The organism is Salegentibacter maritimus, assembly GCF_016236915.1.
Taxonomy (GTDB): Bacteria; Bacteroidota; Bacteroidia; order Flavobacteriales; family Flavobacteriaceae; genus Salegentibacter; species Salegentibacter maritimus.
Map to the genome: position 1 here is coordinate 97,245 of NZ_JAEHOK010000010.1, position 57,671 is coordinate 154,915.

Annotated in this window: 50 protein-coding genes and 1 tRNA gene (1 of these 51 only partly in view); 28 read left to right on the forward strand and 23 right to left on the reverse strand. The window is 37.1% G+C overall.

The genetic code is table 11. The features are described from left to right. From I6U49_RS09200 to I6U49_RS09210, 3 genes are all read right to left on the reverse strand, one after another. A partial coding sequence (locus I6U49_RS09200) for an ISAon1 family transposase (RefSeq protein ID WP_232804684.1) occupies positions 1-662 on the reverse strand: 662 nt, incomplete at its 3' end. After that, positions 601-987 carry an ISAon1 family transposase N-terminal region protein gene (locus I6U49_RS09205; RefSeq protein WP_198628445.1) on the reverse strand — a complete coding sequence of 129 codons (387 nt, stop codon included), beginning with the start codon at positions 985-987 and terminating at the stop codon, positions 601-603. The genes I6U49_RS09205 and I6U49_RS09200, both read right to left, overlap by 62 nt. A gap of 243 nt (positions 988-1,230) precedes the next feature. Beyond that, a tRNA-Phe gene (locus I6U49_RS09210) sits at positions 1,231-1,303 on the reverse strand. A gap of 105 nt (positions 1,304-1,408) precedes the next feature. Between I6U49_RS09210 and I6U49_RS09215 the strand changes: the two genes are divergently transcribed. From I6U49_RS09215 to I6U49_RS09245, 7 genes are all read left to right on the forward strand, one after another. Further along, entirely contained in the window at positions 1,409-2,140 is a 732-nt protein-coding gene (locus I6U49_RS09215; protein ID WP_198628446.1) for a type III pantothenate kinase, read from the forward strand. After that, complete coding sequence (locus tag I6U49_RS09220) at positions 2,137-3,390, forward strand: hypothetical protein (protein WP_198628447.1); 1,254 nt, start codon at positions 2,137-2,139, stop codon at positions 3,388-3,390. The genes I6U49_RS09215 and I6U49_RS09220 overlap by 4 nt, the downstream gene beginning before the upstream one ends. 21 nt (positions 3,391-3,411) lie before the next feature. After that, positions 3,412-4,785 (forward strand): tetratricopeptide repeat protein, encoded by a 1,374-nt coding sequence (locus I6U49_RS09225; protein ID WP_198628448.1) that lies wholly within the window; start codon positions 3,412-3,414, stop codon positions 4,783-4,785. 1 nt (position 4,786) lies between these two features. Continuing rightward, the gene (lptC, locus tag I6U49_RS09230) at positions 4,787-5,359 is read left to right on the forward strand and encodes an LPS export ABC transporter periplasmic protein LptC (RefSeq protein ID WP_193711298.1); all 573 of its coding nucleotides are present in this window, start codon (positions 4,787-4,789) and stop codon (positions 5,357-5,359) included. Next, the gene (locus tag I6U49_RS09235; RefSeq protein WP_193711297.1) at positions 5,352-5,549 is read left to right on the forward strand and encodes a hypothetical protein; all 198 of its coding nucleotides are present in this window, start codon (positions 5,352-5,354) and stop codon (positions 5,547-5,549) included. The genes lptC and I6U49_RS09235 overlap by 8 nt, the downstream gene beginning before the upstream one ends. Continuing rightward, positions 5,549-6,838 (forward strand): hemolysin family protein, encoded by a 1,290-nt coding sequence (locus I6U49_RS09240; protein WP_198628449.1) that lies wholly within the window; start codon positions 5,549-5,551, stop codon positions 6,836-6,838. The genes I6U49_RS09235 and I6U49_RS09240 overlap by 1 nt, the downstream gene beginning before the upstream one ends. A gap of 95 nt (positions 6,839-6,933) precedes the next feature. Beyond that, positions 6,934-9,054 carry a peptidylprolyl isomerase gene (locus I6U49_RS09245; protein ID WP_198628450.1) on the forward strand — a complete coding sequence of 707 codons (2,121 nt, stop codon included), beginning with the start codon at positions 6,934-6,936 and terminating at the stop codon, positions 9,052-9,054. A gap of 212 nt (positions 9,055-9,266) precedes the next feature. Here the strand turns inward: I6U49_RS09245 and I6U49_RS09250 are convergent, their stop codons facing one another. Next, a complete protein-coding gene (locus I6U49_RS09250) occupies positions 9,267-10,184 on the reverse strand; it encodes a GYDIA family GHMP kinase (protein WP_198628451.1) in 918 nt (305 codons plus the stop codon). Beyond that, entirely contained in the window at positions 10,184-11,533 is a 1,350-nt protein-coding gene (locus I6U49_RS09255; RefSeq protein ID WP_317191858.1) for a hydroxymethylglutaryl-CoA reductase, degradative, read from the reverse strand. The genes I6U49_RS09250 and I6U49_RS09255 overlap by 1 nt, the downstream gene beginning before the upstream one ends. Before the next feature lie 150 nt (positions 11,534-11,683). Between I6U49_RS09255 and I6U49_RS09260 the strand changes: the two genes are divergently transcribed. Next, a complete protein-coding gene (locus I6U49_RS09260; RefSeq protein WP_198628453.1) occupies positions 11,684-13,855 on the forward strand; it encodes a S9 family peptidase in 2,172 nt (723 codons plus the stop codon). Positions 13,856-13,870: 15 nt separating this feature from the next. Further along, positions 13,871-15,484 carry a peptide MFS transporter gene (locus tag I6U49_RS09265; protein WP_198628454.1) on the forward strand — a complete coding sequence of 538 codons (1,614 nt, stop codon included), beginning with the start codon at positions 13,871-13,873 and terminating at the stop codon, positions 15,482-15,484. 128 nt (positions 15,485-15,612) lie between these two features. Here the strand turns inward: I6U49_RS09265 and I6U49_RS09270 are convergent, their stop codons facing one another. Together I6U49_RS09270 and I6U49_RS09275 are read right to left on the reverse strand one after the other, a co-directional pair. Beyond that, positions 15,613-15,804 (reverse strand): hypothetical protein, encoded by a 192-nt coding sequence (locus I6U49_RS09270; RefSeq protein WP_198628455.1) that lies wholly within the window; start codon positions 15,802-15,804, stop codon positions 15,613-15,615. Between the two features lie 27 nt (positions 15,805-15,831). Then, on the reverse strand, positions 15,832-16,008 hold the full coding sequence (locus I6U49_RS09275; RefSeq protein ID WP_198628456.1) for a hypothetical protein: 177 nt from the start codon (positions 16,006-16,008) through the stop codon (positions 15,832-15,834). A 241-nt stretch (positions 16,009-16,249) separates the two neighbouring features. Here I6U49_RS09275 and I6U49_RS09280 point away from each other — a divergent pair, with 241 nt between their 5' ends. Next, complete coding sequence (locus tag I6U49_RS09280) at positions 16,250-16,792, forward strand: thioredoxin family protein (protein WP_193711290.1); 543 nt, start codon at positions 16,250-16,252, stop codon at positions 16,790-16,792. Between the two features lie 36 nt (positions 16,793-16,828). Here the strand turns inward: I6U49_RS09280 and I6U49_RS09285 are convergent, their stop codons facing one another. From I6U49_RS09285 to surE, 5 genes are all read right to left on the reverse strand, one after another. Continuing rightward, positions 16,829-18,874, reverse strand: a complete 2,046-nt coding sequence (locus I6U49_RS09285; protein WP_198628457.1) for a ComEC/Rec2 family competence protein — start codon at positions 18,872-18,874, stop codon at positions 16,829-16,831. A 49-nt stretch (positions 18,875-18,923) separates the two neighbouring features. Continuing rightward, entirely contained in the window at positions 18,924-19,493 is a 570-nt protein-coding gene (locus I6U49_RS09290) for a C40 family peptidase (RefSeq protein ID WP_198628458.1), read from the reverse strand. A 3-nt stretch (positions 19,494-19,496) separates the two neighbouring features. Further along, entirely contained in the window at positions 19,497-20,612 is a 1,116-nt protein-coding gene (gene lpxB, locus I6U49_RS09295) for a lipid-A-disaccharide synthase (RefSeq protein ID WP_198628459.1), read from the reverse strand. Between the two features lie 118 nt (positions 20,613-20,730). After that, positions 20,731-21,012 carry a hypothetical protein gene (locus I6U49_RS09300; RefSeq protein ID WP_193711286.1) on the reverse strand — a complete coding sequence of 94 codons (282 nt, stop codon included), beginning with the start codon at positions 21,010-21,012 and terminating at the stop codon, positions 20,731-20,733. Continuing rightward, positions 21,005-21,787, reverse strand: a complete 783-nt coding sequence (gene surE, locus I6U49_RS09305) for a 5'/3'-nucleotidase SurE (protein ID WP_198628460.1) — start codon at positions 21,785-21,787, stop codon at positions 21,005-21,007. Before surE ends, I6U49_RS09300 begins: the two co-directional genes overlap by 8 nt. Before the next feature lie 145 nt (positions 21,788-21,932). Between surE and I6U49_RS09310 the strand changes: the two genes are divergently transcribed. After that, on the forward strand, positions 21,933-24,068 hold the full coding sequence (locus I6U49_RS09310) for a carboxy terminal-processing peptidase (protein ID WP_198628461.1): 2,136 nt from the start codon (positions 21,933-21,935) through the stop codon (positions 24,066-24,068). A 270-nt stretch (positions 24,069-24,338) separates the two neighbouring features. Here the strand turns inward: I6U49_RS09310 and rodA are convergent, their stop codons facing one another. The 6 genes from rodA to purH are packed head-to-tail and all read right to left on the reverse strand — an operon-like array spanning position 24,339 to position 31,391. Next, positions 24,339-25,589 carry a rod shape-determining protein RodA gene (gene rodA / locus I6U49_RS09315; RefSeq protein ID WP_198628462.1) on the reverse strand — a complete coding sequence of 417 codons (1,251 nt, stop codon included), beginning with the start codon at positions 25,587-25,589 and terminating at the stop codon, positions 24,339-24,341. Further along, complete coding sequence (gene mrdA, locus I6U49_RS09320; protein WP_198628463.1) at positions 25,590-27,458, reverse strand: penicillin-binding protein 2; 1,869 nt, start codon at positions 27,456-27,458, stop codon at positions 25,590-25,592. After that, the gene (locus tag I6U49_RS09325; RefSeq protein WP_193711281.1) at positions 27,455-27,961 is read right to left on the reverse strand and encodes a rod shape-determining protein MreD; all 507 of its coding nucleotides are present in this window, start codon (positions 27,959-27,961) and stop codon (positions 27,455-27,457) included. The genes mrdA and I6U49_RS09325 overlap by 4 nt, the downstream gene beginning before the upstream one ends. Beyond that, positions 27,951-28,778: a rod shape-determining protein MreC gene (mreC, locus tag I6U49_RS09330; RefSeq protein WP_198628464.1), complete on the reverse strand. Its 828-nt coding sequence runs from the start codon at positions 28,776-28,778 to the stop codon at positions 27,951-27,953. The genes I6U49_RS09325 and mreC overlap by 11 nt, the downstream gene beginning before the upstream one ends. A 13-nt stretch (positions 28,779-28,791) precedes the next feature. After that, the gene (locus I6U49_RS09335) at positions 28,792-29,820 is read right to left on the reverse strand and encodes a rod shape-determining protein (RefSeq protein WP_193711279.1); all 1,029 of its coding nucleotides are present in this window, start codon (positions 29,818-29,820) and stop codon (positions 28,792-28,794) included. A gap of 38 nt (positions 29,821-29,858) precedes the next feature. After that, the gene (gene purH / locus I6U49_RS09340; protein WP_198628465.1) at positions 29,859-31,391 is read right to left on the reverse strand and encodes a bifunctional phosphoribosylaminoimidazolecarboxamide formyltransferase/IMP cyclohydrolase; all 1,533 of its coding nucleotides are present in this window, start codon (positions 31,389-31,391) and stop codon (positions 29,859-29,861) included. 240 nt (positions 31,392-31,631) lie between these two features. Here purH and I6U49_RS09345 point away from each other — a divergent pair, with 240 nt between their 5' ends. Next, entirely contained in the window at positions 31,632-32,885 is a 1,254-nt protein-coding gene (locus tag I6U49_RS09345) for an ABC transporter permease (protein WP_198628466.1), read from the forward strand. A gap of 100 nt (positions 32,886-32,985) precedes the next feature. Here I6U49_RS09345 and I6U49_RS09350 read toward each other — a convergent pair whose 3' ends face one another. Further along, complete coding sequence (locus I6U49_RS09350) at positions 32,986-33,447, reverse strand: GAF domain-containing protein (protein WP_198628467.1); 462 nt, start codon at positions 33,445-33,447, stop codon at positions 32,986-32,988. Positions 33,448-33,534: 87 nt separating this feature from the next. On the opposite strand from I6U49_RS09350, the gene xrtF reads away from it, so the two are divergent. From xrtF to I6U49_RS09420, 14 genes are all read left to right on the forward strand, one after another. After that, positions 33,535-34,080, forward strand: a complete 546-nt coding sequence (gene xrtF, locus I6U49_RS09355; RefSeq protein WP_193711275.1) for an exosortase family protein XrtF — start codon at positions 33,535-33,537, stop codon at positions 34,078-34,080. Beyond that, a complete protein-coding gene (locus tag I6U49_RS09360) occupies positions 34,077-34,520 on the forward strand; it encodes an exosortase F system-associated membrane protein (protein ID WP_198628468.1) in 444 nt (147 codons plus the stop codon). The genes xrtF and I6U49_RS09360 overlap by 4 nt, the downstream gene beginning before the upstream one ends. Positions 34,521-34,586: 66 nt before the next feature. Further along, positions 34,587-34,979 (forward strand): HYC_CC_PP family protein, encoded by a 393-nt coding sequence (locus I6U49_RS09365; protein ID WP_198628469.1) that lies wholly within the window; start codon positions 34,587-34,589, stop codon positions 34,977-34,979. Between the two features lie 194 nt (positions 34,980-35,173). Continuing rightward, positions 35,174-39,019, forward strand: a complete 3,846-nt coding sequence (locus I6U49_RS09370) for an efflux RND transporter permease subunit (RefSeq protein ID WP_198628470.1) — start codon at positions 35,174-35,176, stop codon at positions 39,017-39,019. 25 nt (positions 39,020-39,044) lie between these two features. Then, complete coding sequence (locus I6U49_RS09375; protein WP_198628471.1) at positions 39,045-40,313, forward strand: TolC family protein; 1,269 nt, start codon at positions 39,045-39,047, stop codon at positions 40,311-40,313. Beyond that, positions 40,300-42,009, forward strand: a complete 1,710-nt coding sequence (locus I6U49_RS09380; RefSeq protein WP_198628472.1) for an efflux RND transporter periplasmic adaptor subunit — start codon at positions 40,300-40,302, stop codon at positions 42,007-42,009. The genes I6U49_RS09375 and I6U49_RS09380 overlap by 14 nt, the downstream gene beginning before the upstream one ends. 37 nt (positions 42,010-42,046) lie before the next feature. Continuing rightward, positions 42,047-42,616: a helix-turn-helix domain-containing protein gene (locus I6U49_RS09385; protein WP_198628473.1), complete on the forward strand. Its 570-nt coding sequence runs from the start codon at positions 42,047-42,049 to the stop codon at positions 42,614-42,616. Positions 42,617-42,690: 74 nt separating this feature from the next. Then, positions 42,691-43,239, forward strand: coding sequence for a DUF3347 domain-containing protein (locus I6U49_RS09390; RefSeq protein ID WP_198628474.1), 549 nt, complete (start codon positions 42,691-42,693; stop codon positions 43,237-43,239). Between the two features lie 117 nt (positions 43,240-43,356). Beyond that, positions 43,357-43,851 (forward strand): DUF305 domain-containing protein, encoded by a 495-nt coding sequence (locus I6U49_RS09395; protein WP_193711267.1) that lies wholly within the window; start codon positions 43,357-43,359, stop codon positions 43,849-43,851. Between the two features lie 71 nt (positions 43,852-43,922). Continuing rightward, positions 43,923-44,468: an ion channel gene (locus tag I6U49_RS09400; protein WP_198628475.1), complete on the forward strand. Its 546-nt coding sequence runs from the start codon at positions 43,923-43,925 to the stop codon at positions 44,466-44,468. A 37-nt stretch (positions 44,469-44,505) separates the two neighbouring features. Continuing rightward, positions 44,506-45,072: a DUF3347 domain-containing protein gene (locus I6U49_RS09405; RefSeq protein ID WP_198628476.1), complete on the forward strand. Its 567-nt coding sequence runs from the start codon at positions 44,506-44,508 to the stop codon at positions 45,070-45,072. A gap of 110 nt (positions 45,073-45,182) precedes the next feature. Beyond that, positions 45,183-45,755, forward strand: a complete 573-nt coding sequence (locus I6U49_RS09410; RefSeq protein WP_394370305.1) for a helix-turn-helix domain-containing protein — start codon at positions 45,183-45,185, stop codon at positions 45,753-45,755. A 126-nt stretch (positions 45,756-45,881) separates the two neighbouring features. Then, positions 45,882-46,202, forward strand: coding sequence for a four-helix bundle copper-binding protein (locus tag I6U49_RS09415; RefSeq protein ID WP_193711264.1), 321 nt, complete (start codon positions 45,882-45,884; stop codon positions 46,200-46,202). Positions 46,203-46,358: 156 nt separating this feature from the next. After that, a complete protein-coding gene (locus tag I6U49_RS09420; RefSeq protein WP_198628478.1) occupies positions 46,359-49,055 on the forward strand; it encodes a heavy metal translocating P-type ATPase in 2,697 nt (898 codons plus the stop codon). Positions 49,056-49,428: 373 nt separating this feature from the next. Here the strand turns inward: I6U49_RS09420 and I6U49_RS09425 are convergent, their stop codons facing one another. Together I6U49_RS09425 and lysS are read right to left on the reverse strand one after the other, a co-directional pair. Further along, positions 49,429-51,915, reverse strand: a complete 2,487-nt coding sequence (locus I6U49_RS09425) for a zinc-dependent metalloprotease (protein WP_193711262.1) — start codon at positions 51,913-51,915, stop codon at positions 49,429-49,431. 182 nt (positions 51,916-52,097) lie between these two features. After that, complete coding sequence (gene lysS / locus I6U49_RS09430; RefSeq protein WP_198628479.1) at positions 52,098-53,789, reverse strand: lysine--tRNA ligase; 1,692 nt, start codon at positions 53,787-53,789, stop codon at positions 52,098-52,100. Between the two features lie 522 nt (positions 53,790-54,311). On the opposite strand from lysS, the gene I6U49_RS09435 reads away from it, so the two are divergent. Continuing rightward, positions 54,312-54,476 carry a YqaE/Pmp3 family membrane protein gene (locus tag I6U49_RS09435; RefSeq protein WP_193711260.1) on the forward strand — a complete coding sequence of 55 codons (165 nt, stop codon included), beginning with the start codon at positions 54,312-54,314 and terminating at the stop codon, positions 54,474-54,476. Further along, the gene (gene lipB / locus I6U49_RS09440; protein ID WP_198628480.1) at positions 54,473-55,171 is read left to right on the forward strand and encodes a lipoyl(octanoyl) transferase LipB; all 699 of its coding nucleotides are present in this window, start codon (positions 54,473-54,475) and stop codon (positions 55,169-55,171) included. The genes I6U49_RS09435 and lipB overlap by 4 nt, the downstream gene beginning before the upstream one ends. Here the strand turns inward: lipB and I6U49_RS09445 are convergent. Then, entirely contained in the window at positions 55,168-57,621 is a 2,454-nt protein-coding gene (locus tag I6U49_RS09445) for a hypothetical protein (RefSeq protein ID WP_198628481.1), read from the reverse strand. The genes lipB and I6U49_RS09445 overlap by 4 nt on opposite strands. 31 nt (positions 57,622-57,652) lie before the next feature. Beyond that, positions 57,653-57,671 carry the 3' end of a ribonuclease HII gene (locus I6U49_RS09450; protein ID WP_198628482.1) on the reverse strand. 578 nt of this gene lie beyond the right edge of the window, so the window shows 19 of its 597 coding nt (coding positions 579-597); its start codon lies beyond the right edge, outside the window; the stop codon is at positions 57,653-57,655.

A 57,671-nucleotide genomic window follows, 5' to 3' on the forward strand; every position in this document is an offset into this window, starting at 1 on the left:
TAGAGTAAATACCTGCTTCTTGCCAGAAGTTGCTTTTGGCTATCTCCGTTGGGAAGTAGTTTTGGCAGGAAGGCTTTACCGGGGGTGGTCTTTGCCTGCTTTATCTGCTCATTCTCCTGGTCAATGGCTTCCCATCGGTATTTTATGCGAAGTTCTTGCAATGCTTCTATGGCAAGTTTTTGAACGTGGAACCTATCAGTTACCTGTATAGCTTTAGGGAAACAAACTTTTGCAATATGCTTCATCGAGTGCGCCATATCAAGGGTTATCTCCTTAACTTTGTTGCGGATGGATGATGGGAGTTTAAGAAGCCTATCAATGATTGGCTCTGCCCGTGTTCCTTTGAAGATGCTTACCAAAGCTCCTTTCTTACCCTTAGCCTCTTTATTGGTGATTATGGTATAGAGTTCTCCCTGAGATAAGGCAGTCTCATCAATAGAGAGAAAAGCTCCAATGTTTTGAGGATATAAGAGCCATTTCCCGGCGTGAGATTTTTGTTCCCAGTGTTGAAATTGACTTAGGTGGTTTTTATACTGGCGTTGAAGTTTCTTACCTGAAATTCCGAAGAACCCTCCTATCTGATGACTGCTAAGAGCTGTATTATCGGTTGTCTTCTTTAAAAAAATCAGCGAACTCTTTTGAAAAACGAGTACCCTGTGCAATAAAATCTCCCCAACTCCGGTTTACTTTGATCCACTTCTGATCTACTAAAACATCCCAACGTCTTCGCTTCAGGCTTAAGCTTACCAGATTATCTCTGATTGGATAATCATCAATTATGCGAGGTTCCATAAAGCCACTAGCTTTGTATTGGTGGTTTTTATAGGCTTCCGGGATTTCCTTTCTCTCTTCCAAATAAATGGTCAGTCGATTAACGTACAGTGGATCTTTAATGGCCTTTTTATCAAATCCAACAATATCAAAATACGTTAATAAACCTTCAGGAAGGATTAAGCTTAGCAGGGATAGGTCAGTCTCTTTATTCACTGGATAATATTTATCTACAAAGAAAACTATTTTTCACTCTAGACCCAACTTTTGAGATTGATCCTTAAAAACTCAAAAACCCAGAAAATGTTCTTGATCCTTATTTCGACTTGAAAAATTATTTGCTTAAAAAAGCAAAAACCCAGAAAATGGTCTTGATCCTTGATCTCTCCATGGGGACCTTTTTTTAACAGTCTAAAATTAAAAAAGCCCGAAAACACAAAGTGTATCGGGCTTTTAAGGTGGTGCCTCCAGGAATCGAACCAGGGACACAAGGATTTTCAGTCCTTTGCTCTACCAACTGAGCTAAGGCACCAGTTGCTTGTTGTAAGCGGGTGCAAATATATATCCATTTTTATAATCTCACAAAGGAAATTTTAAAAAAATGCTTTTGTAATTTAGCCAATTCAATCAAATGCCTATGAATTTAATTATTGATGTAGGGAATTCCTATATAAAAGTTGCTGTTTTTCAGGAGTCTAAACTTCTTAGGTCTTATGTGTGCGTCGCTGAAAATTTTTTTAAAAAAATTCAAGAAATAAAAAAAGATTATCCTCAAATAAGCTTTTCTATGCTATCTTCGGTTGTAAAGGACACTTCAGCTTTTGAGAAAATTCTTAAGGAAGAATCCAATCTGTATGTTTTAAGTGAAAACACAAAACTCCCATTTAAAAATAATTATGGGTCGCCTCAAACTTTAGGGAAAGATAGATTGGCATTGGTGGCCGCCGCTTCATTAAACTTTCAATACAAGAATGTTTTGATAATAGATGCGGGTACCTGTATAACTTTCGATTTTAAAAATGCTGCAAATGAATATCTTGGAGGTGCTATTTCTCCCGGTTTGCAAATGCGTTTAAAGGCATTGCAACATTTTACTTCTAAACTTCCGCTGGTAAGCTTAGATGAAAAGGCTCCTTTAATTGGCAATTCTACGCAAAACAGTATTTTATCGGGGGTGTTGAACGGTGTGAGCGCAGAATTGGATGGAATTATTGATCGCTATAAAGCTGATTATAAATATTTAACAGTTATTTTAACAGGTGGGGATACGCAAATTTTGTCAAAGCGGGTAAAAAATAGCATATTTGCCAACCCGAATTTTCTTTTTGAGGGTTTAAACTACATTTTAGAATTTAACAAAACTCAATGATTAAACGATTTATAGTAATCGTAGCTGTTTTTTTTACAGTGGTTGCTTCAGCGCAGGAGAATGTATCATCGCCCTATTCTTATTACGGGATTGGCCTTACAACTTTTAAAGGAACCGTAGAGAACAGATCTATGGGTGGCTTAAGTGTGTTTTCAGATAGTATTCATCTAAACCTTAGAAATCCCGCTGGTTATGGGAGGTTAAGAAGAACAACCTATGCGGTAGGGGGTTCTCATGAAAGGGTAAACTTAAGCTCGGCTACGGCCGAAGATAATGCAAAGGTTACTTCTTTAGATTACCTGGCCATTGGGGTGCCCGTGGGAGGAAATCTCGGTTTTGGTATTGGTGTGTTGCCATATACCTCGGTTGGATATCAAATTTTAGATATTAGGGAGTCTGTAGCCAGTAGGCTGGAAGGTCGTGGCGGAATGAATAAAGTTTTTCTTTCAGCTGGTTATCAAATTATTCCTTCCTTGAGTATTGGGGTTGATGCGCAATACAACTTTGGAAACCTCCAAAATCAAAGAACCCTGGTACGTAACGAAGTGCAATTAGGTTCCCGTGATGTAAGTAGGACAGACTTATTAGGCTTTAACTATAATTTTGGTGCCGATTTTCAGCAAAAATTTAAAAACGGACTTAAGTTACATGCAGCGGCTTCTTATTCTCCCAGAACTACTATAGATGCAGAAAACTCAAGACGATTGGCAACTATAGCTTTCTCAGGAAACGGAGGTGAAACAGTGGTGGAAGAGCGCAATATAGATGTTGCAGATTCTGAACTTAGCTTACCAGCAAAATATACCATAGGTCTTGGTCTTGGAAGGCCTAATAAATGGTTTTTTGGTGGGGAATATGTGAGTACAGACGATAATTCCTTTTTAAGTGTGAATGGAGCAGGGGGCACTAACGCAAATTTTGCAAATGCTGCCCAATATAAATTTGGTGGGTATTTTATTCCACAGTATGATTCTTTTACCAATTATTTTAAGCGCATTGTTTATCGCGCTGGGTTTAGGTATGAAGAGACAGGTTTAAATCTCAATAATCAGGATATTAATGAGTTTGGCATTACTTTTGGAGTTGGACTACCTGTAGGGCCGGGAAATTCTAATATAAACCTTGGATTGGAGTATGGACAGCGCGGTACCACAGATTCAGGTTTAATTCAGGAAGATTACTTTAGGCTTTCAGTAGGGCTTTCCCTAACTGCAGCTAGAAAATGGTTCGAAAGAAGAAAATTTAATTAACCACGATAATAAAACAAGAACATGAAAGCGAGATTTATAGCATTAATTACAGGGGCTGTTTTAGGCTCAAGTGTTTTAAGCGCACAGTCTAATGATTGTGCAACAATGGCTGCTTTGGCGTATGATGATGCTAAGGCTAAAAATTATGATGCTGCTTACGAACCCTTAATGAAAGTTAGGGAAGAGTGTCCAAAATATAGTTTAGCTACTTTCCAATATGGAGAGCGTGCTCTTAATTATAAAATTGAAAATGCCGAAGGTGCAGAAAAGGAGCAATATATAAAAGAACTTATTGGTTTATGGGAAGAGCGTTTAGAATTGTTTCCGAGTAAAACTTCTAAAGGAAAAATCTATGCTGATATTGCTCAGTTGAAGTTTGATCATAAAATAGGAAATACAGAAGAATTGTATAATGCTTTTGATAAGGCATATACCGAAGATAGAGATAACTTTACCAGCCCAAAAGGTCTTTATGCTTATTTCCAGTTAATGGTAGATATGCAAGATGCCGGGGAAAGAGAACTTCAGGATGTTTTTGATAATTACGATAAAGTAATGGCGAAAATTGAAGAAGAAGAAAATAAGGCAGCTAAAAACCTGGCACCGCTTATTGAAAAGCAGGATGCAGGCGATGAGCTTACTTCTAAGGAGAAAAAACAGATTAAATATGCTGAAATTAACCTGAAAAACTATAACATGGTTAAAGGTGCTTTGAATGCTAAGCTTGGTGCCAGAGCAGATTGCGATAACCTAATCCCGCTTTATAAGAAAGATTTTGAAGAGAAAAAGTCTGATGTAGATTGGTTGCAGAATGCAAACGCAAGGTTGTCTGCTAAGGATTGTACAGAAGATCCATTGTTCTTCCAGGTTTCTGAAGCATTGCACCAATTAAAGCCTTCTGCAAATTCTGCATACTCTTTAGGGCAGTTAGCTGAAGCCGATGGTGATAGAGCTAAAGCTTTGGAGTATTATAATGAAGCAGCAGAATTAGAAGAAGATCCAAGCGATCAGGCTAGAATTTACTATAGAATTGCATCTAACTATAAAGAAAGAGGTAGCTTCTCTCAAGCTAGAAACTTTTTTAGAAAGGCAATTAGCGCTAAACCATCTTTAGGAAGAGCATACTTGCAAATTGCTAATATGATTGCGCAAAGTGCCAATAATTGTGGTGAAACAGCATTTGATAAAAGAGCTGTATACTGGTTAGCGGCCGATTACGCTGCAAGGGCTGCAAGAGTAGATCCATCTATCGCTTCTAATGCAAATCAAACAGCAACTGCTTATAGAGGTAGGGCTCCGCAAAAAGCCGATGTTTTTCAGCAGGGTAGAAGTGCCGGTGAAGCTATAAAAATTGGATGTTGGATAGGGGAAACTGTACGTATCCCGCAAATGTAATATGAGTATAACATACAAGGAAATAATAACAGGCATTGTCACGCTAATAGGCGTGACAATGCTTTTTTCATGTCAGGGTAATTTAAATGAAATTAGAGCCCTGGATATAGAGGGTGATGCTCCGCAAGCCATTGCCGAGGGAATTAATCTAAAATATACCGATTCCGGTAGGATGGTGGCTAATTTAAAAAGCCCTAAAATGATGGATTTTAATAATAAAGAGTTTCCGTACCGTGAGTTTCCCGACGGATTGGAATTGGAAATTTACGATGAAAATAATGAGAAAAGCACGGTTACCTCAGATTACGGGATAATTTACGATGGTACCAATCTCATAGATTTACAGGGAAATGTGGTGGTTTTTACCGCCGATAGCATGCGGCTTGAAGCTTCACAATTATATTGGGATCAAAATATAAACTGGATTTTTACCGATAAACCTAATACCATAAAATTTCCTAATGGAGCGCTTAACGAAGGTGAAGGTTTTGATGCTAATCAAAATTTCGGTAATTTTCGATCGCGAACCAATGTAGGGGTTCAAATAATAAAAGACGATAAACCCGATGAGTAAATATTTTAAATATTTTGAATACGCTTACTTATTTATAGCTGCTTTTTTTCTTTTTGAAAGTTTTAGAATTTGGGATACAGAGCGCAGTAGGGCCTATTTATTTATCTTTTTTGTGGTAATATCTATCTTTATGTTTTTCTTTAAAAGACGATTTAGGCGCAAGATTGAAGAGCGTAATAAGCAGGAATAATGGAAGCTGAAATTCTTATAATTATTCTTTCCCTAATTTTGTCTGCTTTCTTTTCCGGGATGGAGATTGCTTATATTTCTTCCAATAAAATTTATATTGAAATTGAAAAGCGCCAAAATGATTTTTTGGCAACTATTCTTAAAAGGTTAACAAGAAAGCCTTCAAAATTTATAGCTACCATGTTGGTGGGGAATAATATTGCCCTGGTGGTTTATGGCTTTTTTATGGGAGACTTATTAATGAATTGGCTTCAGGGGCTTCAGCCTTTAAACAGTGCCTTTTTAGAATATTTGGTGGTCGATTTAAGTTTATTTACACAAACCGTGATCTCTACACTGGTTATTTTACTTACTGCTGAATTTCTTCCGAAGGTGTTTTTTCAAATTTACGCAAATTCTATGCTTAAATTTTTTGCCATTCCTGCGTATATCTTTTACATACTTTTTAGTTTCGTTTCTTCTTTTGTAATATGGGTTTCCGACGTTATTTTAAAAAGATTTTTTAAAACCGAAGGAGATGAGGTGCAATTAGCTTTTAGTAAGGTTGAATTAGGTAACTTTATCAATGAGCAGATGGAGACGGTAGAAGATGATGAAGAAGTGGATTCTGAAATTCAAATTTTTCAAAATGCCCTGCAATTTTCCGATATTAAAGCCAGGGAGGTGATGGTGCCCAGAACCGAAATTGTAGCTGTAGATCAACACCTGGCGCCTAAAGACCTTGTGGAAACTTTTACCGAAACAGGGCTTTCTAAACTTTTAATTTACAACGAGACCATAGACGATGTAATTGGCTATGTGCATTCTTTTGAGCTTTTTAAAAAACCCGAATCTATAAAGTCTATACTTTTGCCGGTAGTTTTTGTACCGGAAACAATGTGGGTAAAAGATGTTTTAAACAATCTTACCAAAAAGCGAAAAAGTATTGCGGTTGTAATAGATGAATATGGGGGTACCAGCGGAATGATTACGGTAGAGGATATTGTGGAAGAGCTTTTTGGAGAAATTGAAGACGAACATGATGCCGCCGTACTTACCGAAGAGGAATTGGGAGAAGGGCATTATAAATTTTCGGCAAGATTAGAGGTAGATTACCTTAATGAGAACTATAAGCTGAATATTCCTGAAGGGGAGAATTACGAAACCCTTGGGGGATATATTGTAAACCATACCGAAGAAATTCCCCGACAAGATGAAGAATTACAGATAGATAATTTTTCATTTAAAATATTGGAAGTTTCCAATACCAAAATAGAATTAATAGAATTAAAAATAAAGTCGGCAGATTAAATAAGGATTAGTTAGTATTTTGCTAATTATAAGTTTTATAATTAGGTTAAAAACATTATTTTCGCCCACTATATTTTGATAAATAACAACTACAAATGGCAGTATTAAATAAAATCAGACAGCGTTCTGTTTTCTTGATCATCATTATTGCATTGGCACTTTTCTCTTTTGTGCTTGCCGATGTAATACGTAACGGAGGCTTTTCTTCGCAAAAAGACCAAAACACCATAGCAACCATAAATGGTGAAGAGGTGAGTAGGGAAGATTTTGCCCGGCAGGTAGAAGGTTTTCAACGCCAAATGGGGGCAAATGTAAGTACCAGCCAGGCTGTAAACCAGGTTTGGGAACAAACCCTTCGTGAAACTATTCTTAAAGAAGAGCTTGAAAAGCTTGGCATTAGAGCTGGTAAAGCTCAAATTAGAGAGGTGATGCGTACACAGATGGGAAGTAATCCTGCCTTTAGAAATGAAGCTGGTATGTTTGATGAAAACCGGGTGCGTGAATATATTGCAAGCTTAAGGTCTACACAGCCGGAGGCATACCAACAATGGCTACAAATGGAAGAAAATATGGGCGATATTGCTCGTCAAAATATGTATTTCTCAATGGTAACTGCCGGGATTGGTGCAACTATTGTTGAAGCTGAACAAGCTTACCGTTTTCAAAATAATACGGTAGATCTTCGTTTTGTTCAATTACCGTATTCTTCTATTTCAGATGATGAAGTAGAGGTGAGTAAAGATGAAATTAGAGCTTATATTAAAGATCATGCTGCACAGTTTGAAACCGAAGCTTCCAGAAATATCAGATATGTTTATTTTGAAGAAACAGCTTCAGATGAAGATGTAAAAGAAACAGAAGAAGCTTTAAATGCATTGTTGGAAAACCGTGTAGAATATAATGCAGTAACCAGCAGCAATGATACTTTAGCTGGATTTAATTCAACAACCGATTATGAAGATTTTGTAGAGGCAAATTCAGACCTTCCTTACGATAATAGGTTTAAATTCAAAAACGAACTGCCTTCAGAATTTGCTGATGAGCTTTTCAATTTAAATGAAGGTGAAACTTTTGGGCCATACCAACACGAAGGTTATTTTAAGCTTTCTAAATTGGTAGAAACCAAGCAGGTTCCAGATTCTATAAAAGCAAGTCATATTCTTGTGGCTTACCAGGGGCAACAATTTGCACCAGATGTAACCAGAAGCAAAGAAGAAGCTGAAGCATTGGCCGATAGCCTTGCTAATGTAATTAAAGGAAATAAAGATAAATTTGCTGAATTAGCAGTCGAATTTTCTTCAGACCGTTCTAACAATCAGGATGGCGGTGACCTTGGGTATTTTGGCCCTGGAGATATGGTGTCTGAGTTTGACACTTATGTTTTAAACAATAATAAAGGAGATGTAGGTGTTGTAGAAACCGATTTTGGTTACCACGTGATCCATATCGCAGAGCAGAGCCAAAGAGAAAAAGCAGTAAAAATTGCTACTATTGCCAGAGAATTAGAGGCATCAGAACGTTCCAGAAACAACCTTTTTAATGAAACCACTAAGTTTGAGATCGCGGCAGGAGAAGGTGATTTTGCTGAAGTTGCCAAAGAAGGGGACTACGATGTTAGAACTGTTAATAACGTAAAAGCTTTAGATGAAAATATCCCTGGAGTTGGACAACAAAGAAGAATTGTTCAGTGGGCTTTTGAAGACGAAGCTAACGTTGGCGATATAAAGCGTTTTGATATTCCTTCAGGTTATGTTGTGGCGCAATTAACAGCTAAGAATAAGAAAGGTTTGATGACTGCAGAAAACGCATCATCTAAAGTGCTCCCAATTCTTACAAAAGAAAAGAAAGCCGAAATTCTTAAAAGTAAAATCAATAGCGAAAACCTGGAAGAAATCGCTTCCAATAACAATACTATGGTGCAAACTGCAAATGCGGTTAGCCTTGGCAGCCCAACATTACCCGGTGCCGGAAGAGAGCCAGAAGTAGTAGGGTCGGTATTCGCTTTGGAGGCTGGCAGTTTAAGTAAGCCAATTGCAGGTAATAATGGCGTGTATGTAGTAGAGCTTGAAAGTAAAAATGAAGCTCCGGCAATGAATTCTTATAGCGGAATTGCCCAACAGGAAACTGCACAAAGAAGACAGAATGCTTCACAAAGGCTTTTCGAAGCGCTTCGTGAAAAAGCAGAAATTGAAGATAATCGTGCAAGATTCTACTAGTAGAATAAGCTTTTAAATATACAGCCCCGGTAAAATTTTACCGGGGCTTTTTTATGCAGTTTTTTTAAGCAAATTTAAAATCTGAAATAAGCCTGCCTGAACGGCTTGGCAGGTTTAGCTTGTTAGTTTAAGATTTTTTTAATTCCTACATCATCCTTACTTTATTTTAGAGCCTGTCTCAAAAAAATCCTGGTACTCTTTAAGAGCCATTTTTAAAGAACCATGTCTTCAAAAGCAAAAATTGTTTTAAATCCTTTATTATTAAAATATTCGAAAACCGCTTCTTCCTGGCCGGTAACCATCACAAAGTCTCCACCCCAGCCACCAAGGCTTTTTATAGCTCCGGGGAAGTCGGGAAAACGTTCTTGCTTTATTTTTTGGGTTTGTAGTGCTTGCGACAATAAAGTCTCGTGAATATTGATTAGAAGCTCAAATTCGGTGAGGTTGTTGCACTTGGTGAATTGCTCGGTTAAGGAAGAGATTTTTTCGGTTAGTCCGCTTTTATTTTCTTTAGGTAATGCTTTGTAGTGCGCAATAGCATCACGGCTGTTTTTCTTCTCGTTCAAATAAACGAAAAAGATGTTTTTTGAAAAATTCGGATAAAAATTGGCTTTTAAAACCGAGGGCTTATCGTTTGTAAGTTGATAAGTAATAGATTGCTTATTTTGTGCTGCTGCAATGTCGTAACCACTGCCTCCAAAAGTATTTTTAAGCAATTTAAAGGCATCAATTTCAAACCAATTCGCAATATTGTTAATTAGTGTTGAAGAAGTTCCCAGGCCCCAATTTCTGTTGAAATTTAAACGGGTATTAACTTTAATTCCGCTTTTTTCGGTAGAAAATAATTTTGGGTTTAGTTTGTGCGCTTCGTTCAGGATTTCTACAAGTCTCGCCGAAACTTCCTGTTCTCCTTTAATACAATGAAATTTATTCTTGATAAACTCAAACTCTCCTTGAAACCATAATTTCCCCTGTTCATCAAAACTATTCCATGCTAAATTTCTGCCTTCAGCAGGTTCAATTTCCAGCGATTGCCCAAATTTTGTGGGTATTGCGAGGGCTTTAGCTCCATCTAAAACAGCATATTCTCCGGTAATTAAAAGTTTGCCCTGGCTATAAAATTCTTTCATTACGAATTTCTTAGTTTTTTTAACTCTTCCACGGCACTGCTGTGCGTAACCGTATGTTTGGTGAAATGTTTCGTAAGGATTTTCTTTTCATCTTCAGTGGCACCGTGCTGATTTAAAATATTCATTAAATGCATTTTCATATGTCCCTGCTGAATCCCGGTTGTTGTTAGAGAATTAATAGCGGCGAAATTTTGAGCCAGTCCGGCAACTGCCACTACCTTCATCAATTCTTTGGCGCTGGGTTTTTGCAAAATATCCAGGGCTAATTTAACCAGTGGGTGCAGACTCGTTAAGCCGCCTACGGTACCCAGGGCCAGGGGAACTTCAATCCAGAATTTGAAAATTCCGTTTTCAAGGCTGGCGTGGGTTAAGCTGGAGTATTTTCCATTTCTGGAGGCATAAGCATGAACCCCCGATTCTACTGCCCTAAAATCATTTCCGGTAGCCAGTACAACCGCATCAATACCGTTCATAATCCCTTTATTATGGGTTACGGCGCGATAGGGTTCTACTTCAGCGATATTTATTGCTTGTATAAATTTCTTCGCAAAATCTTCAGCATTAATATCTTTATTTTCGTCCAGTTTCTCTATCGGGCAGGATACTTCAGCTCTTACTAAGCACTCTGGTACATAATTAGAAAGAATACTCATAATGATTTCTATATCTTTTTCTTCGGAAGAAAAATCGGTATAATTCTTAGCTTGATCCCGAAAGACTTCTGCGAATTTTTCGAGGCAGGAATTTATAAAATTTGCGCCCATGGAGTCTTTGGTTTCAAACTCGCAGTGTAGCTGATAGTAATTTGGTATTTCCGCAGTTTTGTCTTTTAAATTTATAGCTAAAACCCCGCCACCACGTTTTTCCATATTGCGGGTAATAGGCTTAGCAGCTTCTAGCAGTTTGGGTTTTACACTTTCAAAAAAGGATTCCAGTTTTTTTTTGTTTCCGAAGAAATTAAAATGTACCTGACCAATCTTTTTTGTATCGATTACTTCGGCTTTAAATCCGCCGCGACTACCCCAAAACTTAGCAGCTTTACTTGCTGCTGCTATTACCGAGCTTTCTTCAATCGCCATAGGAATTGCCAATAAATCTCCATTAATTAGGAAGTTTGGGGCCAGTCCAAAAGGCAGGTAAAAATTTGATAAGGTATTTTCGGTAAACTCGTCGTGCAATTGTTGTAAACTGGAATCTTCGTTCCAGTATTGCCTAAGTACAGCCACGTCTTCCGGGCTATTTTTAAGATAGGTTTCGGCAAGCCAGTCTATTTTTTCTTTTTTGCTAAGCCTGGAAAATCCACTGATAGGTTTTATCATTTTTGAAGCTAATTTAGAGGAAACAAAGATACAATTGTTATTTAAGTGAATATGCCTTTCCTATTTTAGAAAAATGAAACTATTTACAGTTAACAGATTCTTAGTATTTAACAGTGAAATACTACGCTTTTTGCTGAAATTTTAGTAAACTTGGCATTTAAAATTCATTCTATAAATTTTATGAAGTTCTCAAAAATTTTAGTAGGGTTGTTAATAGCAGCAACCTCAACTATTTACGCTCAGAATAAAGAGGTTAGCCTCGAAGAAATCTATAACGGAACCTTTAGACAGGAGCGTTTACAATCCCTTCAATCTTTAAATAACGGCAAAGAATATGTGGTTTTGAACCGCGACCGAAATGCCAACAGTAGTAGCATAGATGTATATTCTTATAAAAGTGGAGAAAAGCTTAGAAGCCTTTTAAATAGTGCCAATCTTAATGAGATCTCAGGTTTTCAGGGTTTTGTTCTTAGTGAAGAGGAAGATAAGATTTTACTTTCTACCAATGTAGAGCAAATCTACAGGCGTTCTTCCCGTGGAATTTATTATATCTATGATGTAGAAGATAAAACGCTTACCAAATTAAGCGATAATAAAGTTCAGGAGCCTACTTTTTCTCCAGATGCCTCTAAAGTGGCCTATGTTTTTGAAAACAATATATATATCTACGATATAGCTTCAGGGAAAGAAACACAGGTAACTACCGATGGCGAAATAAATAAAATAATTAATGGGGTGACCGATTGGGTTTATGAAGAGGAATTTGCCTTTGTAAGGGCTTTCGACTGGAATAAAACAGGTACTCATTTGGCTTATTTGAAATTTGATGAATCTAAAGTTCCGGAGTTTTCCATGGATATGTATGGGCAGGATCTGTATCCTTCTCAGCACGTTTTTAAATATCCTAAAGCCGGAGAAACAAATTCTGAAGTTTCGCTTTATACTTATGAGTTGGCTGCTAACGAAAGTGAAAAAGTTGAACTTGGAGATTATGAAGATTTTTATATCCCAAGAATTAAATGGACACAGGATCCTGAGATTTTAAGTGTGCAGGTGTTAAACAGGCATCAAAACGATTTGGACCTTGTTTTTGTTGATGCTGAAGATAATGAAGCTGAAGTTGTGATGAACGAAACCGATGAGGCATATATAGATATCACCAATAATCTTACTTTTCTTGAAGACAATAGTTTTATTTGGACCAGCGAAAAAGATGGTTGGAACCATATTTACCTTTATGATGAAGATGGGGAGTTAGAGAACCAGGTCACCAAAGGAAATTGGGAAGTAACCAATTATTACGGTTATGATAAAGATTCAAAAAAGATTTTCTATCAAAGTACAGAAAACGGAAGCGTAAATCGAGACGTGTATTCTATAAAAATTAACGGGAGAAGCAAAACCCGTTTAACCGGGAAAGAAGGTGTGAACAGCGCCGATTTTAGTGCAGACTATACTTATTTTATAAATTCTTATACCAGTACCGAAACACCTTATGAATTCACCTTGCATTATGCTAAAAACGGTAAGTTGGTAAGAAAGATTAAGGATAATTCGGCTTTACTGGAAACAGAAAAAGCTTATAATTTTTCTCCAAAAGAATTGAGCACTATTGAAGTGAATGGGAATGAGCTTAACATGTGGATGATTAAGCCAACTAATTTTGATGAAAATAAAGAATATCCATTATTAATGTTTCAATATTCTGGTCCTGGGTCGCAGTCGGTTTCTAACTCTTATTTTGGAACAAACGATTATTGGTATCAGCTTCTTGCTAACGAAGGTTATATTATAGCCGCTGTAGATGGACGTGGTACAGGTTATAAAGGAGCTGCTTTTAAAAAGGTAACTCAAAACGAACTTGGGAAATACGAGGTAGAAGACCAGATTGCTGCAGCAAAAAAGTTTGCTGAACTAGATTATATAGATGAAGACAGAATAGGGATATGGGGATGGAGCTATGGAGGATTTATGTCTTCTAATGCTATTCTTAAAGGAAATGACACTTTTTCTATGGCTATAGCAGTAGCGCCGGTAATTAGCTGGAGATTTTACGATACCATCTATACCGAAAGATATATGACCACGCCTCAGGAAAACCCCTCAGGTTATGATGAAAATTCACCAATTAATCATGTTGAAAAATTAAAAGGAGACTATCTTTTAATTCATGGGGGTGGAGATGATAACGTACATGTGCAAAATACCATGAGAATGGTTGAAGCTTTAGTACAGGCCAATAAGCAATTTGACTGGGCTATTTATCCAGACAGAAATCACGGTATTTATGGAGGTAATACAAGATTACACCTCTATACATTAATGACCAATTTTATAAAAGAAAAACTATAATTGAAACTAAATAATATGGAGTTTAAATTCGGAGGATCTGAATATAATCAAAGAACAGTGCTAGGACATCCTTCTGGTTTATTTGTTCTTTTCTTTACAGAAATGTGGGAACGTTTTTCTTACTACGGAATGCGTGCCTTACTGGTTTTATTTCTAACAGCATCCATAATGGAAAATGGATGGGCCTGGGAAAGACAAGATGCACTTATCTTGTATGGATGGTATATTGGATTGGTCTATATTACTCCTATATTTGGGGGTTTGATAGCAGATAAATTCCTAGGTTATAGGCGTGCAGTTGTTTTGGGTGCATTAATTATGACTCTTGGCCATGCATCTATGGCGCTAGAAGGTTTTACTAATATTTTCTTCTATCTTGGGTTACTTCTTTTGATATTGGGGAATGGTTTGTTTAAACCGAATATTTCTTCAATTGTAGGTCAGCTTTATAAAACCGATGATAAAGAAAAAGATGCTGGTTATACCATTTTTTATATGGGAATTAATGCCGGTGCTTTTCTCGGAATTTTACTTTGTGGTTATATAGGGGAAAAAGTAGGATGGCATTGGGGCTTTGGTCTCGCGGGAATTTTCATGTTTATTGGAATGTTACAGTTCTATTATGCCCAAAAGATTTTTGGGGAAATTGGTTTAAAGCCCAAGAAAAAGGATGATTATGTTGATGATCACACTGTAAAAGGAGAAGTGGAAGATAGTAAGGGTAAGCCAATTTTAGATGATAATTTTGAAAAAACAAATAAGCCAGAGCCTTCTCCTAAGGTTAAAAAAGATAGAGTAATTGTAATTTCAGTTTTTGCATTTTTTACAATATTTTTTTGGTGGGCTTTTGAACAGGCAGGGGGATCTATGACTATTTTTGCAGCGGATTATACTGATAGAGATCTGTTAGGTAGTCAGGCAGTAACTTTTAAAATAATTAATGCTGTTATTACAGTAATTCCCTTGCTGGTTATAACCTGGGTGCTTCTAATGCTTTTTAAGCAAACTTTTGGAAGGTATGCTAAATCCAATTTTTTTCTTGGAAGCAGTTTTGTAATAATATGGGGTATAGTTATTTGGATGTTATATAATGAATTTCAGGTGGACACCGCTGAAGTGCCGGCTTCGTGGTTCTCAGTATTAAACTCCTTATTTATAATATTATTTGCTCCTGTGTTTTCCAAAATTTGGGAAAGTAGGTTTAACCCTTCTGGTCCTGTTAAATTCGGGATTGGGCTGATATTACTTGGAGTAGGTTTTGCATCTCTTGCTTATGGAGCTTTTGGAATTCCTCAGGGAGCTGAAACTGCTGCCGTAAGTATGATATGGTTGATTTTAGCATACTTCTTTCATACAATAGGTGAGCTTTGTGTTTCTCCCGTAGGACTTAGTTATGTGAGTAAATTATCTCCTCCAAAACTGGTAGGCCTCATGTTTGGAATTTGGTTTCTTGCCAATTTTATAGCTGGTATTCTTGGAGGTTATACGGGAGGGTATATTGATAGTATCTCGGAACAATACGGGTTATCGGTGTTTTTCTTAATCTTTACTCTTATTCCAATTTTTATGGGATTATTAATGGTGGCAATAAATAAATTCCTGATAAAAAAGATGCACGGAATAAGATAGAGATAGAAATCTTCTTCTAATGATTTCTGAAAAATATTTTTTCAATTTTATATTTTTGAAAAAATAATGGACTAAAAAAGGTGGAGCTTAAACTCCACCTTTTTGCTTCTTGATTATTTCTAAATTTATTACTTCGCTCCACCCGGACTTCCAGATGCTAATAATCTCCTTCCGTGTGCTTCATCGTCCATGAATCCTTTTGCCATATAACCAATACCATACATTAGGTAATACCACCCGGAACGACCACCTCCACCTGTAATTTCAGATGATTCATCTAAGGATATTTCTATAACTGAGTAATTATTAAGATTTTTCATGTTTTCTTTTTAAAGTTATTGATTAGTTTATCTATTATCGTAAGCTGCTGCACCATCGCTTAGACCATCTTTGATATCATCAAAGTTTTCCCAAGCAGACCATAAAACCGCAACAGGCCACCATGGCCCAGTTTTGCCACCATTTATATTTCGTGAATCTTCTTTTTTGAGAATTGACACCCCATAATTTTCAGTATTTTTCATAAAAAATGCTTTAATTAATATTTGATTATTAAATTAGATCTATGCGCATGAAATAATCTGATTCAACGAATATAATCTCATTCACTGCATAATCATTGCAGTTTATCATTAACTTAGATTTTATCTACTTTATCTTTTTCTTATGTTACTGTAAGTTTTATTTTTACATTTTAGGAACGTTTTTTGTTTTCCTGTTAGGTTCATCATGTGAACCGACCAAGTGTTTAAAATAATTAGAACAATGCAGAAACTTACTTTTTTTATTTTCTTGATTTTTACCGGTCTTGGTGTGCAAGCCCAGGAGATTAACTGGATGAGTATGAACGAAGCTCTGGAAGCGCAGAAAAAGGAACCTAAAAAAATCTTTATGGATGCTTATACCGTTTGGTGTGGGCCATGTAAAATGTTAGACAAAAATACATTTAGCAACAGCGATGTAATTGAGTATGTAAATGAGAACTACTATCCTGTAAAATTTAATGCCGAGGGTAACGAGGAAATCAATTTTAAGGGTCAGGTGTTTAAAAACCCACAATACGATCCCGAAAAGAAAAAAAGAAGAAATTCACCCCACCAATTAGCAAGGGCCATTCAAATTACCGGATATCCAAGTTTGGTTTTCTTCGATGAAGAAGCTAATTTAATTGCTCCTGTTGCCGGTTATAGAACGCCAAAACAGTTAGAACTATACCTAAAGCTCTTTGTGGGAGATGAATATAAAAAAATGACTTCTAAAGAAGCTTTTGCAGAATATCAGAAGAATTTTGAAGGTTCTTTCGAATAAATTATTTACAATTTAAGTGTTAGTTGATAGTGAGCCTTAAGGTTCAGTAGAAATGCGGAAAGCCCCGTTTTTACCTGTATGGTGAAAGCGGGCTTTTTGTTTTCTGGCGGTTTTGGCCCAGCGAGATACATAACTGTGATAATTACTTCCGTCAGCAATAATTAGCATCGGGTTTAAATGCGTAATAAGTCTTTCTAAATTGATTTTGGGAGAGTCCCGGAGTAATACTATTTGTGGCTTAAAATCATTCAGCTTGTAAACCGCACTGCTGTCAACAATGAAAACTGAAGTTTTCCCGGCCAGTAAAATGTTGGGAATTGCTTGCTCTTCCAGACGCCGAATGTTCCTACCGGTCTTGTAATCTTTCAATCTAATTTCATTTTTGACTGGGGCCTCTAGATTATGATAAAGCTCAAGTTTATCATGCTTTTTTATGCCTATCATAGTTTTTCTTGGTTTATGAAAAACAATACTTTCTGAAGATGAATTCTGTATTCTGCTGAAAATCATACTGGATTGAAGCAGTATAATTCCACAGAGAAATAAAATAAAGCTCCTAAAACTTTTTCGATAAATTAAAAAAATAAAAAATAAGATAAGCAAATAGGCGCTTAAACTTTGCCATATACTAAAATGAATGTTTGTAAAAACAAACTCCTCCTTGCCTGCCACCCAGGTAATAAACTGATTCATAAGGCCTATTAAATTTCCGTAGGCATCTGCTAAAGCGTTTGGAAGTATATTGAAATGGGTTAGTATGATAACGAGAATTCCAAGACCTAAAATTAAGCCAAGCACAGGTAATACCACCAAATTGGAAAGAAAGAACAAAGAAGGGAATTGGTGGAAATAAAATAAACTTAAGGGTAAAACTCCAATTTGTGCGGCTATGCTCACACATAATAGCCCCCAAAAGTACCTGGTAATTTTAAATTTGGGTTGCCAGAGTTTAAATAATTTGGGATGAAGGCTAACAATGGCGAACACCGCAAGATAACTAAGCTGAAAACCTACCTGGAAAATAAAATATGGATTTACAAGCAGTAAAATAAACAGAGAAATGAACAAACTGTTCAAAGCACTGGTTTTTCTTCGCAATTGCATCCCAATAGCGATAAAAGAGAACATGGTTACGGCCCGCACTACCGATGGGGAAAGTCCTGCTAGCATAGCAAAACCCCACATGAGTGAAATTAGAAGTACTGTTTTTAGGAACAGCCCGTATTTTACGAGGTTTAAAGGTTTAAAAAGCCAGTTTAGAATTAATAGAATAATACCTACGTGAAGACCCGATATGGCAAGTATATGTATGGCTCCAGCGGCAGCATAATCTTCATAAACTTCCTTTGAAATATCCTGTTTTTGCCCCAGTAGTAGTGCCTGTATAATAACCAGTTCATCTTTATTAAAATTTGCTTTTGAAAGCTTCTGTATTAAGCTTGCCCTAAAATTAGTAATATGGGTTAATGGCCTGTTTGTAGTATAGGTTAACATTTTGAGCTCTGCCTGGTCTAAGCTTAATTGTTTCTCTACCTTTTGTTTTTGCATAAACCTCCGATAATTAAATCGGTAGGGATTTAGAGGCTCAGTAATATCTGATGGTTTATTGGGAACAAGCAATTTCGTTCCCGGTTTTATATTTAAGGGAATAGAATCTTTAGAAATGTTAAGCAGGATTTTTCCGGTGGTTGTGACTGAGTTTTTACCCGAAAAGATTCTTTCTACTTCCGCTATATAGGCTTGGTTGTAAGCATTGGGCTTAAGTGTTTCCAAAATGCGAATTTGCATTATGCCAGCTTCGGTACTTTTAGTGTTAATATAGTGCTGTGGTATATTTTTAGGCTGATGCAAATAGGCGGTGGCTATGCCTATACAAAAGATTAAACTCCAGGTGCATATTCCGAAGAAAGCATCATCAAATAACTTTTTACGAGCTCGTAAAAAGCTAAAAAAGAAGCTTAGAAATAGAAAGCCTAAACATATAAAAAAAGCTTGTAAGGGGAGATGAATCGTGAACCCGGTAATAATTCCCAGAATTAGGAATATAGAAAGTTTTATGATGGTAAAATTCAAAAATTGCATCCCTGTTGTTTTGTGTAGGGTAGCAATAAGGAGTATAAGATACTAAAAATTACAAAATTCTTCGGGCCATTACAAAGGTTTCATTCCAAAATGGTTCAGATAAGGAAGAGATAATTACCCCGCGTGAAGTAGAAGAATGAATAAAATAGATATTGTCGCTTTCTATTTCTACCACCAGGCCAACGTGATTAATAACTTTTCTGTTCTTATTTGTTTCAAAAAAAAGTAAATCGCCGGGGCCTACTTGTTTTAAATAAAGGCGTTCCCCCTCAAGCGACATTGCTCGGGAAGTTCTTGGAATAGCGATATCTTCCTCCAAAAATGCCGTGTATAGTAATCCGGAGCAGTCCATGCCTCGTTTAGTGGTGCCTCCATATTTATATCGGGTGCCCTCAAAACTTTTTGCCGTAGAAATAATATTATAGACCTTTTTGTTTACCGGCTTCACTTCAGCTATTTCTTTATCGGTATAACTTCTGGACGGCTTTTCTTTACTTGAATAATCTCGTGAACGGTTTTCTTCACTTTTGGTAGTAATAATTTTAGCGCGTGAGCTTCCGCAGGAAACAAGGCCTGTAAGAAAAAAGCTTAGAAAAAGAAGTTTAAAAATTTTAGGCATAGATTAATTTTTGATTGCTTTTATAATTAGTTGCGCTGTTTTTTCGCTGGCACCTTTTCCTCCTAATTTTTGTTCTAACTCAAAGTAATCTTTAAAAATTTTGCTACGGTGTTTTTCTTCCAGTATTTTTTTAAACTCTTTTTTAAGTGTTTTAGTATTAAAATCGTTCTGGATTAATTCTTTTACCACCTCCCGGTTCATAATAAGGTTTACCAGTGAGATATAATTCAATTTTATAATTCTACGTGCAATTTGGTAGGAGATATAGCTGCCTTTATAGCAAACTACTTCGGGGATTTTAAAAAGGGCGGTTTCCAGGGTAGCCGTACCCGATGTTACCATGGCAGCATGGGCAAGGCTTAATACATCATAGGTTTTATTCATGATGAGTTTGATGTTTTTTTGCTTGATGAAGGGAGCGTAGAATGCAGCATCCTGGCTGGGTGCACCTGCAATTACAAATTGGTATTCAGGAAAATCTGGGGTGATACTTAACATAACCTCCAGCATTTTTGAAATTTCCTGTTTACGGCTCCCGGGTAAAATAGCAATAATAGGTCTTTCATCCAGCCCGTATTCTTTTTTTATAGCAGCTATATCGGGGAGTTTCTTTTGGCCAATAGCATCAATAAGGGGATGGCCTACAAAATGAACCGGGAAATTATGTTTTTCTTCATAAAACTCCTTTTCAAAAGGGAGTATTACATACATATGGTCTATATCCCGTTTTATTTCTTTTATCCTGTTTTCTTTCCAGGCCCAAATTTGCGGGGAAATATAATAATGTGTTGGGTAGCCTTCTTTTTTAGCCCATTTGGCTATCCTTAAATTAAAGCCGGGATAATCTACAAAAATAATGGCATCAGGCTTAAATTTTTTGATGTCTTCTTTGCAGAAGGAAATATTTTTAAGAATGGTCTTTAAGTTAAAAAGAACCTCTACGAAGCCCATAAAGGCCAGTTCGCGGTAATGTTTTACCAATTGCCCGCCCTGTTCCTGCATAAGATCGCCACCCCAAAACCTAAATTCTGCTTCCAAATCGTTTTGTTTTAATGCACGCATCAGGTTAGAGGCGTGAAGGTCTCCAGAAGCTTCCCCGGCTATAATATAATATTTCATTTTATATACTTAGGTTCAAGTTTATAGTTTAATGCACAAGATTTGAATTCAAGGCTTCAGGTGCCAGGTTCAAGGTTACATCACCTAACAATAAACCACAAACCATAAACATTTATATTTAAACAATTTTAGAGATAAAAATGCTAATCGCGGCCAGGATACTGGCCAATAAAACACCCCTGGCATGATAATTTTGTTTTTTCCTTATAAAAACAAAAAATGGCAAAAAATTTAAAATGGCTCCCAGGGCTATTAATTTCCCAATATATCCTTGAGCAATGGCCTTATCTAAGGTTTCATCTATTCCCATTTCAGAAAAAAGCAGGATGTAAAGAAATACACCACCAATATTGGCAGAGATTCCGGTTAGGAAACCTATAAAAATATTTTGCTTAATCATTAAGCTCCCAGGTGTTTAAGTCGTCTAAAAAGTGATGGGCCGTTAAATCGAATTGTACCGGTACAATCGATACATAACCGTTTTGTAGTGCCCACTCATCGGTATCTTCGCCTTTATCTTTATTTACAAATTTACCGCTAAGCCAATAATATTCACGGCCCTGCGGATTTGTTCTTTTGTCAAATTCTTCCTCCCATTGCGCATTTGCCTGCCTACACACTTTCATTCCTTTAATTTCGGAGGCAGATAGTTTTGGGATATTTACATTTAGCACCACACCTTTTGGCAGGCCATTTTTAATCACATTTTTGGTAATGGCTTTTACATATTTTCTGGTAGGCTCAAAATCGGCATTTAAAGAATAGTCCAGTAGAGAAAAGCCAATAGCTGGAATTCCTTCTACCCCTGCTTCTACAGCAGCACTCATTGTTCCTGAATATATTACGTTTATAGACGAATTAGAGCCGTGGTTAATCCCGCTAACGCAAAGATCGGGTTTACGGTGTAAAATTTCCTGTGTGGCAATTTTTACACAATCGGCAGGGGTTCCCGAACAACTGTATTCTTTATGTTTGTAATTTTCTTTTATGGTAACTTGTTCGCAAAACAAGGTGTCACTAATAGTAATAGCGTGTCCCATGCCACTTTGGGGGCTGTCGGGTGCCACAACTACAACATCACCCAGCTCTTTCATAACTTCTATTAATGTCCTTATACCGGGTGCTGTGATTCCGTCGTCGTTGGTTACTAAAATCAATGGTTTCTTTCTGGTCATAGCTTAATTTTATAAAAGCTAAAATAATAATTTCGGGAAGAAACCTTATCTTAGTGGTTTAACAAATTATTATTACCCATTAACTTTATTGGCACAATTTTTAATGTATTTTGGAGAGCTGTTAATGATGAAATTTATGCTATTTATGAAAAAGAATTTAAAGATCTTGGTGGTCGTGCTTTTAATGGCTGCCACTTCCTGTAGTTTTACTACTAAAAAATTTGACGACCCTAATAAAGATAAACTTCTTATAGACCTTATTACATATGTTCTTAACGAAGGTCATTACGATGCCCGGGAAATTAATGACGAATTTTCTGAAGGTGTTTATGATAAATATCTTGAAGGTTTAGATGGGTCTAAACGTTTTTTCTATGCAAGCGACATTAAAGAATTTGACGCTTACCGGGATAAGATTGATGACCAAATTGAAGAACAGAAAATTGATTTTTTCGATTTAACCTATAATCGACTTATAGAAAGATCGGAAGAAGCAAGGAGTATTTATAAGGAAATCCTCGAAAAGCCTTTTGATTTTTCTGAAGATGAAGTTATAAACACAGATTTTTCTGAAGCAGACTATGTGACTTCAAAAAAGGAATTAAAAGAGCGTTGGAGAAAACAGCTAAAATTTTCTACCCTTATTACTTTTTATGATAAGGTAGAAGAAGAGGAACAAAAAAAGGAAGAAGATCCTGCTTATGAGATGAAGTCTAAAGAAGAGCTTGAAAAAGAGGCTCGTAAGGTAACCTTAAACTCTTTGGATGAATATTACGATTTTACAGATGATCTTGAACGCAAGGATTATTTTACAGTGTATTTAAATGCCGTAGTTGAGGCTTTTGATCCTCATACTTTCTATTTTGCACCTCAGGATAAAGACAGGTTTGATATTGCCATGTCCGGGAAACTTGAGGGTATTGGTGCCAGATTACAAAAGAAAAGTGACAATATTACCATTACCGAAGTTATCTCGGGAGGTCCTGCCTGGAGAAGTGAACAGCTTGATGCAGGAGATGAGATTTTAAAAGTGCAGCAAGAAGATGAAGATAATCCTGTAAGCATAGTGGGAATGCGCCTTGAAGATGCTGTAGACTTAATTAAGGGGCCAAAAGATTCTAAAGTTACCTTAACAGTTCGTAAAAAATTAATGGGTAATATAGAAGAAATCACACTTACTCGTGACATTGTTGAAATTGAAGAAACCTATGCCAAGACTGCTATGGTTAACAATAACGGTAAGAATTTCGGAATAATTAACCTGCCTAAGTTCTATTTTAATATGGAAGATTATGAAGAGCGAAATGCGGCTTCAGATATCAAGAAAGATATTATTCGATTAAAGGAACAGGATATGGACGGGCTTGTACTTGACCTTAGAAATAATGGAGGTGGTTCTCTAAAAACAGTGGTAGACATTGCCGGGCTTTTTATTGAGGAAGGACCTATCGTTCAGGTGAAATCCAGCGGAAAAAGAAAAGAAGTTCTTTCAGACGAAGATCCTTCTGTGTTGTGGGATGGTCCCCTTGTAATTTTGGTAAATGAGCTTTCTGCTTCGGCTTCAGAGATTCTGGCCGCTGCCATGCAAGACTATAAAAGGGCTATTATTATAGGTAGCAAACAAACCTATGGAAAAGGAACCGTTCAAAATGTAATAGATTTAAATCGTTGGTTAAGAAGCAATGAATTTGGAGATGTAGGCGCGCTTAAATTAACTACCCAGAAGTTTTATAGGGTAAACGGAGGCTCTACGCAATTAGAGGGTGTAAAAAGTGATGTAGTGGTTCCAGATCGTTATAGCTTTATAGATATTGGAGAGAAAGATCAGGATAATCCGCTGCCATGGGATAAAATAGATCCCGCCAGTTATGAGGTTTGGGAAGGTTTTGTAAACTTTGAAAAAACCATTGAAGAGAGTAAGGATAGAATGGGAACTAATGAGCAGTTAAAACTTATTGAGGAGCACGCCAAATGGATTAAAGATCAGAGTGAAGATAACTCACATTCTTTAATGTTTGAGGAATATGCCGCAACGGCAGAAATGAACAAAGAAATGGCCAAAAGGTTTGATTCTATTAAAAACTATACCACCAACCTTACATTCAAATCTTTAGCTTACGAAGTAAAGTTGTTTGAAAACGATACCATTTTAAAAGAGAAAAGAGATCGTTGGCATAAAAACTTGAGTAAAGATGTTTATGTGGAAGAGGCTATTCATGTACTGGCAGATATGAAAAAGAATAATATAAAACAGGATAAATTAGCTAAAGTTCGCGACTAATTTTTCTAAAGATAGGCTAAGAGCTTGTTTGAAAATTTTGTTCTCCTCAAAGCTAAACTCGTTTTAGCTTTTAATATGGAGTTTAAGGCTTTTTCAAACAAGCTTTTTTATACCCGATAATTTTCGACTACCATCCAGGAACATAGTCTTTAATTTAGGCTCGAATCTCTTCTGAAAAACTTAGTTTTGTAGTATGCTAAAACGAAAATATATCTACCCTTTAATCATTTTAACGGTAGCTGCAGTTTTACTTATGGTAGAACGCTGCGGTTAAAAGGAAATTCTTTGGGAATCCAGCTTTATAAAGATAAAGAGTAAGGTTGTAAATGCCCAAAGGCCCGAGCCCCCGTAGCTTAAAAAGGGCAAGGGAATACCTACCGTAGGAAAAATACCAATAACCATCCCTATATTTACCAGAAAGTGCATAAAAAGAATTCCAATTACCCCATAGCCATAAACCCGGCTAAATGTAGACTTTTGCCTTTCTGCCAGGTAGAGTAGTCGCAGCATAAGCAGGACAAAAAGCCCAAGAATAAAGGTACTTCCCATAAATCCCCATTCTTCGCCAACGGTGCTAAAGATATAATCTGTATGTTGCTCTGGAACAAAATGGCCTTTGGTTTGTGTTCCTTCTGTCCAGCCTTTGCCAAATAAACCTCCACTACCAATGGCAATCTCACTCTGATTGGTATTATAGCCAATTCCGCGAGAGTCTACTTCCTTTCCTAAAACAATATTGAAACGATCTCTATGATGTTGTTTAAAAATGTTTTCAAATACATAATTTACCGAAAGGGAAAATCCAACGGCCACCGATGCAAAAAACAGGTATTTAATAAGATTGGGCTTCCTTTTTAAATTCTTAAGGTAAACCAATGCTGCAATTAGTAAAATACTGCAAATTACCCATAAAGGCCCAAAAGCCAGGGTAGCTACAAAAATACTGGCAGCAAAGAAGCCCAATAATAAATAAACAAAATGAAGTCCTTCTCTATAAAGGGCAAAAGCAAAAGAGAAATAGACCATAGCACTACCAGCATCAGGTTGTAAAAGCACCAAAAGCATAGGCAATGCAATGATTAGGAAAACTTTTAATTGGTGCTTAAAATCTCTTATATTGGTTTGTATGCCACTTAAGTATTTAGCAACAGCAAGAGCTGTTGCTGCCTTAGCAAATTCAGATGGTTGAATACTAATAGGTCCTATTTGGTACCAGGCCGTTTGTCCGGCAATAGTGCTACCAAATATAAAAAGCCCAACTAACGAAAGTAAACTCAGGCTATAGATTATACTGGAAAAACGTTGGTAGAACTTAGCTTCTATAGAGAGCAGCAAAATTATTAAAACCACGCTTAAGGATATAAATAGTGCCTGTCTTCCATACGGCACATTCATATTAAAAAAATCAGTGGGGTCGTTTGTTCCTAATGAAGCTGAATAAATATTTATCCAACCAAAACCTACCAGTAAAATATAAATTAAAATTGTGATCCAGTCGAATCCGGTACTGCTTTTAGTCATTTACTGATTAATTATAAAAGGTTCTCCACTTAATGGTTTGGCATACTCATCTTCAAGACTGTGGTTTAAGATCCAGTCTTCCAAATCTGTTCTGGTTATTTCTTTTTTAATATATTTTTCAACCATTAAACTGGCTATTTTTCCTGCATAGCGGCTTCCCCAATAGCCGTTCTCTACGAATACAGCAAGCGCTATTTTTGGATTATCTACGGGAGCAAAAGCCACAAAGATAGAATGATCTGTAAGTTGGGTTCGTTTACCATTTATTTTTGTGAAATTCTCGGCAGTACCTGTTTTTCCTGCAATTTCAATACCCGGTACCTGTAACCTTCTTGCGGTTCCATTTGTATACACCTGGTGCATTCCTTCAACTACCGGATCATAATGTTTCCTGTCTATAGTGGTATTTTTCTTTACGGTGAACTTCTCTTCTTTAATTGGCTCTCCTTCAATTTTCTTTAAAATATGCGGGGTATAATACCAACCGCGATTGGCGATAATAGCCGTCATATTTGCCAATTGAATAGGGGTCATTAAAACTTCTCCCTGGCCAATAGCATTCGAAAGAGTAGCAGATGCATACCATTTGTAAGTTGGGTAATTATATATCTTGTTGTAATAGTCGGCATTTGGTATTTTTCCAGGTCTTCCTGTGCTAAGGTCGTTCCCCATAAACTGCCCGAGACCAAAGCTTTGTAAATGATTGTTCCAGGCATCCATCCCTTCCTGGGGGCTGGGGTATTTTTCAATAGTTTTTCTATATACCTGTGCAAAATAGGTGTTGCAAGAACTGGAAATACCGGGAACCAGGCCTAAAGGACTTGAATGTGGGTGGCAGCCCATTCTTCGGCCCCTACCATATGAGAATCCGTTATGGCATGAAAAAGTATCTTCTGTATCTACAACGCCTTCCTGCAAAGCGATTAGCCCAGTTAAAACTTTAAATGGCGATCCGGGAGGGTATTCAGCTAAAAGACCGCGATCATAAAGTGGCTGGGCAATAGAGTCGTAATAAAGTCGGGTGTAATTTGGCGATCTTTTTCTTCCCACCAACAAAGCCGGGTCGTAATTAGGAGCGGTTACCAGGGATAGAATTTCGCCACTACCGGGTTCTATGGCAACAATCCCGCCGCGTTTATTTTGCATTAATTTCTCGCCATAAGCTTGAAGTTCGGCATCAATGGTAATGCTTATATCTTTTCCTTTAGTGGGTAGTGTATCGTAAATTCCATCTTTATAGGGGCCGATATCTCGGTTAAACCTATCTTTTTGGATATATTTTACACCTTTTTCGCCACGCAGCAATTCTTCGTAAACTTTCTCTACACCGCTTCGTCCAATAAGATCCCCGGAAATATAATAAGGATCTTCGTTTACTTTTTTCTGATTTACCTGTGCTATATAGCCCAAAACATTTGCACTATGATCTACCTGATAATCTCTTAGAGAACGTTTTTGAATATAGAAACCTTCGTATTTCCGCATTTTTTCCTGTAAATAGGCGTATTCTGCTTTGGTTAGCTGTGGAATAATTACGGAAGGGAGAATAGGGGAGTAGATCTTTGCTTTATCAAGACGGCGCCCCAACTCTTCGGGTTCAATACTTAAAATTTCGCAGAATTCAGTAGTGTCAAAGGGTTTTAGGTTCCTGGGAATGGCCATCACATCGTAAGATGGTTGGTTAGAAACCATTAATTTTCCATTCCTGTCTGAAATATAACCGCGCTGGGGGTAATCGTAAACTACCTCTATAGCGTTATCTTGAGATCTAACCGCGAAAGAATCGTTAACTACCTGTAAATAGAAAAGCCGGGCCAGAAAAACAATGCCCGTAACGAGTATAGTAATGTAAAGTAATAATTTTCTCATCTATATTTTTTGCTGAAAACTGCTAAACTTAGCATAATCATAATAACACTAAAAATCCCTGAAAATAACGTTTTTTTGAGGATTAATATTATATGATTTAAACTAAACATTTCCAAGAAAAATAATATAAAATGATGAATTATTATACTGATAAAAATATAACTCAATCTTGCACCAATAGGCGTAGTTGAAAGCCTTAGGTTTTGATGGTCATAACTTATTCCAAAAGAAAAACGGAGTAAATTAGGCCTTATAAATGCAATTACCGTACAGGCAGCCGCATGAATCCCGCCACTGTCTTCAAAAAGGTCTATGCTAAAGCCTAACAAAAAAGCCAGTACTAAGAATATACTCTGGTTGGAGTTGAAAGGATAAAGTAAGATAAACAAAACATAAAGATATGGATTGATATAACCCAGGAAATTAATGTTGTTAAGGATAAGTACCTGTATAAATACTAAACCTACAAACCTGATGATATTTTTTAAAATACTACTGTTCATCTTCCTCCTGCTCTAATTCCAGTATTTCATCGCGCTCCATATTCTCTATAACATACACATAACCAATATTAGTCATATCGTTAAAGAGCTTAACATTAATATGGTAATAACTTTCACTTTGGTCTAGTTTAAAATCCTGAATGCTTCCAATAGGGATTCCTTCTGGAAAAATTAGCGATTTACCTCCGGTTACAATCGTATCGCCTTCTTTTACCGGAGCCTGCCTGGGGACATCAATTAATTGAACGATATTTGGGTTTTTTCCGTTCCATATTAAACTCCCAAAATGATTGGTTTTGTTAAGTTGAGCATTAATTCTAGACTCTGAATTCAAAATAGAAATTACACGTGAGAACCTATTGTTTACTCTATCTATAATGCCAATTACTCCTTTACTTGTTATTACGCCAAATTCAGATTCTATACCGGCTTCTTTGCCCTGGTTTAGGGTTAAAAAGTTATTGGGCTTGGCAAAGTTGTTATTAATCACCCTGGCGGTCCTAAAGTAATAGGTGCCATCAAAGCTGGAAGTATCTGTGTAGTTCTCAATCGAGATCGTATCGTTTAAATTGGTAAGTATATTTCGCAGTTGCTTATTCTCTTCCATAAGCCGCTCGTTGTACTCATCTAGGTGCATATACTTATCAAAATCGTTAGCCCACGAGTAGATACCGCCGGTAACCACATTGGCCGAACTTATAAAACTGCTTTTGTGAAAAGAATGGGTTTGGATCGTGAAAAATACAGCTAAGGCCAGCAGAAATAAGAATAGGATATTATTCTTATTTCGGATAAGAAAATTAAAAATTTGCTGCATAAAACTACTTCTCCTACTTTATCAAAATTCCCTTATAACGGTTTAGGGTTTTTAAGCATATTCCGGTACCTCTTACCACGGCTCTTAATGGATCTTCGGCAATATAAACGGGAAGATCGGTTTTTTGAGATAACCTTTTGTCCAAACCTCTTAGCATAGAACCACCACCCGCAAGATAAATACCGGTATTGTATATATCGGCGGCGAGTTCCGGTGGGGTTTGGGATAGGGTTTCCATAACTGCATCTTCAATTCTTAAAATCGATTTATCCAAAGCTTTGGCAATCTCACGATAAGAAATATTTACCTGTTTGGGTTTCCCTGTTAGCAGGTCACGTCCCTGTACGCTCATTTCTTCTGGCGGAACCTCTAAATCTTCAGTTGCCGCACCAATCTGGATTTTTATTTTTTCGGCAGTGCGCTCTCCCACATATAAGTTGTGCTGGGTACGCATATAGTAAACAATATCGTTTGTAAACACATCACCGGCAATTTTAACCGATTTATCACAAACAATCCCTCCAAGGGCAATAACCGCAATTTCGGTAGTACCTCCCCCTATATCCACAATCATATTACCTTTTGGCTGCATAATGTCTACTCCAATACCAATTGCGGCTGCCATAGGTTCGTGAATAAGGTAAACCTCTTTCCCATTCACCCGTTCTGCACTTTCTTTTACGGCACGCATTTCTACTTCGGTAATTCCAGAAGGAATGCAAATTACCATCCTAAGGGCAGGGGTAAACATTTTCTTTTTTAGCGCCGGAATTTCTTTAATGAACATCGTGAGCATTTTCTCACTGGCATCAAAATCGGCAATTACACCGTCTTTTAACGGGCGAATGGTTTTTATATTCTCATGGGTTTTTCCCTGCATCATAGCAGCTTCTTTACCTACTGCGGTTATCTTTGCCGTAGTACGGTCTCGTGCAACTATAGATGGACTGTCTACCACTACTTTATCATTGTGAATAATAAGGGTGTTGGCAGTTCCTAAATCTATTGCTATTTCTTCAATGAGAAAATCAAAAAATCCCATGGTTTATTTTGTGTTGAGGTTTGGTAAATGTACTAAAATTAATGTTTAAAATGGCGAGTTCCTGTCATCACCATTGCGATATTATTTTCATTACAATAATCTATGCTAAGTTGGTCTTTTATAGAGCCTCCAGGCTGTATCACTGCTGAAATACCTTCGTTTCCTGCTATTTCTACACAATCTGGGAATGGGAAAAATGCATCACTTGCCATTACAGCCCCCTTTAAATCAAAATTAAAAGACCTGGCTTTCTCAATACTTTGCTTTAATGCATCTACTCGAGAAGTTTGCCCGGTACCACTGGCGCATAGTTGCTTATTTTTTGCCAATACAATGGTATTAGATTTGGTATGCTTACAGATTTTGGAAGCAAATAACAAATCAGATAACTCATTAGCAGTAGGATTATTGTTCGTTGCTTGCTTTAAATCTTCAGCAACATCGGTTTTATGATCTTTATCCTGAACTAAAACTCCGTTTAGGCAAGTTCTAACTTGTTTCTGCGGAAGTTCGGTTTCTTTTTGAATCAATAAAATTCTGTTCTTTTTTCCCTTTAGGATATCTTCGGCCTCTGCAGAGAACGAAGGGGCTATTACTACTTCGCAGAATAATTTATGAATTTCTTCAGCTGTAGCTTTGTCAATTTCAACATTACTAATTAAAACACCACCAAAGGCTGAAACCGGATCTCCTGCCAATGCATCTATATAAGCCTGGTGTAAAGTGTCGCGTTGTGCCAAACCACAGGCGTTGTTGTGCTTTAGAATAGCAAAAGTTGGGTCTTCGCCTTTAAATTCATTAATAAGGTTTACCGCGGCATCTACATCTAACAGGTTGTTGTACGAAAGTTCTTTTCCGTGTAGTTTTTCAAACATCGCATCAAAATCGCCATAAAACTCCCCTTTTTGATGTGGGTTTTCACCATATCTAAGGACTTTTCCGTTTTGGAAACTTTGTTTGTAAGCTTCAATTTTCTGGTCAGCGTTAAAATAATTGAAAATAGCCGTGTCGTAATGGGAAGAAACATTAAAGGCTTTACCAGCAAAAAGTTTGCGATCAGCAAGGCTGGTTTCGCCATTTTTTTCTTCCAGTAAATTTTCAAAACTTTTATAATCTTCTACCGAAGAAACGCAAAGTACGTCTTTAAAGTTTTTTGCGGCAGCGCGAATAAGTGAAATCCCGCCAATGTCTATTTTTTCAATAATATCCTGTTCTGAAGCTCCTGAAGCTACGGTCTTCTCAAACGGATATAGGTCTACAATTACAATGTCTATTTGCGGAATTTCGTATTCAGCAAGTTCTTTTACATCACTTTCATTATCTTGGCGGTTTAAAATTCCTCCAAAAACTTTTGGATGAAGTGTTTTTACACGTCCGCCTAAAATAGAGGGATAAGAAGTTACATCTTCTACAGGCACTACATTAATCCCCAGGTCTTTGATAAATTTCTCGGTACCTCCGGTAGAGTAAATGGTGATTCCCAGGTTGTTAAGTTTTTTTACGATGGGTTCCAGGCCGTCTTTGCTAAATACAGAAATTAAAGCAGATTTCGCTTTTTTTAAGTCGCTCATTGTGTTGTGTTTGTTAAAGTTGCAAAAGTAAGTATTTAAGCCAAAAACTTAAAAGGCATTTCTTTTATTTATCGAGAAATTTTGTAACGAATTTTAAAGCCGGACGTCATACCACTAAGCGCATAAAAATTCTAAAATTTAGTTATTCAAGAAGTAAGCTTTAAAATGTGCGAAAACTGGTTGTCGGCTTTTAATTATTAACCCAATAACTCGTGGCATTGCCCCGGGCCCTTAGTAATTATGCTTATATATTTACGAGTACTTAAAGAAAGTTTTAATTTTGCAATTAATGCATTAAGAAACAATAAGCTAAGAACATTTCTTTCTTTGCTTGGGGTTACTATAGGTATTTTTTCTATTATTGGAGTACTGGCTGCGGTAGATTCTTTAGAGAAGGAGATTAAGGGTAGTTTAAGTGCTTTAGATAATAGCACCATAATTGTAATGCGTTTTTCTTTTGGCCCTACCGAAGTTCCACAATGGAAACGCCAACAATTTCCAGATGTTGCTTATGATGAATATCAATATCTAAAAAGAAATCTTCCCAATACCGAGTCGGTAAGTTTTACCATTGGGGTACCAGACGAATCTATAAAACACCAGGATGTTACCAGTACCGGGGTAGGTGTTGGTGCGGTTACCCACGAATATTATGATATTGAAGCCCTTGAACTGGAAGAAGGTAGGTTTTTTAATGAATCTGAATCGGTAAGTGGTTCGCCGGTAATTGTTTTAGGTCACGAAATAGCCAATAACCTTTTCGGGAATTTTAGCCCGCTTGGAAAAGAAGTACGTATGTACGGTCGTAAATTTACGGTTATAGGGGTGCTGGCCAAGCAGGGTGCCAGTCTTTTTGGAGGCTCTAGGGACGGTCAGGTTTTTCTACCGGTAAATGTAGCACGCAGGGTATATGGCGATAATAATAAAGGGGTATTTCCTCAGTTGATTTTAAAACCGGAAGATGGGGTTGATAATGCCGAATATAAAGCAGTTTTAGAGCAACAATTGCGTAATTACCGCGGAATTAAGCCCGGGGATATTAATAATTTCTTTGTAAACCAGCTTCAGGGCTTTGCCGATTTTATAGATAATATCACCGGCCAGCTAAACTTAATAGGTCTAATTATTAGCGGATTTTCATTATTGGTGGGCGGATTCGGGATCGCCAATATTATGTTTGTGAGCGTAAAAGAGCGAACCAACTTAATTGGAATTCAAAAATCCCTTGGGGCTAAGAATAAATTTATCCTATTTCAGTTTTTATTTGAAGCAATAATCCTGGCTATCATTGGCGGCCTTGTAGGGCTCGGACTTGTTTGGTTGGTTTCTCTCGTCGCTTCGCAATTTACAGGCGATTTTCAATTTGTACTTTCGCCCTGGAATATGTTTATAGGAACGGCAGTCTCTGCGGTAATTGGTTTAATATCAGGAATAATTCCGGCAATTTCGGCCTCAAAATTAGATCCGGTAGAAGCAATTAGAACAGGGATGTAATCATAGAAAACAGAAAATAGAGAATAGATTTTAGAATAGAGAACTTTACCTAACTTCTTGCTAAATCTCTTTTCTTCCTTCTCTGCTCTTTTTTCTTTTTTTAGGCTTCTAAAACTTCGGCTACATTTGCGTTCACCCATTCTAAAAATTCCTCATCTTCTTTAGAGAATGGATCGGGTGTGTGAGAATCAATATCTATTTGGCCAATATTTTCGCCATCTAAGAAAAGCGGTACGACAATTTCAGCCTTTACATGAATGCTACAGGCTATATAGTTGGTTTGTGCTTTTACATCTGGCACTACAAAGTTTTCATTAGAGACCGCTACCTGCCCGCAAATTCCTTTTCCAAACGGAATAATCGTATGGTCGGTAGGTTCACCGGCAAACGAGCGTAATTTCAATTCCTCCTTATCACCATTTTTAAAATAAAATCCTACCCAATCATAATATGGAATATTTTCTTTTAAAACTTCACAAACCTGCGATAACCTATGGTCTACCGATAGTTTATTGTTTTCAAGAATAGCTTTAATTTCCGGTTTTAATTTCTGAAATGGCATAGTTGATATTTTAGTGCAAAAGTATTTAAAAATTATAGCAAGCGCAGGCACATATTTATATAAATTTGTTAAAAACCCCCTTAAAATTTGATCAGGTTATTCGTTAAATACAAATCGGTGCTTCGGTTTATTTTCATGTTTTTGGGGAGCTATTTGGTATTTACGCTATTTTATAACCTCTATTTAGATTTTTTTAGGTCTCCGGTTTATTTCCCCGATTACATTACACACCTTGTGGCGAAGCAAAGCGAAGCTTTAATAAATAGTTTTGGGTATAATGCCAAAATTATACCTCACCAGTCTGAACTTTCTATGAAACTTATTATTAACGAGGTTTACCTTGCTAGAATTATAGAAGGCTGTAACGCTGTTAGTATCATTATCTTATTTCTCGCTTTTGTACTTTCCTTCTTTGGGAAGTTTAAAACAACATTACTTTATTTACTGGCGGGATCTGTTATAATTTATGGAATGAATATTATTAGAATTGCTGTTCTCGCCATAGGAATTTATGAATATCCACAACATACCCAATTTTTACATAGTATTGTTTTTCCATTAATTATATATGGCACCATATTTATTTTATGGCTTATTTGGGTGCGTATTTATAGTCAAAAACATAGTGTATGAAGCAGCTGGTAAAACTTTTAACGATTGCAATATTAGTTGTGCTGCTGGTTTTGATAAGGCTTTTTGAACAACAATTATTTTATGATCCACTTATTGATTTTTATCGGTACGGCGGGCATTTGGCAATGGAGGTACCTCAAATTTTTTTTCCTAAATTAATCTTGAATATTGGTTTACGATATTGGCTAAATACTTTAATCTCTTTAGCAATATTATTTGTAGCCTTTCGAGATACGAACATCATAAAATTTGCAGCAATATTATTTGCCATATTGTTTGGGATTAGCCTTGCTGCCTTTAGTGTGCTTTACTTAACACTTAATGAACAAAATGTAATGGGCCTATTTTATGTTAGAAGGTTTCTTATTCATCCAATTTTTATACTTATTTTACTACCTGCATTTTATTATTATAGGTTGCAAAAATCTAAAAACCCATAATTTTAAAACTTATTCCAAAAAATCGGAAAGTACTTTATTTCAAAAAATTACTTATTTTTGTAGCCGATGAAAAAAGCGTTTCAACATAGTATTTCTGTAACCATGGCATTTTTGGTGCTGCTTTCAACCCTTTCCTTTACGGTTGATAGGCACTTCTGCGGAAACTATTTGGTTGATAAAGCCATTTTTTCTGAAGCTCAAACCTGTGGTATGGATATGGAAGCCACCGCCCAGGATTCTTGCTGTACCAACAAAAAAATAGCGATAGAAGGTCAGGATGAATTAAAGCATAAATTTGATTCTCTAGACTCAAATCAACAGGCCTTTCTTATTGGCTTTGCGTATTCTTATATTTTCATTTTAGAAGATATCCAAAAGGAAATTGTTCCGTTTAAAGATTACACCCCACCACTTCTGGTCAAAGATATTCATCTTGAAGACCAGGTTTTTCTTATCTGATATACATTTTTTGAAATGTAATTTTGTCCTATAAGTGCTTTTTGAGCCTTCAGGGCAAATAATAATTTGTAGTTATAAATTGTGGTAAAACAGTTTTCTGCAAATTGTTTTCAATTACATTCCCCGTTTGGCCTTGAGTTTACACATTTGGTCATTTTTTAAGCTTCGTTTTTTATAAATGTATATCTAAGTCTATGTTCAATAAGATCATTAACTATTTTCTTTCTAACCGCCTGGTTTCTGTTTTACTTTTAGTTTTTTTGATAGGCTGGGGGTTGGTTACCGCTCCTTTTAACTGGAATACAGGTTTCCTTCCAAGTGATCCTGTTCCGGTAGATGCTATTCCCGATATTGGGGAGAATCAACAAATTGTATTTACGAATTGGCCGGGACGTTCGCCGCAGGATATAGAAGATCAAATTACCTATCCGCTAACCAGTACACTTTTAGGAATTCCCGGTGTTAAATCTATTCGAAGTTCTTCAATGTTTGGGTTTTCCAGTATTTACATCATTTTTGAAGAAGATGTAGAGTTTTATTGGTCTAGAAGCCGAATTTTAGAAAAACTGAATTCACTTCCGGCCGGTTTGCTCCCGCAAGATGTGCAACCAACCTTAGGCCCCGATGCTACCGGATTAGGCCAGGTGTTTTGGTATACCCTGGAAGGCCGCGATAAAGACGGAAATGTAACCGGGGGGTGGGACTTACACGAATTGAGGAAAATTCAAGATTACTATGTAAAACTAGGTTTAAGCGGAACTCGGGGTGTTTCTGAAGTAGCTTCTATAGGAGGCTTTGTTCAAGAATACCAAATTGATGTAAACCCCGATGCACTTAAAGCATACGGAGTTGGTATAAATCAGGTGATGAAAGCCGTAAAAAACTCCAATCGTGATGCCGGGGCAAAAACCCTGGAGGTTAATAAGGTAGAATACCTTGTAAGAGGATTGGGGTATATAAAATCTATAGATGATATTGAAAATACCGTTGTTGCCGAGAATGAAAACACGCCCATTTTTATAAAAGATATTGGGCAGGTAAGTTTAGGTCCCGCCGAACGCCGGGGTGTTCTGGATAAAGGAGGCGCTGAAGTAGTAGGAGGGGTAGTGGTAGCTCGTTATGGCTCAAACCCTTTGGCGGTGATTCAAAACACCAAAGATAAGATTCAGGAAATAGCTTCAGGTTTGCCTTCCAAAGTTTTGGCCGATGGCACCGAAAGCCAATTAACCATCGTTCCTTTTTATGATAGGACACAGCTTATAAATGAGACTATAAATACACTGGAAAAAGCACTTTCTCACGAGGTGCTTATCAGTATTATTGTAATTATTGTTCTTGTTTTAAATTTAAGGGCTTCTATTTTAATTTCCAGTTTGTTGCCCGTGGCAGTTCTCATGACGTTTATCGCCATGCGCTATTTTGGGGTAGATGCCAATGTGGTGGCACTTTCCGGTATTGCCATTGCCATAGGGGTTATGGTAGATGTTGGGATTGTTTTTGTTGAAAATACGGTGCGATGGCTGGAAATGCCCGAAAATAAAAACGCCCGCGGAAAGAAACTTGCCAATATAATCTATAATGCAACTGTAGAAGTTGCCCCGGCGGTAACCACTGCCCTGGCAACCACGATAGTAAGCTTTTTACCGGTTTTCTTTATGGAAAACGCCGAAGGGAAATTATTCAGGCCTTTGGCATTTACCAAAACCTTTGCGCTGGTGGCAGCTTTTTTAATAGGCGTATTTGTGCTACCCATGCTTTCCTACTTCTTTTTCAACATTAAAATCAACAAAAAGAAGTCACAAAATATCTGGAATTTTATCCTGGTAATTTCAGGAGCGGTTTTGGCTATTGTTTTTAGCTTTTGGCTTCCTTTAGCACTTACACTTATTGGATTGGTGAAAATTGCCGAAACCAGAAATCCGCAGTTCTTAGGGAAATATTCCAAATATGTAATCCCGGGCTTAATACTGGCGGTAACCATCTTCTTCCTTGCCGAAGAATGGATGCCACTTGGATTTCAGAAATCTGCCTTTGCCAATTATATTTTCGTGATCCTGCTACTTAGTATCACTTTGGCTATCTTAATGATGATGGTGAGATTCTATCAACCTATTCTAAATTGGTGCTTAATCAATAAAGGAAAATTCCTTTCATTGCCTATAATCACAATTTTCTTTGGTGCTATAATCTGGTTTGGTTTTCCCAATATGTTTGGTTTTGTGGCCAAAGGTTTTGATAAATTAGGATTGAATATAAGAACTACAGAGGTTTGGAGTGGGATGGCACATACATTCCCGGGTGTGGGTAAAGAGTTTATGCCTTCATTAAACGAAGGAAGCTTTTTACTAATGCCTACTACCATGCCCCACGCCGGCATGGAAGAAACCACTAAAACCCTAAAGCAGTTAGATATGGCGGTAACCGGCATTCCGGAGATTGATATTGCTGTAGGTAAATTGGGAAGGGCCGAGACCGCTTTAGATCCTGCCCCAATATCGATGTTTGAAAATATTATCAATTATAAACCTGAGTTTATACTTGCTGAAGATGGTTCTATGCAACGCTTTAAAGTAGATGATAAAGACCGGTTTATCCTGAAATCTGGTGATAGCTTAAGCAATACAGAAGCCATTGAGCAAGATGTATCTGCTGCGCAGCTTGTTAAAGATGAAGATGGGAAATTCTATCGAAACTGGCGCGAGCATATTAAGAGCCCCGATGATATTTGGAATGAAATTACAAAGCACACAAATCTTCCGGGGGTTACCTCGGCTCCAAAACTACAGCCTATAGAAACCCGGCTTGTGATGCTTCAAACCGGAATGCGTGCCCCGATGGGAATTAAAGTGTATGGACCAAACCTTACTACTATCCAGGACTTTGGAATGCAATTGGAAGAATTGTTAAAAGAGGTTCCTTCGGTAAAGGCTGAAGCTGTTTTTGCCGATCGAGTTGTAGGAAAACCCTATTTGGAAATTGACATAGACAGAAATGCGATTGCCCGGTACGGACTTAGTATTGAAGATGTTCAGCAAACAATAGAAACCGCTATTGGGGGTATGGAAATCACTTCTACCGTAGAAGGGCGCGAACGTTTTCCGGTACGGGTAAGGTATCCAAGAGAACTAAGGGGCGACCCCGAGAGTATTAAAAATATTTTGGTGCCAACTCCTAAAGGAGCCCAAATTCCATTAAGGGTATTTGCAGAGCTTAATTACGAGCAGGGACCGCAAATGATTAAGAGTGAAGATACCTTTCTTACGGGATATGTTCTTTTTGATAAGCGAGATGGTTTTGCTGAGGTAAATGTGGTAAATGATGCCAAAAAACATATACAGGATAAAATAGCTTCAGGAGAATTAGAGGTGCCGGAAGGGGTTAGTTATAAGTTTTCCGGGAATTATGAAAATCAGGTGCGGGCTGTAGAACGCCTTGCCATACTTATCCCTATCTGTTTGGTAATTATTTTCCTTCTGTTGTATTTTCAGTTTAAGAGCATTATTGCTTCTACCATTCATTTTTCGGGTGTTTTTGTTGCCTTTGCCGGTGGGTTTATTATGATTTGGCTTTATGGACAGCCCTGGTTTATGGATTTTGCGGTTTTTGGCACCAATATGCGAGAACTTTTCCAGATGCAGGAGATTAACCTGAGTGTGGCCGTTTGGGTTGGGTTTATCGCACTCTTTGGAATTGCTACCGATGATGGGGTGATTATGGGTACCTACATTCATCAGGTTTTTGAACGGAAAAAACCAAAAACTGTAGCTGAGGTTAGGGAAGCAGTAATGGAAGCCGGCTTAAAAAGAGTACGCCCCGCCATGATGACCACAGCGGTTACTATAATCGCGCTTTTCCCGGTGCTAACTTCTACCGGAAAAGGTTCAGATATCATGGTACCTATGGCTATTCCAATTGTTGGTGGAATGCTAATTCAGATTATGACGATTTTTGTAGTACCCATTTTACAGGCTATTTGGAGGGAAAATGTGCCCTATAATTCAGAAGAAGATAGAGATGAAACCAAAACAATTGAAGCTTAGCACTTCTGAAGAAATTAAATATTAGATGATGAAATTAAAGATAAAAATAATAATAAGTTTACTGCTAATCGCTTTTCCTGTAGTGAGTTCGAAGGCGCAGGAACTAAACGATTACCTTAAAATTGCAGCAGAAAACAATCCTGAATTGCAATCGGCTTATACAAGTTTTGAAGCAGCTTTACAGCAATCGCCGCAAGTGGCATCATTACCAGATCCCACCCTTACGCTAAGTGCCTTTGGAAGAATGGTAGAAACCAGGTTGGGTGCCCAGGAGGCTCGATTTAGTTTTATGCAAATGTTTCCCTGGTTTGGAACTTTAAAAACAAAGAGAGATGCAGCAAATTTGTTAGCAGAAGCTCGATTTCAGGAATATTTGGCGAAACGTGCCAATTTGTTTTTTGAAGTTAAAAAGGCGTATGCCGAACTTTTTGCCATACAACAAAGCATCCTTTTAAAAGAAAAGAACCTGGATATCTTAGATTCTTATCGGGAGCTTTCTTTGAGTAAATTTCGTAGCGGAAGCTCTAAAATGGTAGACGTTGTTAGGGTAGATATTAAAAGAGATGAAGCTTTAACTGAAATAGCGATTGAAGAAGAACAATTAGAAAGTCTAAAGAAACGATTCAACCTTTTGTTAAACAGAAATAAAGAAGCTTCGGTTGGTGTTCAGGATACCCTGGTGTTAGATGAACAACTACAGCCCGACTTGATGAATACCGAACAGACTTTTAACGAGCATCCCGAGCTTGCGAAGTTCGATAAGGAACGCGAAGCTTATGAACATCGTGCAAAAACCGCACAAAAATCGGGTTTACCAAATATTGGGATAGGCCTGGATTACGCTATTATTTCAGAACGTACAGATATGAATCCGCCCGGTAATGGACAGGATGTGATTATGCCTATGGTTTCGGTAACCTTACCAATTTTTAGAAAAAAATATAAAGCGGCTGAAAAAGAAGCAGTGCTTATGCAAGAGGCCGCAATTAAAAATAAAGAAGCTACAAAAAATCAGTTGCAAAGTGATTTGGAAGCAGCACTTTATGATTTAGTAAAGGCCAAAAAGCAGTTAAACCTGTATAAAAGACAGATAGAGAGTTCTGTACAGGCCAATAAACTTCTGGTTTCCGCCTTTAGTAATGATGACGGCGATTTTGAAGAAATCCTTGAGATGAATCAGGATATTTTATTATTTAAAATTCAGCAATTAGAAGCCTTAAAAACCGGATTTACAGCCGAGGCAAAAATGGAATATTTATCAGCTAAAACCCAGAATTACGATGAAACAAAATAAAAGTATATGGAAAGCCGCCGGCATATTAGTGCTGGGTATTTTATTGGGGTATTTGATTTTTGGAGGTGCAAATGAAAAGGAGCCGGAAGAAGGGCACGAGCATTCAGAGCTAGCTGAAAATCAAATCTGGACCTGTTCTATGCACCCTTCCGTAAGGCAAAATGAACCGGGCGATTGCCCAATTTGTGGAATGGACCTTATTCCACTTTCCGAAGATGAAAATGGCCTGGACTCAGATGGGTTCGTTATGAACGAGGACGCTATGAAGCTGGCTAATGTAGAAACTTTGGTTATAGGAGAGAAGGAAGCTTCAAAAGAGATTAGGTTAAATGGTAAAGTGGGAGTAGATGAGCGTAATACTTATACACAGTCTACCCATATACCTGGAAGGATTGAAAGATTATATGTGAACTTTACCGGTGAAAAAGTTAATAAAGGTCAGGTGTTAGCCAGTGTTTATTCTCCAGAACTTGTAACCGCCCAGGAAGAATTATTGCAGGCCGAAGCCATAAAGGAAAGTCAGCCGGAATTATTTGAAGCTGCAAAGCAAAAACTTAGAAATTGGAAAATTACCGAAAACCAAATCAATAAAGTATTGAGCAACGGAAAGCCAATAGAACGTTTCTCTATCACTGCAGATGTAGGTGGGGTAGTAACCGAGTTGTTATCAGAGCGGGGTGATTACCTGGAGCGTGGCATGCCTATTTACGAGATAGCAAACCTGGATAAATTGTGGGTGCTTTTTGATGTTTATGAAGGCAATATGTCCTGGATTGAAGAAGGTAACAAAGTAAATTATACACTTAGGTCTATACCCGGTAAAACTTTTGAAGGCGAAATAAGTTTTGTAGATCCTTTATTAAGTGATAAAACACGGGTTGCGAATGCAAGGGTAGAGATAAATAATAAAGATAAGCGAATAAAACCCGGGGTTTTTGCCACGGGCATTATAGAAAAGAATCTTGATGCTAAGAACAATAAAATAGTGATTCCTCAATCGGCTATTTTATGGACAGGAAAACGCTCCCTGGTATATGTGAAGCAGGATGCACAAAATGGTGCCGGTTTTCAAGCTCGGGAAGTGGTGTTAGGAACTTCCCTGGGAGATTCTTTTGTGATTGAAGAGGGCCTGGAAGAGGGAGAAGAAATTGTGGTTAACGGTACCTTTACCGTAGATGCTGCTGTACAATTACAGGGCAAAAATTCTATGATGAATCAAACTGAAAAGAAAGATAGTAATCTGGCTGAAATGAAGATGAGTTTACCTCTTTCTTTTCAGAAAAACCTTTCCACAACGTTGCCTGCTTATTTTACATTAAAAGATGCATTTGTGAATACCGATGCAGAATCAGCTAAAACCGCTGCTTACAAAATGCACCAGCAAATTACCGCTCTTAGTATTTCTAATCTTGGGAAAATGGAAACCCAGCACTTTAATGAAATTAAAGACCAACTTATGGCAATTTCAGAAAGTAGCGATATAGAGCAGCAGCGGCAGCATTTTGAAGTGCTTTCAGAGAATATAATTGCTTTTGTCTCTAACATAGAAAATCTGGAAACACCTATATATATTCAGCATTGTCCTATGGTGAATAATAATAAAGGAGCCGATTGGTTAAGCCTTTCAGAAGAAATTAGAAACCCCTATTTCGGGGATGTTATGATGAACTGTGGAGATACCCAACAGCAATTGTAAAATAGGAATTAGAGATAAGCTAACAAATTAATCAAAGATGCTTGTAGAAGTCTTTATAAAAAATATGGTTTGCGACCGTTGTATAAAAGTTCTGAGAAACGAGCTATTTGAAGCTGATATTGACGTGGTTAAAGTGGAACTGGGTAGGGTAGTTTATAAAAGCAAAGATAAAGTTCAAGATACCAATAAAATACAACGCATTCTGGATAGTAATGGTTTTGAATTGATAGAAAGCACTGAAAGTGTCCTGGTAGAAAAGGTAAAACTAAGCTTAATAAGGCTTTTAGAAGAACTACCGGTAGAAAAAACAGGAACATTATCGGGCTATTTGTCGAAAAACATTAATTATGATTATGCACGCCTTAGTAGGATTTTTTCTTATACCGAAAATACAACTATAGAGAAGTATTTTATAAAGTTAAAAATTGAAAGAGTAAAAGAACTAATTCAACTTAAGAAGTATAATTTCAAGGAAATAGCTCAGTTGCTGGATTACAGTAATGCCAATCATCTATCCAGGCAATTTAAGGCAGAAACGGGAATGAACCTTACAGAGTATAAGTCTATAAATCAAAATTTTAGGAATTCTTTAGACCAAATTTTGTAGAAGGTTTAAGGAAATATGATAATATTTAAGCTTATACCATTGTAATTTAGAGATTAACCAAAAAATAAGCAATCATGAAAAATTTAATTTTAAGCTTTTCGGTGATTATGTTTGTAAGTTTTAGCCTTATTTCCTGTTTTGATAATAAGGGAAAACAATCTGTTGAAATAAATACTCCTGAAGAAGTTAAAAAAGCAGAGAAAGAGACAAAAGATATTGCCGATCAGGAATTTGTTGATGGGATGACGGGTAAAATTTGGCATAATTACCTGGAGATTAAAATAGCCCTGAATAGGGCTGATGCACCCAGGGTACAGGATGTTGCAAAAAGTATGTTTGCCTCGTTCTCAAAAGAACATGCAGAGATGAAGGCTATGGCAAAGCAACTGCATGAAACAGAGGATTTGGAAAAGCAAAGGGAGATATTTGCAGAATTTACACAAAAGGCAGGTTCTATGTTTGAAGATGCTTTATCAGGTGGTACTATTTATAAAAAATTCTGTCCTATGGCTTTCAACAATAAAGGAGCTTATTGGTATGCTGATGTAGAAGAGATAAGCAATCCATATTTTGGTGAAAAGATGCCAAAATGTGGCTCAGTAGAAAAAACAGTTGAAAAATAAACTATTGCTCCCAAACCCGCGAAACACTAAATAAAAAATGATTCTTTTATAAGTGCTGAGGTATTTAAATTTCGATTAATTAAATAAAATATATTAACCAATCAAAAAGTAAAAGAAATGAATTCTGAAGATAAGAAACATCACGATAAGAGTGGAAGTAATTACCTTAGGTTTTTTCTAATGCTCGGATTGTCATTTATAGCGATGTACATTACCATGTATTTTAATACGTATGAATTTGACCATGTATATTTTAGCTTAACAAGGTTTTATATGGCCTGCCTGGGTATTTCAGCAATGGCGGTAATTATGCTTTCGCTTATGCTCAAAATGTATAAAAACAAGAAAAAGAACCTTGCCATTTACCTGGGGAGCCTCGTCTTGTTCGTATCTGCTTTAGGTCTGGTAAGAGCACAACGCCCAATTGTTGGAGATATTTTATATATGAAAGCCATGATTCCGCATCACTCTATCGCTATACTAACCAGTAAGCGGGCAGACATTAAAGACCCGGAAACCAAAAAACTGGCTGAGGAAATTATTGAAGCTCAGAAAAGGGAGATTGCACAAATGAAAAAGATAATTTATAGACTGGAGAATAAGTCTGAATAGTTATATAGCTTGAGTTTGACTAATTTTTAGCTTTTTTATGGTGAAGGCTCAGTGCAAATAGAAAGATAGGAATGAGTAATAAGAAGGACGCAGACAAAAAATTTTATGGACAACTGTTTTCAAAGACAGGCTGGACTATGGCAATAGTAGTAGTTCTAGCCATTCTCTACGTATTATTCCTGCCAAAATCTTTAGATAATGAATTTTGGAAATGGCTTATTATTAGTGTTGCAATCCTAAAAGCATTTTTAATAGTTAGAATTACATTTACCCAATTAAGCAAAATGCTGGGCGATAGTCATTATTTGGAGCATGTTTTAAGTCTTTTTACACTAATCATAAGCCTTATTGTACTCTCATTTGCTTCAGATTATTATGCGCTTTACGTAAATGAAGCTGCTAATTTTAAAACAAACTTGATAGTTGTAAAACCCTCAATATTTTTATTCTTTGAGTTTTTCTATTATTCGCTAATTTCGTTTGCTACTGTTGGCTATGGCGACTTTGTTCCTATATCACTATCGGCAAAATTTCTAGTGGCTTTAGAGACAATCCTATACTTTTTTGTACTGGTGTTTGGAACTGCAAATATCAACCGAATTAATATTAAAGATTAAACTATTTAAATTCTAATTAATACATAAATCAATAACAATGAAAAGAAACCTTAGAAGCTTAACAATGCTAAGTCTTATTGCGGGAAGTTTAGTATTATTTTCATGTAAAAATGAAGAAAATAAAAATGATGCTCCAGAGCCCATGCAACATGAAATGCATCAGCCAGATGAACAAGCCAAAAAAGAAACCTATAAAGGCGAAGAATTACAAGCCGAATTTAAGGACGAAAAGACCGCTAAAACCTATAATTTGTATATAGAAATTAAGGATGCTTTTGTAAATACCGATGCCGATAGCGCCGGAGAAAAAGCTGCAGAACTTGCTGAAGCGGCAAGCGATAACGAAGAAATAGCTGCTATTGCAACTACTATCGCAGAAACCGATGATGTTAATAAACAACGCGAGGCTTTTTCTAAACTTACCGTTGCTATGGAGCCTGTATTGGTTAATGCTTTAGAATCTGGAGCAATCTTTAAACAATATTGCCCAATGGCTTTTGAAGGAAAAGGAGACTACTGGTATTCTAACTCAAAAGATATTTTTAACCCTTATTATGGTGATAAAATGTTAAAGTGTGGTAGGGTAGAAGCTACCATTCAATAATTATATTATTTTAAGATTGGTTGAAATCTATGGAGAGAAACAGAAAAATCTAAAATAGGTTTTTGTACTGCATCCAAAAATTTTAGCCAATCTTACTATTTTTAATGAAAATGGGTTTGAAAGAAAATATCCTACATATAAAAAATATGGTTTGTGATCGTTGCCTAATGAGTGTGGAAAATACGCTTAGGGAACAAAACCTTAATTACATCACTATTAATTTAGGTAGGGTTGAGCTGGAAAACCAACTCTCACCATCCCAATTTCAGGATTTAAAAGATGCCCTCGCTACAAACGGGTTTGAAATTGTATCTAAACGAACCAATAAAATTATAACCGAAATAAAATCTTTGGTTATAAAGATGGTATACAATCATAAAGACTTTCAGAACAAAAAACTTTCTGAAGTATTGAGTGAAGAATTAAATTACGATTATAGTCATCTTACCAGCCTTTTTAGTAAGGAAGAAGGCCAGAGCATTCAAAGTTTTCAGAATAAAATAAAAGTAGAACGAATAAAAGAACTTTTGGAATACGATGAGTTAAATATTTCAGAGATTGCCTATAAAATGGACTTTGGAAGTGCCGCTTATCTTTCTACATTCTTTAAAAAGGAAACCGGCTTAAACCCTTCTCAATATAAAACCAGGCTTTTTGATCGTAAACCTTTAGATGATATCTAGGAGATTAACAATCTCGAAAAGTACACAAGGCATTTTCTAATTATATTATAACTTCTTACCATAATTTTAAAACTCATTGCGGTTTTTAGTGCTTAATTTTGAGCTAAACCAATAAAAACCAATATTATGAGAAATGAAGAAATGTTGAAAGCATTGGGAAACTGTATCAATCACTGTAATTATTGTGCTGATGCCTGTTTGGATGAAGACAACATAGAAATGATGAAAGATTGTATTCGTACCGACAGGGTTTGTGCTGAAGTTTGCAGCACCTTAAATCAGGTTTTGGTTACCGGTTACAAAAATGTAGACGGACTTGTAAAATACTGCATTGAAATTTGTAATGCCTGTGCCGATGAATGTGGGCAGCATAAGCACGATCACTGCCAGGAATGTGCCAGGGCATGTAGGGAGTGTGCAAAAGCTTGCGAGGCTTATTTAGCCTAAAATTTAATCTTAAAAGGCTGTTTGAATTTTTACTGATAGACGTCAGCCTGAATTTATTTCAGCATCTAATCCCTATCAAATTAGACGCTGAAACAAGTTTGGCATGACGTAACTAACAACAGAGGTTCAAACAGTTTTTTTTCTCTAATAAAATCTATGAAACACAATTACCATATCTCTGGGATGACCTGCAATGGTTGTAGGGCCCACGTTGAGGATTCTCTAAAAAAAGTGGAAGGCGTAACCTATGTTAAGGTTGACCTTGAAAAAGCTTCTGCCGAAATAGAGATGCAGAAACACATTCAGCTTAAAGAGTTTCAAAAAGTGCTGGAAGACAGCAATTATCAAATTCACTTAAAAGATGAGGTGCCGCAAACTTATTCTGTAAGCGGAATGACCTGCAATGGCTGTAGAGCTCATGTAGAAAAAACTTTAAATAAAGTTGAAGGCGTAAAACATGCCGAAGTAAATCTTGAAAAAGAAGAGGCGAAAATTGTAGGTGATAAGAATGTTTCGTTAGAAAAATTACAGCAGGCATTGCAAGATGATGGTGGGAATTATGAAATTCATGAAGCAGGAAAAAAAGTAAGCCCCAAAAAGAACAAACCTAAAGGGGAAGGAAATGGGGTTTTCTATTGCCCCATGCATTGCGAAGGGGATAAAACTTACGGCAAGCCTGGAGATTGCCCGGTGTGCGGCATGGATTTGGTGGAAGAGGCCAGCTTAACACCAAAAGCTACAGTTTATACCTGCCCAATGCACCCAGAGGTAGAGCAAAACGCCCCCGGTTCCTGCCCTAAATGCGGAATGGACCTGGTACCAAAAGAACCCGAAGAATCTTCAGAAAGTAAATCTTATAAAAAGCTGCTTAAAAAGTTTAAAATAGCCGTGGCTTTTACGCTACCTATTTTCATTATCGCGATGTCTGAAATGATTTCGGGTAACCCACTTTATAAAGTTTTAGATCAGGAAATTTGGAACTGGATTCAATTTGGGCTTTCTCTTCCGGTAGTATTTTATGCTACCTGGATGTTTTTTGAGCGGGCCTGGCGATCTATAAAAACCTGGAACCTTAATATGTTTACTCTAATTGGAATTGGTGCAGGCGTAGCGTGGCTTTTTAGTGTATTTGGCTTGTTGTTTCCAGATTTTTTTCCGCCGCAGTTTAAGACTGAAATGGGAACCGTGCACGTTTATTTTGAAGCAGCAACCGTAATTCTTACCCTGGTTTTACTGGGGCAGGTTTTGGAAGCCCGGGCACACAGCAAAACCAATTCTGCTATCAAAGAACTCCTAAAATTGGCTCCTAACAAGGCGATAAAAGTAATTAATGGTGAAGAAAAAGAAGTTTCTATAGATGAAATTGAAAAAGGAGATATTCTAAGAGTGAAACCCGGAGATAAAATTCCGGTAGATGGAATTATTGAAAAAGGAAATTCCAGTATTGATGAATCGATGATTACCGGAGAGCCTATTCCGGTAGATAAATCTGAAGGAGATAAAGTAAGCTCCGGAACCATTAATGGGAATAGGAGTTTTACCATGAAAGCTGAAAAAGTAGGGGAGGAAACCTTACTTTCCCAAATTATTAAAATGGTAAATGATGCCAGTAGATCGCAAGCGCCAATTCAAAAGTTAGCCGACAGGATTTCGGCTTATTTTGTACCGGTGGTGGTAGTGATTGCAGTACTAACTTACATTGTATGGGCAATATATGGGCCAGAGCCTCAATATGTTTATGCCTTGGTGAATGCCATCGCGGTATTAATTATTGCCTGCCCCTGTGCACTTGGCCTGGCCACTCCCATGTCGGTTATGGTAGGAGTAGGAAAGGGAGCGCAAAATGGGGTGCTTATTAAAAATGCCCGTGCCCTGGAAGAAATGGACGATGTTGATACATTAATCATAGATAAGACCGGAACTATTACTGAAGGCAAGCCCAAAGTAGAAAAAGTGGAAGTGGTTTCAGGAAATAATGAAGATGAAATTATAAAACTTATCGCTTCGCTAAACTCTCAAAGTGAACACCCACTTGCAAAAGCCACGGTAAATTTTGCAAAGGAAAAAAAGCTAAAATATACCGAAGCTTCAGATTTTAGCTCGGTTACCGGAAAAGGGGTTACCGGTTTGGTAGAAGATAAAAAGATAGCCATTGGTAATGATAAGCTGATGCAAACTGAGAAAATTGAAATTTCTTCAGAAATATCGAAGAAAGTAACTATTGAACAGGAGAAAGGGAAAACTGTTTCTTTTGTTTCGGTAGACGGAAAAGTAGCCGGGTATTTTACCATCACCGATCCTATTAAAAAGACCAGCAGGGAAGCCTTAAAATCTTTGATGGATGAAGGTGTTAAGGTTTATATGTTTACCGGAGATAATGAGAAAACAGCCAAATCGGTTGCCGAAGAACTTGGCCTAACCGGGTTTAAGGCCGGTATGTTGCCTGAAGATAAGCAGAATGAAGTGAAAAAACTTCAACAAGAAGGTAAAAAAGTGGCTATGGCCGGAGATGGAATAAATGATGCGCCTGCATTGGCACAGGCCAACATTGGTATTGCTATGGGAACCGGTACCGATGTGGCGATAGAAAGCGCAGAAATAACCCTTGTGAAAGGAGATTTAAAAGCAGTAAAGAAGGCGAAATTACTAAGTAAAAAGGTAATGCTTAACATTAAACAAAATCTATTCTTTGCTCTTATATACAATACGCTAGGCGTACCAATTGCAGCAGGGGTTTTGTACCCGGTTTTTGGACTTTTACTATCCCCAATGATCGCCGCTTTGGCAATGAGTTTTAGTTCGGTTTCAGTAATTGCAAATGCACTACGCTTAAAAAGCGCCAGTTTGCAATAAATTATAACAGCTAAAGTTTATAGGGGTTTTAAGAAGGAAAAAGTCAAAAAAAGATTAAGCTAAACTTTAGTCTGAAAAAAAGAGAGCAGAATAGACCCTAAAATTTTATTAGCTTAGATATAAAATTTAGATTTTCGGTATTTCTATTACTGCTCTCGTGTTAAAATTCAAACAAACTCAACCAATTAACCAAAACTAAGCACCTTAATAATTTTTCAGTATTTTCAAGTCACTAAAAAATCTTTTTCATAGCAATTTGGTGCTTTTTAATACTTAGACTAATAGAATTTAAAAAGGTTTAAAAACAGAGATAAAAAAAACCACCGTCTTTTTACGGTGGTTTTAAAAACTAACAAATCAAAAAATCTTAGAATTATTTGATGGGGTTTAAAATTAAATCTATTCTTTCTAAAGCATCCTGAAGATGGTATCTGGTTAAACGATCTCCACTATTAGCGACTCTTCTAATTTGGTTTTGAAGTGTTTTAAGCTCTCCTCTTACCACAGGACGAATATCACTTTGGGCAACATCTATGTCGCTTCGGGATATCCAGCTTCTGTATCTTGATGGAATGGCGCTTTGCTCCTGCGTCATTAAATATTCCATACGCTCTATATAAGCACGTTGCAGGTTTCTGCGGTAACGATCTATGTTCTGTCCTGCATAAACTTCGCTCCAAATACCCTTTCTTAGGTCGCTCATCATATCAATTAGGCCGTATGCTTTAGCATCATTTATTTCCTCATTTTCCATTAAACGGGCCATTCTTCCAAAATCAAGAAGGTTTTTAAGTGTGCGTTCCTGCATATTGCTAAGGCGTTCTACCTGTCCGTCAAATTGGATTTTATTGAAAATTTCCTGGTCTATCATCCATTCGGGGGTTTCAAAAAGTTGATCGTGCAAAAAGCTCATCGCTTCTTTTTGCTTTTCTTTTGAAACGTGAGAATAAACAGCACCTTCCTGATCGTAAGTTTTATAGTATTCATAAACTCCACCAATATTGGCGGTTACGTGCCCCATATAACGGTTAAACTGACTTAAAACCTGGCCGTACAAATCATCCAGGTCATCGTAGTTTTTACCGTCTTCGGCAGTCCACTCAATCAATTTTGGCATAATTCGTTTCAGGTTTTTGATTCCGTATTCACTTGCCAATACTGCGTCATCGCCAAGGTCTTCGGTCTGAGAGCTAGGGTCTATCACTCCACCACTTTGCTGGCTTCCAAATCTATATAATGGATTGTCGGCCTTTTCCAGGATCCATTGGTCTAGAATTTCTTTTTCTTCTTTTGCCGTTTTATCTAAAATTGGGCGGTAACCCCACTCAATAGAGTATTTATCGTAAGGTCCAATATCTGGCATTAAAGCTACGTCACCATCTTCGGGTTGTGCGATATAATTAAAACGGGCGTAGTCCATAATAGAGGGTGCCGTCCCGTACTTGGCAGTAAATTCAGGATCACGAAGATCTTCAACTGCATAAGCAACGCTACTTCCCATATTATGGGGAAGGCCCAGGGTATGCCCAACTTCGTGGGAAGAAACAAACCTTATTAATCTACCCATTACTTCGTCTTCAAATTCTACACCACGGGCATCTTCATTGATAGCTGCAGTTTGTACAAAGAACCAGTTTCTAAGAAGGGTCATTACATTGTGGTACCAGTTAATGTCTGATTCTAAGATCTCTCCAGAACGTGGGTCACTAACGTGTGGGCCGTTGGCATTGGGAATAGGAGAAGCCAGATAGCGCACTACAGAGTATCTTACATCTTCGGGGCTCCAATCTGGATCTTCTTCTTTTGTGGGTGGGTCTTTAGCGATAATCGCATTCTTAAAACCGGCTTCTTCAAAAGCAACCTGCCAGTCTTCGATTCCCTGTTTAATATAAGGAATCCATTTTTTAGGCGTAGCGCGATCTACATAATAAACAATAGGCTCTTTTGGTTCTACCAGTTCGCCATTTTTAAATTTTTCCCTGTCTTCCTCTTTAACTTCAAGTCTCCAACGATCCAGGTACTTTACTTCTTTACTTTTTTGTGCATCCAGCCCATAATCTACCTGTCCGCGGGCAAACCAACCTACGCGTTGGTCAAAATAACGACGTTTCATAGGTTCTTTTGGAAGCAAAATCATAGAATTGCTGAACTCTAAAGATATTGAGCCGGTACTGGCGTTAGAAGGTGGTTCTCCGGCATTATAGGTTTTTACGTGCCTTACCTCAATATTTTCAGGGTAACTGCGAATAGTATCTATATACGAGCGGCTATCATCTAATCGAGAAACTTTGTATTGTTTCCTGGAACCATCTCTTAATCCAAGGGCCTTAACATCTTTGGTGTAAAGATCGGTCACTTCAATTACGGTTGATTTATTAACCGAGTCTTTACCTACAGTTTTTATAGGAAAACGCTGTAAAACCGGCTCGAAATTAGAGTTAACTACTGCTTCGTGAACCGGTAAAGAATCTGCAGCATATATTTCGTGAGAAACAACCCTTAAAAGAACGTGGCCGTCTTTTTTCTGCCAACGATGTACCTGGGTGTTTTGTTTTCCACCGCCAAAACCAATTCCTGTAGCTGTTTTGGCAATCCTCGTAACGGTAAGCATCTCGCGGTTAAACAGGCTATCGGGGATTTCGTAAAAATATTTATCGTCTACCCGGTGAACGGTGAATAAACCTGGGTCGCTTTTGGCATCTTTAGTGATTACTTTTGCGTAAGGCTCGAAATCACCTTTCTTTTTTGAGGCTTCTTTTTTGGAGCTATCAGCCGTAGATTTGGGCTGAAAAATTCCACAACTGGAAACCGAAACTGATAAAGCCACTAATAAGAGCTTATACGTTAATCGTTTGGTCATAAATTGAATTTTGGTTTGTGTGATTAATTTGAAATGATAGATTTTCATTAGCGGTAGCTAAAAAACGAAAAAAGACCACCATTTGGTGATCTTTTGACTCAATTATCTTAAAAAGGTTTAAAGCGAAGTTAAAATATATCTAATTTAATGCTTGTTGAACCTAAGCAACTTATTTTTTAACTTTAAACTGCTTTGATCTTCATAGCCTCATCTTCCTTATAAACATTTATCATCTTATGTTTTCTAAGCGATTTTAGAGTTTTGTCCCATTTTTTATTACTTAAACCAGATTTGGTTTTTATGCTATCAAGGTCGTGAATTTCGTCACTTTTTAATAGCTGAAATACTGCTTTTTCGTCTTCATTAAGTTCAACAGCTTTTCTTTCAGGTTTCATTTGTGGGAAAAACAATACTTCCTGGATAGATTGATTATTGGTTAAGAACATAATTAAACGGTCCATTCCAATACCTAAACCAGAGGTTGGGGGCATTCCATATTCCAGAGCCCTTAAGAAATCCTGGTCTATAAATTCGGTAGCTTCATCGTCTCCTTTTTTGGCAAGCTTCAATTGTTCTTCAAAACGCTCGCGTTGGTCTATAGGGTCATTTAGTTCAGAATATGCATTGGCAATTTCTTTTCCGCATACCATTAATTCAAAACGTTCGGTCAGGTCAGGATTTTCACGATGCTCTTTACAAAGCGGGCTCATTTCTTTGGGATAGTCGGTAATAAAGGTGGGCTGGATATAATTTCCTTCGCATTTTTCACCAAAAATCTCATCAATAAGCTTCCCTTTACCCATGGTTTCATCTACTTCAATACCCATATCTTCCGCTGCTTTTCTAATTTCAGCTTCAGATTTTCCGGTAATATCAAAGCCGGTAAATTCTTTGATAGAATCGGTCATGGTTACGCGCTTGTAGGGCGCTTTAAAGTCTATTTTATGTTCGCCAAAAACAGCTTCGGTAGTATTGTTTACTGCCAGGGCACAATGTTCCAGTAGTTTTTCGGTAAAATCCATCATCCAGTTGTAGTCTTTATAGGCTACATAAATTTCCATCGCTGTAAATTCAGGATTATGGGTTCTATCCATTCCTTCATTTCTAAAGTTTTTAGAAAATTCATAAACCCCGTCAAATCCACCAACAATTAGCCTTTTTAGGTATAATTCGTTGGCAATTCTAAGGTATAGTGGGATATCTAAAGCATTGTGGTGCGTAACAAATGGTCTTGCGGCAGCACCCCCGGGAATAGACTGTAAGATGGGTGTTTCTACTTCAAAATATTCTCTTTCATTAAAGAAGTTTCGCATGGCGTTGAACAACCTGGTTCTTTTTACAAAGATCTCCTTTACTTTTGGGTTCACGGCTAAATCGGCATAGCGCTGGCGATAGCGGTGTTCCGGATCGGTAAAACCATCATGAGTATTTCCTTCTTTATCGGTTTTAGGAAGCGGAAGTGGGCGAAGCGACTTGCTAAGTAAAGTAAAATCCTTTACCATAACGGTCTTTTCCCCAACCTGGGTTTTAAACAGTTCTCCTTCAATACCTATAAAATCGCCAATGTCTAGCAATTTTTTATAGATATCGTTATACTTACTTTTATCTTCACCGGTACATATTTCATCGCGGTTAAAATAAACCTGTATTCTTCCTTTAGAGTCCTGAATTTCGGCAAAAGAGGCTTTCCCCTGGATACGACGGGACATTAGCCTACCGGCCATCACTACTTTCTTGCCTTCCTCAAAGTTTTCTTTAATGTCTTTACTGGTATCCTTAACCGGGAATAAATCTGCCGGATACGGGTTAATACCTGCCTTTCTTAAAGCCGAAAGCTTCTCTCTTCTTACTGTTTCCTGTTCAGATAATTGCATACTCGTAATTTGATGTATCCCTCATTAAGGGTTTGATTTCCCGAGACTCCCCTCGGAATTATAAAATATTTTTTCGATTCTTGAAGTTGTCTGTAAAGTTTAATTTCGTCAAGCTTAACCTGTCCATCCGGTCAGGCGGGCTTGTTCCAGCTTCTAACGTGATAGTGACTATTTATGTCTTAGATTCTGAAATAAATTCAGAATGACGATTTCAAAATTTCTCAGAAACTACTTCTACTCTTGCAAAACGAGTGCAAATATAGTGAGTATGTGGCTACCAACCAACGGGATATATGCCAGAATTTTATGACTTTAAATTAATGCTATACTGGCCATTTTCCGGTTAATTAACTTTACATATAGTAAGCTTACTGTATGCACAGTTATTTTCTACTTTATAAGTGCTTTGCCCTCGCGGTTGCAGTAGTATAGCTTATTAAAACTGGATAGCCAGTGATCTAAGAAGTTTTCTCTATTTATAATCATATCTTTGCAAAATAAATTGGTAAGACTTATAGATAAATGAGTGTTTGGCGTGTTATTCTTTCTATTTTGTTTCCACCCCTGGCCGTTTACGATCGTGGGTGTGGCTCTATTTTAATTGTTTTGATACTTACCGTTTTAGGGTGGGTTCCCGGAGTGATAGCTGCACTTATTATTCTTAATAATCCCAAAAAAGACGTATGAATAAGCAGGTAAATTTGCAAAACTTAGGCTATAAAGATTATAAAGAAACCTGGGATTACCAGGAAAAGCTTTTTAAGGAAATTCTAGACCTTAAAATTAAAAACCGTCGGCAAAGTTTAAATGAAACAACGCCCAATTATTTGCTGATGGTAGAGCATCCTCACGTGTATACCCTGGGAAAAAGCGGCGACATAAAGAATTTGCTTATTTCTGAAGCTGAATTAGAGAAAAAACAAGCCAGTTATTATAAAATTAATCGGGGTGGCGATATTACCTACCACGGGCCCGGGCAATTGGTGGGGTATCCAATTCTAGATCTCGATAATTTTTTTACCGATATCCATAAATACCTGCGGTTTCTTGAAGAGACCATAATACGTACGCTGGCCGAGTATGGCTTAAAAGCAGAGCGAAGTAATGGTGAAACCGGAGTTTGGCTGGATGTGGGGACACCTTTTGCCAGGAAAATATGTGCTATGGGGGTTCGTGCCAGTCGCTGGGTCACAATGCACGGGTTTGCTCTAAACGTAAATGCAGATTTGGGTTATTTTGACCATATTATTCCCTGCGGAATAGAAGGCAAAGCCGTTACATCTTTAAATGTAGAACTCGGAAAAAAGGAAATTTCTTTAGACGAAGTTCAGGAGAAAGTCTTAAAACATTTTGCCGAACTTTTTGAAGCTCAGTTTATTTAGAATTTATAAAGCAATACCTCTTTTTCACCTCCTTTTACCACAAATTCCGGACCTTGATCTACGTTGGCATTGTTTATATCGATGCCCGTAGTCCCATAAACCGGAAAACCGGGAAGAAGAACTGCATTACTATCAAATACATATACTTTCTGACTTTGTAAATCGGTTAGGCTGATATAGTATTTATTGTTTACCAGGAAAATTTTTGGATCGGTGTATAACCCGTAATCCAGGCTTATCTCTTTTTCCTTGATTTTTAAAATGTTTTCTGATAGACTAACCAATAGATTTGGCCGTGCGCTAACGCTATGGTTTTCTTTAAAATTGGTTCTTTTTGTGCTTACAACGCCCTTTTGATTCACTTTTACAAGATTTCCTTCGGCATTGGTTGAAACAAAATCGTTTTCAAATTCGTACCATTTATTCTTAGAAAAATCTATGGTTTCCTTTACGTTTACCCTATGCTTTCCCTGCCGACTTAAAATATTGAGTTTGCCCGATGCTTCAGGGAATACAATATAATCCTTGTATTGAATTCGTAAATGTTTTGGAGCCTGTAAAATTTCAGATTTTGTCTTTCTGAAATCGAAACCTTTAACGATTTTTCCGTTTTTATCATACATAAAAACTTCATTTTTCTGGGTAATTAAAAAACGATATTTCCTGTTGGTATCATAGTCGAATAAGGAAAGTGGCTGTGTAATTTCATCCTGAAATTTTAATGGAAATGGTTTTACCGTATTCCCATTTCTGTCTAGCACCTCTATAGAATAAGGAGTGGCGAAAGCAAGCTGAAACTTTCCGTTTTTAAAAAGATCTACCTGCTGTATTTCTCCTAAAATAGGGCCTTTAAGTTTTTTCTTCCAGAAAATGCTTCCTTTGTTAGAAATAAGATAAAGCGTGTTGTTTATATCCTGAACCGCAATATCCATTTGATTGTTTAGATGGTTTTTTACTAAAACCGGCTCTGTAAGCAATTCGGCCTCCAGGCTAAGCGAAAGTATTTCTTTAGCTTTATTTGCTAAAGCGTTTTGTGTCTTTTGGCTTTCAAAATTACCATGTATATGCGCAAAATCATCCTCTTCTACCAATTGTAGGATTGCTATTTTATGCTCGCCAAGATTTAAATTTTTCATCTCGTCTCTAAGTTCTTTAGAGACAGCCTTTGCTAACCTGCTTTTTAATAAAGTTGTATTTCCGGCAATGAGAATAGAAGATTCTTCTGCTAATTTTTGAATGCTATTTCTATAATGTTCCTCATGTGCCATGGTATTCTTATTTACATAATTGGCTATGAGGTCACGAAGCTCTGATGCAGTCTTGCCAAATACAAGAAATTGGTCTATTGCCGCTACAAAATTAGTATTGTTTGCCTGAAGGAAAGGCGTGAAAAGCTTTTTAAAAATATCGGGTTGGGATACCTTATATGTAGGGAAGTCTCGATAATTCTCCTCCAGGTTTGCGTATCCGGCAATCAAGTCGGTTGCGTCAGTGGTTACCAGTGTTTTTAATGCTAAAACCGAATTTTCTTCCCCAAAGATGATTCCTGCTTCCCGGGTATTTAGTAAAAGTTCATCTTCTCTTTTTTCTATACTGTCCTGTTTAAATTCTTTTAAATTCTGAAGAAAAATTTTCGGTTTCTGGTAGCCCAAAGCAATGAAACCTCCTGAATTTTTAGGAACAATTGTCGGGAACTCGATAGAAACAGGCTGGGTGTTTGCGAGAATTTTATGGAGGTTCTCTTTATGGTTCGCAATGCTAAGTCCGTTGAATGAAATTCCATTTTTTGATAACTCGATATCTACCGCGCTCCAGCCGGCGTAGTTTTTTAAGCTCTCCATTTTTATGTTCGGAAATAAATTTTTCTGAAATTCATTAAGTTGATTATGATTTATAATAAGGGAAGTTGCTTTAGGTGAAATGGCCTTATAGGTTTTTGTAAAACTTTTGTTTTGTAGCAGGTTTTCCTTATTTAAAATTTGCCTTAATTGGCTTTCCGAATTTGAAATAATAAATGGGCTGCCTCCGTCAGATATAAAAAACTCACTTCCTTCTAAATTTAGTTTTTGATAGGTTACGCCCTCAGACTTTATGTTTTCTACAGCTTTATTTGAGATAGAATCTAACTTAAAATTGGGCTGCTGTTTACTTATAATGCTATAATTAAAATTTTGCTGTTTTGAAACAGATATAGCAAGAATACTTTCCGTTATGCTATCGGCGTATTTAAGAAAACCCAAATCTTTATTGAGTTTAGTAATAGCGCTTAGAGAGTTTTCCTCCAAAAAAGAAAGTGAAGTTACTTGCTGTTGAAATAGTTTTAAATTGGGAGTTTGAATAATTACCGCGGCATTTCTAGGAATATAATTAATAGGGTTCTTTTCTGTTTCCCGGGTCTGACAGGAAATAAAAAATAAAATACTTAAAAATGCGAAGACGGGTTTCTTCATGGAATAGCAGAATTTTTAACAAATATAAAAGTTATAGGCTAAGTTTAAGT

What these genes read in the sequence shown, in the direction of transcription:
- I6U49_RS09215 (WP_198628446.1), top strand. Translation starts at nt 1,409, where the DNA reads ATGAATTTAATTATTGATGTAGGGAATTCCTATATAAAAGTTGCTGTT.
- I6U49_RS09220 (WP_198628447.1), top strand. Translation starts at nt 2,137, where the DNA reads ATGATTAAACGATTTATAGTAATCGTAGCTGTTTTTTTTACAGTGGTT.
- I6U49_RS09225 (WP_198628448.1), top strand. Translation starts at nt 3,412, where the DNA reads ATGAAAGCGAGATTTATAGCATTAATTACAGGGGCTGTTTTAGGCTCA.
- lptC (WP_193711298.1), top strand. Translation starts at nt 4,787, where the DNA reads ATGAGTATAACATACAAGGAAATAATAACAGGCATTGTCACGCTAATA.
- I6U49_RS09235 (WP_193711297.1), top strand. Translation starts at nt 5,352, where the DNA reads ATGAGTAAATATTTTAAATATTTTGAATACGCTTACTTATTTATAGCT.
- I6U49_RS09240 (WP_198628449.1), top strand. Translation starts at nt 5,549, where the DNA reads ATGGAAGCTGAAATTCTTATAATTATTCTTTCCCTAATTTTGTCTGCT.
- I6U49_RS09245 (WP_198628450.1), top strand. Translation starts at nt 6,934, where the DNA reads ATGGCAGTATTAAATAAAATCAGACAGCGTTCTGTTTTCTTGATCATC.
- I6U49_RS09250 (WP_198628451.1), bottom strand. Translation starts at nt 10,184, where the DNA reads ATGAAAGAATTTTATAGCCAGGGCAAACTTTTAATTACCGGAGAATAT.
- I6U49_RS09260 (WP_198628453.1), top strand. Translation starts at nt 11,684, where the DNA reads ATGAAGTTCTCAAAAATTTTAGTAGGGTTGTTAATAGCAGCAACCTCA.
- I6U49_RS09265 (WP_198628454.1), top strand. Translation starts at nt 13,871, where the DNA reads ATGGAGTTTAAATTCGGAGGATCTGAATATAATCAAAGAACAGTGCTA.
- I6U49_RS09270 (WP_198628455.1), bottom strand. Translation starts at nt 15,804, where the DNA reads ATGAAAAATCTTAATAATTACTCAGTTATAGAAATATCCTTAGATGAA.
- I6U49_RS09275 (WP_198628456.1), bottom strand. Translation starts at nt 16,008, where the DNA reads ATGAAAAATACTGAAAATTATGGGGTGTCAATTCTCAAAAAAGAAGAT.
- I6U49_RS09280 (WP_193711290.1), top strand. Translation starts at nt 16,250, where the DNA reads ATGCAGAAACTTACTTTTTTTATTTTCTTGATTTTTACCGGTCTTGGT.
- I6U49_RS09285 (WP_198628457.1), bottom strand. Translation starts at nt 18,874, where the DNA reads ATGCAATTTTTGAATTTTACCATCATAAAACTTTCTATATTCCTAATT.
- I6U49_RS09290 (WP_198628458.1), bottom strand. Translation starts at nt 19,493, where the DNA reads ATGCCTAAAATTTTTAAACTTCTTTTTCTAAGCTTTTTTCTTACAGGC.
- lpxB (WP_198628459.1), bottom strand. Translation starts at nt 20,612, where the DNA reads ATGAAATATTATATTATAGCCGGGGAAGCTTCTGGAGACCTTCACGCC.
- I6U49_RS09300 (WP_193711286.1), bottom strand. Translation starts at nt 21,012, where the DNA reads ATGATTAAGCAAAATATTTTTATAGGTTTCCTAACCGGAATCTCTGCC.
- surE (WP_198628460.1), bottom strand. Translation starts at nt 21,787, where the DNA reads ATGACCAGAAAGAAACCATTGATTTTAGTAACCAACGACGACGGAATC.
- I6U49_RS09310 (WP_198628461.1), top strand. Translation starts at nt 21,933, where the DNA reads ATGAAAAAGAATTTAAAGATCTTGGTGGTCGTGCTTTTAATGGCTGCC.
- rodA (WP_198628462.1), bottom strand. Translation starts at nt 25,589, where the DNA reads ATGACTAAAAGCAGTACCGGATTCGACTGGATCACAATTTTAATTTAT.
- mrdA (WP_198628463.1), bottom strand. Translation starts at nt 27,458, where the DNA reads ATGAGAAAATTATTACTTTACATTACTATACTCGTTACGGGCATTGTT.
- I6U49_RS09325 (WP_193711281.1), bottom strand. Translation starts at nt 27,961, where the DNA reads ATGAACAGTAGTATTTTAAAAAATATCATCAGGTTTGTAGGTTTAGTA.
- mreC (WP_198628464.1), bottom strand. Translation starts at nt 28,778, where the DNA reads ATGCAGCAAATTTTTAATTTTCTTATCCGAAATAAGAATAATATCCTA.
- I6U49_RS09335 (WP_193711279.1), bottom strand. Translation starts at nt 29,820, where the DNA reads ATGGGATTTTTTGATTTTCTCATTGAAGAAATAGCAATAGATTTAGGA.
- purH (WP_198628465.1), bottom strand. Translation starts at nt 31,391, where the DNA reads ATGAGCGACTTAAAAAAAGCGAAATCTGCTTTAATTTCTGTATTTAGC.
- I6U49_RS09345 (WP_198628466.1), top strand. Translation starts at nt 31,632, where the DNA reads ATGCTTATATATTTACGAGTACTTAAAGAAAGTTTTAATTTTGCAATT.
- I6U49_RS09350 (WP_198628467.1), bottom strand. Translation starts at nt 33,447, where the DNA reads ATGCCATTTCAGAAATTAAAACCGGAAATTAAAGCTATTCTTGAAAAC.
- I6U49_RS09360 (WP_198628468.1), top strand. Translation starts at nt 34,077, where the DNA reads ATGAAGCAGCTGGTAAAACTTTTAACGATTGCAATATTAGTTGTGCTG.
- I6U49_RS09365 (WP_198628469.1), top strand. Translation starts at nt 34,587, where the DNA reads ATGAAAAAAGCGTTTCAACATAGTATTTCTGTAACCATGGCATTTTTG.
- I6U49_RS09370 (WP_198628470.1), top strand. Translation starts at nt 35,174, where the DNA reads ATGTTCAATAAGATCATTAACTATTTTCTTTCTAACCGCCTGGTTTCT.
- I6U49_RS09375 (WP_198628471.1), top strand. Translation starts at nt 39,045, where the DNA reads ATGATGAAATTAAAGATAAAAATAATAATAAGTTTACTGCTAATCGCT.
- I6U49_RS09380 (WP_198628472.1), top strand. Translation starts at nt 40,300, where the DNA reads ATGAAACAAAATAAAAGTATATGGAAAGCCGCCGGCATATTAGTGCTG.
- I6U49_RS09385 (WP_198628473.1), top strand. Translation starts at nt 42,047, where the DNA reads ATGCTTGTAGAAGTCTTTATAAAAAATATGGTTTGCGACCGTTGTATA.
- I6U49_RS09390 (WP_198628474.1), top strand. Translation starts at nt 42,691, where the DNA reads ATGAAAAATTTAATTTTAAGCTTTTCGGTGATTATGTTTGTAAGTTTT.
- I6U49_RS09395 (WP_193711267.1), top strand. Translation starts at nt 43,357, where the DNA reads ATGAATTCTGAAGATAAGAAACATCACGATAAGAGTGGAAGTAATTAC.
- I6U49_RS09400 (WP_198628475.1), top strand. Translation starts at nt 43,923, where the DNA reads ATGAGTAATAAGAAGGACGCAGACAAAAAATTTTATGGACAACTGTTT.
- I6U49_RS09405 (WP_198628476.1), top strand. Translation starts at nt 44,506, where the DNA reads ATGAAAAGAAACCTTAGAAGCTTAACAATGCTAAGTCTTATTGCGGGA.
- I6U49_RS09410 (WP_394370305.1), top strand. Translation starts at nt 45,183, where the DNA reads ATGGGTTTGAAAGAAAATATCCTACATATAAAAAATATGGTTTGTGAT.
- I6U49_RS09415 (WP_193711264.1), top strand. Translation starts at nt 45,882, where the DNA reads ATGAGAAATGAAGAAATGTTGAAAGCATTGGGAAACTGTATCAATCAC.
- I6U49_RS09420 (WP_198628478.1), top strand. Translation starts at nt 46,359, where the DNA reads ATGAAACACAATTACCATATCTCTGGGATGACCTGCAATGGTTGTAGG.
- I6U49_RS09425 (WP_193711262.1), bottom strand. Translation starts at nt 51,915, where the DNA reads ATGACCAAACGATTAACGTATAAGCTCTTATTAGTGGCTTTATCAGTT.
- lysS (WP_198628479.1), bottom strand. Translation starts at nt 53,789, where the DNA reads ATGCAATTATCTGAACAGGAAACAGTAAGAAGAGAGAAGCTTTCGGCT.
- I6U49_RS09435 (WP_193711260.1), top strand. Translation starts at nt 54,312, where the DNA reads ATGAGTGTTTGGCGTGTTATTCTTTCTATTTTGTTTCCACCCCTGGCC.
- lipB (WP_198628480.1), top strand. Translation starts at nt 54,473, where the DNA reads ATGAATAAGCAGGTAAATTTGCAAAACTTAGGCTATAAAGATTATAAA.
- I6U49_RS09445 (WP_198628481.1), bottom strand. Translation starts at nt 57,621, where the DNA reads ATGAAGAAACCCGTCTTCGCATTTTTAAGTATTTTATTTTTTATTTCC.